At 61.7% G+C, this 56,493-nt stretch carries 55 protein-coding genes (1 of these 55 only partly in view); 25 read left to right on the top strand and 30 right to left on the bottom strand.

From position 1 onward, the window contains the following. From ilvC to AAFO90_RS02665, 3 genes are all read left to right on the top strand, one after another. Positions 1–748: the 3' portion of a ketol-acid reductoisomerase gene (gene ilvC / locus AAFO90_RS02675; RefSeq protein ID WP_065273738.1), read on the top strand. Its footprint begins 275 nt before the window's first position; the window shows 748 of its 1,023 coding nt (coding positions 276–1,023); the start codon falls outside the window, past its left edge; it ends in the stop codon at positions 746–748. Positions 749–845: 97 nt separating this feature from the next. Then, the gene (locus tag AAFO90_RS02670; protein ID WP_347508410.1) at positions 846–1,763 is read left to right on the top strand and encodes a DMT family transporter; all 918 of its coding nucleotides are present in this window, start codon (positions 846–848) and stop codon (positions 1,761–1,763) included. A 186-nt stretch (positions 1,764–1,949) separates the two neighbouring features. Beyond that, positions 1,950–2,840, top strand: coding sequence for a DMT family transporter (locus tag AAFO90_RS02665; RefSeq protein ID WP_347508409.1), 891 nt, complete (start codon positions 1,950–1,952; stop codon positions 2,838–2,840). A 7-nt stretch (positions 2,841–2,847) separates the two neighbouring features. Here AAFO90_RS02665 and folP read toward each other — a convergent pair whose 3' ends face one another. The 7 genes from folP to AAFO90_RS02630 all read right to left on the bottom strand — a co-directional run bounded on the left by folP (position 2,848) and on the right by AAFO90_RS02630 (position 12,336). Beyond that, positions 2,848–3,846, bottom strand: a complete 999-nt coding sequence (gene folP / locus AAFO90_RS02660; RefSeq protein ID WP_347508408.1) for a dihydropteroate synthase — start codon at positions 3,844–3,846, stop codon at positions 2,848–2,850. After that, positions 3,843–4,763, bottom strand: coding sequence for a dihydroneopterin aldolase (locus tag AAFO90_RS02655; protein WP_274867064.1), 921 nt, complete (start codon positions 4,761–4,763; stop codon positions 3,843–3,845). Before AAFO90_RS02655 ends, folP begins: the two co-directional genes overlap by 4 nt. 148 nt (positions 4,764–4,911) lie before the next feature. After that, positions 4,912–5,505 carry a cell wall hydrolase gene (locus tag AAFO90_RS02650; RefSeq protein ID WP_335645309.1) on the bottom strand — a complete coding sequence of 198 codons (594 nt, stop codon included), beginning with the start codon at positions 5,503–5,505 and terminating at the stop codon, positions 4,912–4,914. A gap of 223 nt (positions 5,506–5,728) precedes the next feature. Beyond that, entirely contained in the window at positions 5,729–8,293 is a 2,565-nt protein-coding gene (locus AAFO90_RS02645; protein ID WP_065272726.1) for a putative PEP-binding protein, read from the bottom strand. 236 nt (positions 8,294–8,529) lie between these two features. Continuing rightward, on the bottom strand, positions 8,530–10,755 hold the full coding sequence (gene glyS / locus AAFO90_RS02640; protein ID WP_347508407.1) for a glycine--tRNA ligase subunit beta: 2,226 nt from the start codon (positions 10,753–10,755) through the stop codon (positions 8,530–8,532). Between the two features lie 82 nt (positions 10,756–10,837). Next, the gene (locus tag AAFO90_RS02635; RefSeq protein WP_347508406.1) at positions 10,838–11,362 is read right to left on the bottom strand and encodes a DUF6446 family protein; all 525 of its coding nucleotides are present in this window, start codon (positions 11,360–11,362) and stop codon (positions 10,838–10,840) included. 14 nt (positions 11,363–11,376) lie between these two features. After that, positions 11,377–12,336 carry a glycine--tRNA ligase subunit alpha gene (locus AAFO90_RS02630; protein WP_065272723.1) on the bottom strand — a complete coding sequence of 320 codons (960 nt, stop codon included), beginning with the start codon at positions 12,334–12,336 and terminating at the stop codon, positions 11,377–11,379. 253 nt (positions 12,337–12,589) lie between these two features. Between AAFO90_RS02630 and AAFO90_RS02625 the strand changes: the two genes are divergently transcribed. Beyond that, entirely contained in the window at positions 12,590–14,356 is a 1,767-nt protein-coding gene (locus AAFO90_RS02625; protein ID WP_347508404.1) for a trypsin-like peptidase domain-containing protein, read from the top strand. Between the two features lie 86 nt (positions 14,357–14,442). Here the strand turns inward: AAFO90_RS02625 and AAFO90_RS02620 are convergent, their stop codons facing one another. The 4 genes from AAFO90_RS02620 to AAFO90_RS02605 form a co-directional block, all read right to left on the bottom strand. Continuing rightward, positions 14,443–15,084: an SDR family oxidoreductase gene (locus AAFO90_RS02620; RefSeq protein WP_347508403.1), complete on the bottom strand. Its 642-nt coding sequence runs from the start codon at positions 15,082–15,084 to the stop codon at positions 14,443–14,445. Between the two features lie 12 nt (positions 15,085–15,096). Beyond that, on the bottom strand, positions 15,097–15,615 hold the full coding sequence (locus AAFO90_RS02615) for a DUF1178 family protein (RefSeq protein ID WP_274827772.1): 519 nt from the start codon (positions 15,613–15,615) through the stop codon (positions 15,097–15,099). A gap of 50 nt (positions 15,616–15,665) precedes the next feature. Then, a complete protein-coding gene (locus AAFO90_RS02610) occupies positions 15,666–16,145 on the bottom strand; it encodes an NUDIX hydrolase (protein WP_065272719.1) in 480 nt (159 codons plus the stop codon). A 99-nt stretch (positions 16,146–16,244) separates the two neighbouring features. Further along, positions 16,245–16,742, bottom strand: a complete 498-nt coding sequence (locus AAFO90_RS02605; protein ID WP_347508402.1) for an N-acetyltransferase — start codon at positions 16,740–16,742, stop codon at positions 16,245–16,247. A gap of 89 nt (positions 16,743–16,831) precedes the next feature. On the opposite strand from AAFO90_RS02605, the gene AAFO90_RS02600 reads away from it, so the two are divergent. Together AAFO90_RS02600 and AAFO90_RS02595 are read left to right on the top strand one after the other, a co-directional pair. Further along, positions 16,832–17,437, top strand: coding sequence for a flavin reductase family protein (locus AAFO90_RS02600; RefSeq protein ID WP_347508468.1), 606 nt, complete (start codon positions 16,832–16,834; stop codon positions 17,435–17,437). An 8-nt stretch (positions 17,438–17,445) separates the two neighbouring features. Beyond that, positions 17,446–18,087 (top strand): CatB-related O-acetyltransferase, encoded by a 642-nt coding sequence (locus tag AAFO90_RS02595; RefSeq protein ID WP_347508401.1) that lies wholly within the window; start codon positions 17,446–17,448, stop codon positions 18,085–18,087. 290 nt (positions 18,088–18,377) lie between these two features. Here the strand turns inward: AAFO90_RS02595 and AAFO90_RS02590 are convergent, their stop codons facing one another. Continuing rightward, positions 18,378–20,021, bottom strand: a complete 1,644-nt coding sequence (locus tag AAFO90_RS02590) for a SulP family inorganic anion transporter (RefSeq protein ID WP_274827768.1) — start codon at positions 20,019–20,021, stop codon at positions 18,378–18,380. Between the two features lie 106 nt (positions 20,022–20,127). After that, a complete protein-coding gene (locus AAFO90_RS02585; RefSeq protein WP_347508400.1) occupies positions 20,128–20,652 on the bottom strand; it encodes a DUF2938 family protein in 525 nt (174 codons plus the stop codon). Between the two features lie 55 nt (positions 20,653–20,707). Here AAFO90_RS02585 and AAFO90_RS02580 point away from each other — a divergent pair, with 55 nt between their 5' ends. The 5 genes from AAFO90_RS02580 to AAFO90_RS02560 all read left to right on the top strand — a co-directional run bounded on the left by AAFO90_RS02580 (position 20,708) and on the right by AAFO90_RS02560 (position 24,833). After that, complete coding sequence (locus tag AAFO90_RS02580) at positions 20,708–21,118, top strand: helix-turn-helix domain-containing protein (protein ID WP_347508399.1); 411 nt, start codon at positions 20,708–20,710, stop codon at positions 21,116–21,118. Positions 21,119–21,257: 139 nt separating this feature from the next. Beyond that, positions 21,258–22,124: an S-methyl-5'-thioadenosine phosphorylase gene (locus AAFO90_RS02575; RefSeq protein WP_347508467.1), complete on the top strand. Its 867-nt coding sequence runs from the start codon at positions 21,258–21,260 to the stop codon at positions 22,122–22,124. Between the two features lie 182 nt (positions 22,125–22,306). Beyond that, entirely contained in the window at positions 22,307–22,846 is a 540-nt protein-coding gene (locus tag AAFO90_RS02570; RefSeq protein ID WP_065272715.1) for an adenine phosphoribosyltransferase, read from the top strand. 213 nt (positions 22,847–23,059) lie between these two features. Continuing rightward, positions 23,060–23,539: a fasciclin domain-containing protein gene (locus tag AAFO90_RS02565; protein ID WP_347508398.1), complete on the top strand. Its 480-nt coding sequence runs from the start codon at positions 23,060–23,062 to the stop codon at positions 23,537–23,539. Between the two features lie 67 nt (positions 23,540–23,606). Then, positions 23,607–24,833 carry an MFS transporter gene (locus tag AAFO90_RS02560; protein WP_065272713.1) on the top strand — a complete coding sequence of 409 codons (1,227 nt, stop codon included), beginning with the start codon at positions 23,607–23,609 and terminating at the stop codon, positions 24,831–24,833. A gap of 123 nt (positions 24,834–24,956) precedes the next feature. Here AAFO90_RS02560 and AAFO90_RS02555 read toward each other — a convergent pair whose 3' ends face one another. From AAFO90_RS02555 to coxB, 11 genes are all read right to left on the bottom strand, one after another. After that, positions 24,957–26,384, bottom strand: a complete 1,428-nt coding sequence (locus AAFO90_RS02555) for an FAD-binding oxidoreductase (protein WP_347508397.1) — start codon at positions 26,382–26,384, stop codon at positions 24,957–24,959. A gap of 41 nt (positions 26,385–26,425) precedes the next feature. Beyond that, entirely contained in the window at positions 26,426–27,265 is an 840-nt protein-coding gene (locus AAFO90_RS02550) for an MBL fold metallo-hydrolase (RefSeq protein WP_347508466.1), read from the bottom strand. 307 nt (positions 27,266–27,572) lie between these two features. After that, positions 27,573–28,163, bottom strand: coding sequence for a GNAT family protein (locus AAFO90_RS02545; RefSeq protein WP_347508396.1), 591 nt, complete (start codon positions 28,161–28,163; stop codon positions 27,573–27,575). After that, a complete protein-coding gene (locus AAFO90_RS02540; protein WP_347508395.1) occupies positions 28,163–29,428 on the bottom strand; it encodes a pitrilysin family protein in 1,266 nt (421 codons plus the stop codon). The genes AAFO90_RS02545 and AAFO90_RS02540 overlap by 1 nt, the downstream gene beginning before the upstream one ends. Further along, entirely contained in the window at positions 29,425–30,813 is a 1,389-nt protein-coding gene (gene thrC / locus AAFO90_RS02535; protein WP_347508394.1) for a threonine synthase, read from the bottom strand. Before thrC ends, AAFO90_RS02540 begins: the two co-directional genes overlap by 4 nt. A gap of 4 nt (positions 30,814–30,817) precedes the next feature. Then, positions 30,818–31,504, bottom strand: a complete 687-nt coding sequence (locus AAFO90_RS02530) for an SURF1 family protein (RefSeq protein WP_347508393.1) — start codon at positions 31,502–31,504, stop codon at positions 30,818–30,820. A 128-nt stretch (positions 31,505–31,632) separates the two neighbouring features. After that, positions 31,633–32,448 carry a cytochrome c oxidase subunit 3 gene (locus AAFO90_RS02525; protein WP_065272707.1) on the bottom strand — a complete coding sequence of 272 codons (816 nt, stop codon included), beginning with the start codon at positions 32,446–32,448 and terminating at the stop codon, positions 31,633–31,635. Between the two features lie 23 nt (positions 32,449–32,471). After that, entirely contained in the window at positions 32,472–33,059 is a 588-nt protein-coding gene (locus AAFO90_RS02520; RefSeq protein WP_347508392.1) for a cytochrome c oxidase assembly protein, read from the bottom strand. After that, on the bottom strand, positions 33,059–33,229 hold the full coding sequence (locus AAFO90_RS02515; RefSeq protein ID WP_065272705.1) for a cytochrome C oxidase assembly protein: 171 nt from the start codon (positions 33,227–33,229) through the stop codon (positions 33,059–33,061). Before AAFO90_RS02515 ends, AAFO90_RS02520 begins: the two co-directional genes overlap by 1 nt. Before the next feature lies 1 nt (position 33,230). Continuing rightward, positions 33,231–34,172, bottom strand: coding sequence for a heme o synthase (gene cyoE / locus AAFO90_RS02510; protein WP_274831291.1), 942 nt, complete (start codon positions 34,170–34,172; stop codon positions 33,231–33,233). 127 nt (positions 34,173–34,299) lie between these two features. Next, positions 34,300–35,139, bottom strand: a complete 840-nt coding sequence (gene coxB, locus AAFO90_RS02505; RefSeq protein ID WP_065272704.1) for a cytochrome c oxidase subunit II — start codon at positions 35,137–35,139, stop codon at positions 34,300–34,302. Between the two features lie 207 nt (positions 35,140–35,346). Here coxB and tldD point away from each other — a divergent pair, with 207 nt between their 5' ends. From tldD to topA, 3 genes are all read left to right on the top strand, one after another. Continuing rightward, the gene (gene tldD, locus AAFO90_RS02500; protein ID WP_347508391.1) at positions 35,347–36,768 is read left to right on the top strand and encodes a metalloprotease TldD; all 1,422 of its coding nucleotides are present in this window, start codon (positions 35,347–35,349) and stop codon (positions 36,766–36,768) included. Positions 36,769–37,025: 257 nt separating this feature from the next. Next, on the top strand, positions 37,026–38,228 hold the full coding sequence (gene dprA / locus AAFO90_RS02495) for a DNA-processing protein DprA (protein WP_347508390.1): 1,203 nt from the start codon (positions 37,026–37,028) through the stop codon (positions 38,226–38,228). 187 nt (positions 38,229–38,415) lie between these two features. Beyond that, on the top strand, positions 38,416–41,112 hold the full coding sequence (gene topA, locus AAFO90_RS02490; protein WP_347508389.1) for a type I DNA topoisomerase: 2,697 nt from the start codon (positions 38,416–38,418) through the stop codon (positions 41,110–41,112). Between the two features lie 188 nt (positions 41,113–41,300). Here topA and AAFO90_RS02485 read toward each other — a convergent pair whose 3' ends face one another. Beyond that, the gene (locus AAFO90_RS02485; RefSeq protein WP_347508388.1) at positions 41,301–42,431 is read right to left on the bottom strand and encodes a Hint domain-containing protein; all 1,131 of its coding nucleotides are present in this window, start codon (positions 42,429–42,431) and stop codon (positions 41,301–41,303) included. A gap of 258 nt (positions 42,432–42,689) precedes the next feature. On the opposite strand from AAFO90_RS02485, the gene AAFO90_RS02480 reads away from it, so the two are divergent. Together AAFO90_RS02480 and AAFO90_RS02475 are read left to right on the top strand one after the other, a co-directional pair. Continuing rightward, on the top strand, positions 42,690–43,412 hold the full coding sequence (locus AAFO90_RS02480) for a CoA transferase subunit A (RefSeq protein ID WP_065272699.1): 723 nt from the start codon (positions 42,690–42,692) through the stop codon (positions 43,410–43,412). Then, a complete protein-coding gene (locus AAFO90_RS02475; RefSeq protein ID WP_347508387.1) occupies positions 43,412–44,041 on the top strand; it encodes a 3-oxoacid CoA-transferase subunit B in 630 nt (209 codons plus the stop codon). The genes AAFO90_RS02480 and AAFO90_RS02475 overlap by 1 nt, the downstream gene beginning before the upstream one ends. A 254-nt stretch (positions 44,042–44,295) precedes the next feature. Here AAFO90_RS02475 and AAFO90_RS02470 read toward each other — a convergent pair whose 3' ends face one another. From AAFO90_RS02470 to AAFO90_RS02455, 4 genes are all read right to left on the bottom strand, one after another. Then, entirely contained in the window at positions 44,296–45,255 is a 960-nt protein-coding gene (locus tag AAFO90_RS02470) for an alpha/beta hydrolase (RefSeq protein WP_347508386.1), read from the bottom strand. A gap of 56 nt (positions 45,256–45,311) precedes the next feature. Further along, complete coding sequence (locus AAFO90_RS02465; protein WP_347508385.1) at positions 45,312–45,926, bottom strand: pyridoxamine 5'-phosphate oxidase family protein; 615 nt, start codon at positions 45,924–45,926, stop codon at positions 45,312–45,314. Positions 45,927–45,961: 35 nt separating this feature from the next. Beyond that, positions 45,962–46,426, bottom strand: coding sequence for a nuclear transport factor 2 family protein (locus AAFO90_RS02460; protein WP_065272696.1), 465 nt, complete (start codon positions 46,424–46,426; stop codon positions 45,962–45,964). Between the two features lie 100 nt (positions 46,427–46,526). Next, entirely contained in the window at positions 46,527–46,787 is a 261-nt protein-coding gene (locus AAFO90_RS02455; RefSeq protein ID WP_133245351.1) for a hypothetical protein, read from the bottom strand. A 220-nt stretch (positions 46,788–47,007) separates the two neighbouring features. On the opposite strand from AAFO90_RS02455, the gene AAFO90_RS02450 reads away from it, so the two are divergent. Then, positions 47,008–47,589 (top strand): TetR/AcrR family transcriptional regulator, encoded by a 582-nt coding sequence (locus AAFO90_RS02450; protein ID WP_065272695.1) that lies wholly within the window; start codon positions 47,008–47,010, stop codon positions 47,587–47,589. 23 nt (positions 47,590–47,612) lie between these two features. Here AAFO90_RS02450 and AAFO90_RS02445 read toward each other — a convergent pair whose 3' ends face one another. After that, positions 47,613–48,437 (bottom strand): lytic transglycosylase domain-containing protein, encoded by an 825-nt coding sequence (locus tag AAFO90_RS02445; protein ID WP_347508384.1) that lies wholly within the window; start codon positions 48,435–48,437, stop codon positions 47,613–47,615. A gap of 368 nt (positions 48,438–48,805) precedes the next feature. On the opposite strand from AAFO90_RS02445, the gene AAFO90_RS02440 reads away from it, so the two are divergent. The 8 genes from AAFO90_RS02440 (at position 48,806) to AAFO90_RS02405 (ending at position 56,372) form a co-directional block, all read left to right on the top strand. Beyond that, the gene (locus AAFO90_RS02440) at positions 48,806–48,991 is read left to right on the top strand and encodes a hypothetical protein (RefSeq protein WP_274827750.1); all 186 of its coding nucleotides are present in this window, start codon (positions 48,806–48,808) and stop codon (positions 48,989–48,991) included. Positions 48,992–49,089: 98 nt separating this feature from the next. After that, on the top strand, positions 49,090–49,266 hold the full coding sequence (locus AAFO90_RS02435) for a hypothetical protein (protein WP_274827749.1): 177 nt from the start codon (positions 49,090–49,092) through the stop codon (positions 49,264–49,266). Positions 49,267–49,375: 109 nt separating this feature from the next. Then, positions 49,376–50,236 carry a Flp pilus assembly protein CpaB gene (gene cpaB / locus AAFO90_RS02430; protein ID WP_347508465.1) on the top strand — a complete coding sequence of 287 codons (861 nt, stop codon included), beginning with the start codon at positions 49,376–49,378 and terminating at the stop codon, positions 50,234–50,236. Between the two features lie 238 nt (positions 50,237–50,474). Further along, entirely contained in the window at positions 50,475–51,881 is a 1,407-nt protein-coding gene (locus AAFO90_RS02425; RefSeq protein ID WP_347508383.1) for a type II and III secretion system protein family protein, read from the top strand. Between the two features lie 20 nt (positions 51,882–51,901). After that, on the top strand, positions 51,902–52,531 hold the full coding sequence (locus AAFO90_RS02420) for an OmpA family protein (RefSeq protein ID WP_347508382.1): 630 nt from the start codon (positions 51,902–51,904) through the stop codon (positions 52,529–52,531). Between the two features lie 147 nt (positions 52,532–52,678). Next, positions 52,679–53,917 carry an AAA family ATPase gene (locus AAFO90_RS02415; RefSeq protein WP_347508381.1) on the top strand — a complete coding sequence of 413 codons (1,239 nt, stop codon included), beginning with the start codon at positions 52,679–52,681 and terminating at the stop codon, positions 53,915–53,917. A 26-nt stretch (positions 53,918–53,943) separates the two neighbouring features. Continuing rightward, positions 53,944–55,404, top strand: coding sequence for a CpaF family protein (locus AAFO90_RS02410; RefSeq protein ID WP_274827745.1), 1,461 nt, complete (start codon positions 53,944–53,946; stop codon positions 55,402–55,404). After that, positions 55,404–56,372 carry a type II secretion system F family protein gene (locus AAFO90_RS02405; RefSeq protein WP_347508380.1) on the top strand — a complete coding sequence of 323 codons (969 nt, stop codon included), beginning with the start codon at positions 55,404–55,406 and terminating at the stop codon, positions 56,370–56,372. The genes AAFO90_RS02410 and AAFO90_RS02405 overlap by 1 nt, the downstream gene beginning before the upstream one ends. Positions 56,373–56,493 lie beyond the last annotated feature (121 nt).

Below are 56,493 nucleotides of genomic sequence, written 5' to 3'. Positions count from 1 at the left end.
ATACGTCCACGACAACATCAAGCCCGGCGCAGCCATCGCATTCGCCCACGGCCTGAACGTGCATTTCGGCCTGATCGAGCCGAAAGAAGGCGTCGACGTCATCATGATGGCGCCCAAAGGCCCCGGCCACACCGTGCGCGGTGAATACACCAAAGGCGGCGGCGTGCCCTGCCTGGTGGCCGTGGACAATGACGCCACCGGCAAGGCGCTGGAAATCGGCCTGTCCTACTGCTCCGCCATCGGTGGCGGCCGCTCGGGCATCATCGAAACCAACTTCCGCGAAGAATGCGAAACCGACCTCTTTGGTGAGCAGGCCGTTCTCTGCGGTGGTCTCGTTGAACTGATCCGCATGGGCTTTGAAACCCTGGTCGAAGCCGGTTACGCGCCGGAAATGGCCTATTTCGAGTGCCTGCACGAAGTGAAGCTGATCGTCGACCTGATCTACGAAGGCGGCATCGCGAACATGAACTACTCGATCTCGAACACGGCCGAATACGGCGAGTATGTCTCGGGTCCGCGCATCCTGCCCTACGACGAAACCAAAGCCCGGATGAAAGCGGTTCTGACCGACATCCAGACCGGCAAATTCGTGCGTGACTTCATGCAGGAAAACGCCGTTGGCCAGCCGTTCTTCAAAGGCACCCGCCGTCTGAACGACGAACACCAGATCGAGCAGGTCGGTGAGAAACTGCGCGACATGATGCCCTGGATCTCGGCCGGCAAGATGGTCGACAAAGAAAAGAACTAAGGCGCCTTTTCGGCTTGGCGGGCCTGTCCCGCCACCTTATTCCTCTGCAGGGCGCTTCGGGCAACCGGAGCGCCTCTTTTGTTTTCGGAGTATTCCCATGCACGACGGCCCCGGCACCCTCAACTGGATCAAGCTTCTGTTTCTCGGCATGATCTGGGGCGCCTCCTTCATGGCGGTTTCGGTCGCTTTGGATGGTCTTGGGCCGGTCACGATCGCAGCCGCGCGGATCACGGTTGGCGCCCTGTGCCTGCTGGCCATCATCCGCGCCATGGGGATCTCACTGCCGCCAATAACCAACCGCGCCGGGCGGTTGATCTGGGCCTGCGCCTTTGGCATGGGCTTCTTCAGCAACGCGCTGCCTTTTACCCTGCTCAGCTGGGGGCAGACCCATGTGGCTAGCGGTTTTGCCGGGGTCTGCATGGCAGTGGTGCCGCTCTTCGTACTGCCGCTCTCGCATTTTCTGGTGCCGGGCGAGCATATGACCCTGCGGCGCAGTATCGGGTTCCTGACCGGCTTTGCAGGCGTGGTTGTGCTGATCGGGCTTGAGGCCTTCAGCAGCGCGGGTACGGATTTTGAATCGCTTGCGCGCCTTGCCTGCCTTGGCGCTGCGCTCTGTTATGCGGTCGGCTCCATCATCACCCGGCTCTGCCCCTCTGTGAACATGCTGTCGCTCTCGGCGGCGGCGCTCAGCTGTGCTGCCATGATGATTGTGCCCGCCGCGCTCTGGGCCGAGGGCGTCCCGCAGTTGCCGGAGACAACGCCGCTGGCAGCGGTTCTGTACCTTGGGCTGCTGCCCACCGCGCTGGCGCAGGTTTTGCTGGTGCAAATCGCCCGCAGCGCCGGGCCTTCATTCTTGTCGACGGTGAATTATCAGGTGCCAGTCTGGTCGGTGCTGTTCGGCGCCACCCTGCTGAACGAGACCCTGCCCCCACAGCTCTTTGCAGCTTTGGTGCTCATCCTTAGCGGGCTGCTGCTGAGCCGCACGCCCCGCCGCCGTGCCACCGTCCCGTCCTGAGACGACCGACAAGCCCTTCGCAATCCTGGACGCCCTCCTGAACCAAAGAGTAATTGGTTGACCTCGGCGCAGCGCTCGGGTCTTGTCGCGCGGCTGACGCAAGAGTGGTGTCAGTCGGGTTGACTGTCCCACCTTGGGGCAGTCACTTGCAGGCAAATTAGGGACAGCGAAAAGGTGCCAGAGCGGATGGGAAAATACTGGGCCATGATCGCCACCCTCGGGCTGGTCTGGGGCGGTACTTTTCCCCTGATCAAAGTGGCTCTGGAAGGGATTACGCCCTTCTGGCTGGCAGCTGGACGCATTGGCTTTGCCGCCGTTTTACTCTGTGCAATCTGGGGCTTGCGAGGCGGTGGTTTATTCAAGGCGCAGACCAGTTGGACGCCTCTTCTGATTATCGGCTTTGCCAGCACAGCCCTTCCCTTCATGCTGATCAATTGGGGACAGCAGCATGTCTCGGCCGGCTTCACGGGGCTTAGCATGGCAGCAATCCCGCTCTTTGTGCTCCCCTTGGCTCATTTTTTTGTACCCGGCGAGCGCATGATCCTGCGGCGTGTGATCGGCTTTGTGATCGGTTTTGTCGGTGTTGCCCTGCTGATCGGCGGCAAGGCCTTTGAAAGCAGCAATTCAGAGCTGGAACTTCTGGGCCGTATCGCCTGCCTCTCTGCCGCAGGATGCTATGCGGTCAGCTCGATCCTGACCCGTCGGCTGCCGCCCGTCGATCCGGTGGGTCTTGCCGCGATCCTGCTGGTCATCGGCAGCGTCATCATCCTGCCCACAGCCTGGGCCATAGAAGGCCCTCCGGTCATGCAGGATACGCACACTCTTGCGATTATCGCCTTCCTGGGGCTGATCCCAACCGCTGCCGCCAATTTCCTGCGGGTGATTGTGGTGCGCGAGGCCGGGCCCACCTTCATGACCCTGACGAATTATCAGGTGCCTGTCTGGGCCGTGGTCATTGGTGCGGTCTTTCTGGGCGAAGCCCTGCCCGCCTCGATGCTTTTGGCGATGGCCCTGATCCTGAGCGGCCTCTGCATCAGCCAATGGGGCGCCCTGCGCCGCCTGTTTTCGCGCGCCTAAGCCTGTTTCAGCGCACAGCCTGCCACAGGCGCACGGCCTGCGCGGTCTCTGCCACGTCATGCACGCGCAGGATCTGAACGCCCTGCGCCAGACCAGCCAGCCCGACGGCGATTGATCCCGGCGCGCGGGCATCTGGTGCAGGCGCCTGACCGATCTTGCCGATGAAGCCCTTGCGCGACACGCCCAGAAGGATGGGACAGCCAAGACCGTGAAACAGGCTGAGATTACGCAGCAGGGTCAGGTTATGCTCCTGCGTCTTGCCAAAGCCGATGCCGGGATCGATGACGATCCGGTCCCGCAGAACCCCAGTCGCCTCCAGCCGGTCCACCTGCGCCGCCAGAAAGTCATAGACGTCCAGCAGCACGTTTTCATAAACCGGGTTTTCCTGCATGGTTGCGGGATCGCCCTGCGCATGCATCACGCAGACCGGCACCCCGGCCTGCGCCGCCAGCGGCGCCAATGCGGCATCAAAGGTAAATCCCGACACATCGTTGATCAGCCCGGCCCCGGCCTCCAGCGTTTCCGCGGCGACCTCGGCCTTGCGGGTGTCGATGGATATGGCCACCTGCGACACCTCGCGAATGGCGGCAATCACCGGCGCGGTGCGGGCGATTTCCTCGTCCTCGGGGATGAAATCCGCGCCGGGGCGGGTCGATTCGCCGCCTACATCGATGATCGAAGCGCCTTCCTCGACCATCCGCAGGGCGGCAGCGCAGCCTGCCTCTACCCCGCAGTGGCGGCCGCCGTCTGAAAAACTGTCCGGGGTGACGTTCAGAATCCCCATGACCTGCGGCTGGGTCATATCAAGACCGGCAATCGCAGCGCGGCGGCCACTTAGCCGGTGACAGATGTCTTCCGGGATAAGCCCTGCTGGAATAAGGCGCGGCGGCGCATCGCGGCTCAGCACCTCTGCCTCGGAAAACCACAGCGAAGATCCGCCCGCCAGGGGCACCGCCCCTTCGGGGCGGAGGTCTCCGTGCTGCACCAGCGGGCGGTAATACATCACAGTGTGGTTTGCTCCATATCGACGGCGCGCAAGGGCACCTGCGGATCAGTCGGCAGGTCCGCACCGATCACGATCATCTCTCCTGCTTCGAATGTTGCCGCAAACCAGGAGGCAAGCGCAACCGCTTCGGCGGGGGCCGCGGAAGGACCATCGACGGCATCCAGAACGATTTTGGACGGGGCCCAGACGCAGATTTGGCCGTTTTTCATCGCCCAGTCCAATTCAGTCCGGGTCGCCACCACAACGCAGCGGTGATCCTTGGCCGCCAGGCGCCAGGCGTTCTGCTCGATCGCCAAAAGGTCGATCCGGCGCTGGGTCATCTTGTGGCCGGTCTGCGGCACCGCAAGAGGATGCGCGCCGACGCAGAGGATCAGCGGCCGTTGGCGGCACTCCATCTGATCGATCCAGCCGGTCAGATTGTCGCTGTCGATGGCCTCATTGGACAGGTACATCAGGCGCGGATGCGGGACTTCGCCTTCGTCCACCGTGTGCGTGACCTGATCCTTGGAGCGGACGATTTCCACCCCCAGCGCCCCCGGTCCACGGTCCAGTTTCTCCACCCGCACGAAACAGCGGATCGCCTGCGGTTCCAGCAGGACCCGTTCGGCCACGCGTTCGGCCAGAGTTTCAAGGAGGTTCAGCCGCTCGGCGGCCAGCTCATAGGCGATTGCCTCGGTCACCTTGTCATAGGACAGGATGCGGTCGACATCATCATCCAGATCCGCAGGCAGCGGCGCCACTTCGACCACCACATTGAAACAGATTCTCTGGGTGGTGCCGCGCTCGGCCTGAAAGGCGCCGATTTCCACTTCGACCAGGTGATCCCGCAGCGAGATCCGGTCCAGAGGACCACCGCTGGCGGTCGCAATCGACCGTTCCGAAGGGTGTTCAAATGCGAGACGGATTTCTGAGGGCATGGCTGCGGGCCTTTGTCTGGCGGTATCAAAACGTACGGTGTCCACCGTACATCTGTCTCCCCGTCCATAGCAGGCCCGCATGCGCCGTACCAGCGACCGAAACCGCCTTTACGGCGATCCGGCCGGTGCAATCACCCTTGCGGCCCTATCACTCGCTGGAAGCGGTGCGGAACCGGTCGTCACGGTAGAACTGGTGTACGCCAATCCGTGCGGTTTTGGTGAAATGGCTGCTCCAGCGCGGGCGCACTGCGGTGGTGTGGTAATAGGTGGCGCCCTTGGTCAGGCCGGTATCAACACCGTCAAGCACCAGACGGGCCACCTTGGCCACGCGTTCAAAGGCCCGTTTTTCGCGAATGACCTCTTTGTGGCCATCGCAGGTATAGGTGAACTGGCACTGGTAGCGGCGGCCGGTTCCCTGATTGATCACGCCGCAGAAGCTGCCGGGGAATTGGCTGCTTTCGACCCGGTTGCGGATCACCTCGGCGACAGCAAACTGGCCTTTGACGGTTTCACCGCGCGCCTCGAAATAGAGCGCCTCTGCGAGGCAAGCAAAGTTTTCGCCGCCAGTCGCCTTGGGTTGTTCGTCGAGCCATGCACGGGTGAACCGTAGGTCCTTTACATCCGGCTTGGATGGGGTACGCTTGAACCCGAAAAATCCGTTCAGGCGGCGTGTGGGCACGGCGTTCAGGGTGGACTGTTCGCGTTCGAACAGAGACTTCAGGCCAGTCTCGGCATGGGCCATGGGTGACGTGACCGTCAGGGCCGCCAGAGTGGCAGCCAGCGTCAGGAGTTTCATCTACAGATCCTCGTTTGTCAGCTCGCGCACGGCCTCCCCAGGTTGCGCGGTGGCAGGCTCTAAACGAATATCCGCAGATCGTCCACCTATACGAATGGTCAGGTCCCTGTGCGCCCAGTAGGGAACCGCCCAGATGGACCCAGCCAAAGCTGTCTGAAATCGAATTTTATTAAGTCTTTACGTAGGTTGGGGCGGCCTTGCCGATCTTCTCTCCAATCGCCAGCTGCGCCGCAGCCAGACGCACCACCGGAACGCGGAACGGAGAGCAAGACACGTAATCAAAGCCCGCCTCACGGCAAAAGGCAATCGATTCGGGGTTGCCGCCGTGTTCACCGCAGATCGACAGAGTGATATCTGCGCGCCCCGTGCGCCCCCGCTGCGCGCCAAGTTTCAGCAATTCTCCGACCCCGTCCACGTCCAGAACGTGGAACGGATCCTCTGGGAAGACGCCCTGCTGCACGTAGTTCGACATGAAACGGCCCGCATCATCGCGCGACAGACCATAGGCCATCTGCGTCAGGTCGTTGGTTCCGAAGCTGAGAAACGCCGTATGCGGCGCGATCTCTTCGGCGCGCAAGGCAGCGCGCGGCGTTTCGACCATGACGCCCAGACGGTAGTCGAACTTCTGGCCGCGCTCGGCGCTGACGGCCGAGGCCACCGCATCGATGCGCGCCTTGACCAGTTCCACCTCGCGTTTGGCCGAGACCAGCGGAATCATGATTTCCGGCACCACGGGAGCCCCGTCCTTGGAAGCCTCAAGCGTGGCCTCAAAAATGGCGCGGGCCTGCATATCGTAGATTTCCGGCACCGTGACCCCCAGCCGTACACCGCGCAGACCCAGCATCGGATTGTACTCGTGCAGTTCCTCCACCCGCCGGGTGACATCGCTGACGGGAATGCCCAGCGCCTCGGACAGCTCACGCTGACCGGACAGCGATGTGGGCAGGAATTCGTGCAAGGGCGGATCGAACAGCCGGATACAGACCGGCAGGCCCTCCATAATCCGGAACAGCTCGCGGAAATCGTCCCGCTGCATCGGCAGCAGTCGGGCCAGAACCGCCGCCCGTCCGGACGAAGTTTCGGCAAAGATCATCTCGCGCATCACGGTCAGCCGACCGGGATCAAAGAACATATGCTCGGTCCGGCACAGCCCGATGCCTTCGGCCTTGAAGTTGCGCGCTGTCTGGGCGTCGGCAGGCGTGTCCGCATTTGCACGAATTCCCATGTCGCGCGCCTCGTCCGCCCAGGTCAGAAGGGTCTGGAAGGCATCGTCCTGCGCCGCTTCCAGCATTTCCGGCTCACCGGCCAAAACCTGACCGTTGCTACCATCGATGGTGACGGTGTCACCGGCCTTGAAGACCCGGCCGTCCGTGGCCACCAGCTGTTTTTGCTTGGTCAGGAACTTCATGTTCGAGGCGCCAACGATACACGGCACCCCCAGCCCCCGGCCGATCACCGCTGCGTGGCTGGTCATGCCGCCCCGCTCGGTCAGCACTGCGACGGCCGCATGCATGCCGCGAACATCTTCTGGCGAGGTTTCCCGCCGCACCAGAATACATGGCTCACCGCGGGCGGCGCTGGCCTGTGCTTCGGCCGCCGTGAACACGAGCCTGCCTGTCGCAGCGCCTGGGCTGGCCGCGATCCCGGCACCAATCACATCCCGTTCGGCCGTTGGCAGCACCTGCCGGTGCAAAAGCTCGTTCAGGGCATGGGCGTCGACCCGCATCACCGCCTCGTGCGGGGGAATAATACCATCCTGCGCCAGCGCTACGGCGATCCGTACTGCCGCCTGCGCTGAGCGTGCCACCCGCACCCCGTCCAGAATATGCACGTCGTCGTCCTGAATGACGAATTCCACCTGCATTTCTTCGCGCAGCCGACGCCGCATCAATCCGGCATAGGATTTCAGATCGGCAAAGGCCGTGGGCGCCAGTTCCTCAAGCGAGGGACCCCGGGCGTCCTTTTCCAGAAACAGCGCGCGCGCCCCGGCGCCCAGCGCCTCGCGGCCCTGCGACTGGCTCAGGTAACGGCCGGTGAGCTGCGGCTTACCGGTGCGGCTGTCGACCAGCTGCAACACGCCAGAGCCGCATTCCCCCTGCCCCAGCCCCGGAATCATCTCCTGCACCACAAGACCCAGTCCGGCATCCGCCGGAGCGCCCTTGGCCTGGCGCAACAGGCGTGCCGAGGTGCCTTCCCAGGCACGCGCCATCGAGCGCAAAACGGCCGCCAGTTGCTCAGCCGGATCCTGCGGGAAGGGCTCATCCGTCTCCGCCTCATAGGCCATCAGAGTTTCGCGCAGCGCATCCGGGCCGCCATCCTCGACATCGTCAAAGGCGTCCGGGTCCAGCCGCGCCACATGCACCGCATAGGATTGCACGAACCGCAAATACAGACCCGCTGCGGCCTCTTCTCCAAGCCGATTGCACAGCCCTTTGCAGCGGTCCTCGTTCATACCGATGTTGAGGATCGCCCCCGGCCCGCCCCAATCCGGATCTTCGGATGAGGGCCGTACGCAGAGCAGCGCATCGGTTGGAAACTCCGACAGGATGGCGCTGATATCCGGCATATCTCCCGCGGCGATTTCGTGCACCGCATCAAAAGACAGGGCAACGGTGCGCGGCACCGGCAGATCCAGCCGGACCAAGCGCTGCAGACATTTGGCGCGCCCGCCATGGCTGGAGGTCGCAATTGGGGCTGTCTGGGTGATCAGCGTGGCCAGGGGCGCATCGGGCATTGTCTATCCTGAACTTTCTGCACTGCGGCACTCACAGTTTCCTAGCAGCATAAGCCGCCTTTGCGCTCCTGCAAGAGGAGAACAGAGGAGAAGCCCATGCAGCGCCATATTTTCCTGACGTTATCCACGCCGAGCCGGGTGCCCTGCGAAGACCCTGCCGCGTCCTACGAAAAACGCCGCGCAATCAGCGCGGCGTTTACTATAGTTTCATCCGGGCTTGATGCTCGGGATGCCGTTCAGCCTTCCAGACGGGTCAGGTCAGCCACCTGGCCACAGACCGCGCGGATCTGGTGCAGCAGGTTCAGCCGGTTACGGCGCACGATTTCCTTGTCCGAATTGACCTGCACCGCCTCGAAGAAGGCGTCGATCGGTGCCCGCAGCGCCGCCATGCCGCCCATGGCGGCCGCGAAATCTTCGGCCTCGATGGCCGAGGAGATCGCCCCCTCGCCCAGTTCAAGCGCATCAAACAAGGCAATCTCGCTGTCGTCCTCGGCGAATTTCTTGTCGGCGCCAAAGGAGTATTCGACCCCGTCCTTTTCTTCGGCCTGGGACAGGATGTTATTGGCGCGTTTGAATCCCTGCAGCAGGTTCTCGCCATCCTCGGTCTTGAGGAAGGCTTCCAGCGCCCGGGCGCGTTTCACCAGCAGTGTCAGATCGTCGTTGCCGTCCATGGCAATACAGGCATCGATCACATCGTGGCGGATACCCTGATCGCGCAGGAACACCTTCAGCCGGTCATGGAAGAACGTCAGCAGATCGCGCGACACATCCGGAAGGCTGTCCTTCAGCTCTTCCATATGCTTGGGCAGATCGCCATCAAAGGCATCCAGAACCGTGCGCACCGCGGAGCCGAAGACGCCATGTTCGGCGATTTCCTTGATCATGTCGCGCATCAGCCCGGCCGATACAGCGTCATCGCCATTCTGTTCCAGCTCGTGGCGCAGCAGATGGGTGTCGATATGTTGGTCCAGCGGCGTGCGGATGTCATTTTCCAGTACCAGCCGGATGACGCCCAAGGCCGCGCGGCGCAGAGCAAAGGGGTCTTTCGACCCGGTGGGTTTTTCATCGATGGCCCAGAAACCGGTCAGCGTGTCCAGCTTGTCCGCCAGCGCCACCGTGACCGAGACCTTCTCACTCGGCACATCATCCGACGGGCCAAGCGGAGAATAGTGCTGTTCGCAGGCATTGGCCACTTCTTGCGGCAGACCCGCGGCCTCGGCGTAATAGCGGCCCATCAGGCCCTGAAGCTCAGGGAATTCATAGACCATTTCCGACGACAGATCCGCCTTGGCCACGCGGGCCGCCTGTTCGGCCAGATCCGCATCGGCGCCCAGCACCGGTGCCAGCTCGCGGGCAAGCGCGGCAATCCGCTCGATCCGCTCGGCCTGGGTGCGCAGCTTGTTGTGGAAGGTCACGTTCGACAGCGCCTCGGTCCAGGAGGACATACCCTCTTTGGCCACGCGCAGATCGTTCTCCCAGAAGAATTTCGCATCGGCCAGACGCGCCGACAGAACCTTCTGATTGCCCGCCAGAATGGTGGCGCCGTGATCGGCGGTTTCGCGGTTGGCTACGGTAACAAAGCCTTCGATCCGGCCCGTCTTTGGATTGCGGACCGAGAAGAACTTCTGGTGCTCCTTCATCGAGGTCTGCAGCACCTCGGGCGGCAGCTCCAGAAAATCGTCGTCGATCTTGCCCATCAGGACCACTGGCCATTCCACAAGGCCCGCGACTTCGGTCAACAGCCCCTTGTCCTCGACCACCTCAAGACCACCAGCGAAGGCTTGGTTGGTAGCATCATGCCAGATCGCGGCCTCGCGTTCTGCCGGGTGCAAGATTACGTAAGCGCGCTTGAGCTTGGCGGAATAGTCCTCAAAACCGGTGACGGTAAAGCTGTCCGGCGCCATGAAGCGGTGGCCCCGGGTGCTGTCGCTCGCCTTCAGGCCTTCGATTTCAAACGGCACCACCTCGGCGCCGCCCTCATCCGACAGGATGCAGAGGATCGATTGCAGCGGACGCACCCAGCGCAAGGAACCAGCGCCCCAGCGCATGGATTTCGGCCAAGGGAAGTTGCGGATCGTCGTCTCCAGCACCTCGGCGATGATCTCTGCCGCCGGGCGACCGGGTTTTTCGATAGTGGCGAAATAGACGGCGCCCTTTGGCGTCTCGCGCTCTTCCAGCTGATCACGGGAAATTCCGGCGCCGCGCAGGAAGCCTTCGACTGCCTTGTCCGGCGCGCCGACCTTGGGGCCCTTGCGCTCTTCGCGCAGGGTGGGGCTTTCGGCCAGCAGACCATCGACAGCAAGGGTCAGACGGCGCGGTGTCGACAGGGCATGGGCGGCGGCATAGGTCAGACCGGCCTCGACCAGACCGTCGGTCATCCGTTTTTTCAGATCCGCCGCCGCACGCGCCTGCATACGGGCCGGGATTTCTTCGGAAAACAGTTCAATCAGCAGATCGGGCATTCCAGGTCCTCGGGGGTAGATGCGCCGGTGGCGCGAAAAATCTTCAGTCAGTGCAGCAGCCCCGGATGGGCTGACAGATGGTTTACTCGTCCCGCTCGGGGCAGGCGCCCTCCACCACAGAGGTGCCATCATAGGTCTGTTTGCCGCAATCGTTCATATCGTGCCAGGCAAAGCCCTGTCCCTGATCGGTGATCGCCACGATGCGATCGACACCATAGGAAATGTTCTTCACTGAAACGAAAGCGGTGGCAGTACCTTCCTCAAGCGCCGTGCCCAGCGCTTCGGCGTCGAAACAGTCGAACCAGCCCGGCGCATTGCGCGGCACGGTCTGCTTGGAGGGAGTGAATTCCGCTGCCAGATCCTGCCGCGTCAAATCGGTCGTGAAGCAGGCCCGGTAGCGGATCGGAGAGCTGTCCGCGTCAATGGCCTGGAAATCATCATAGGCGATCGGGCGCGGCTCGCTGCCATCAAGTGGCAACAGCACCACGTCGCGGCCCGGTTGCGGCGCCACCTCTTCGTAGAAGCCATAGACCTGAAGATAGTACATGGCGCCGCCCGCGACGAGCGCGGACAATCCAAGAATGATCGCAAGAACCTTGCCCAGCATGGCGTCTGTCCCCTTCAGGCGGCCTGTCCGCCAGCGGCTGTCTGCACAAAGGCATCGGCGCATTGCTTGGCCAGCGCCCGAACCCGGCCGATATAGGCCTGACGTTCGGTGACCGAAATCACCCCGCGCGCATCCAGCAGGTTAAAGATATGGCTCGCCTTGATGCATTGATCATAGGCCGGATGCGCCATGATGATGCGCTTGCCGGTCTTTGGGTCGTCATGCGCCTGCGACAGGATCGTGTTGCACTCCGCCTCGGCCTCTTCGAAATGGCGCAGCAGAACCTCGGTGTTGGCCACGTCGAAGTTCCAGCGGGCGTATTCCTCTTCGGTCTGCTTGAACACATCGCCATAGGTCAGCGGGATCGGCGCATTCGGATCATTGAAAGGCATGTCCATCACGTGGTCGATACCCAGAACATACATCGCCAGACGCTCCAGACCGTATGTCAGCTCACCCGACACCGGCGCGCAGTCATGACCGCCGACCTGCTGGAAATAGGTGAACTGGCTGACTTCCATGCCATCGCACCAAACTTCCCAGCCCAGCCCCCAGGCACCCAGGGTCGGGCTTTCCCAGTCGTCCTCGACGAACCGGATGTCGTGCAACTCCATGTCGATGCCGATCGCCTCGAGGCTGCCGAGATAAAGCTCCTGCAGGTTCGGCGGGCTGGGTTTGATCAGCACCTGATACTGGTAGTAATGCTGCAGACGGTTGGGGTTCTCACCATAGCGGCCATCGGTGGGACGACGTGAAGGCTGCACATAGGCCGCAGCCCAGGGCGCCGAGCCTAGCGAGCGCAGCGTCGTGGCCGGATGGAAGGTGCCGGCGCCGACCTCCATGTCATAGGGCTGCATGATGGCACAGCCCTTGGATGCCCAGTAGGCCTGCAGCCGCAGGATGATTTCCTGAAACGAGCGCGGCGCGTCGGTGGAGGCAGTGGTGGCGGCGGCGCCGCTGGTGGTCTGGGTCATATCAGATCCCTCTCTGGGACATCTCAATAGGGCAGCAAATGCGGGGTTCTTCCTATGCAAGCCCCCGCCGGGGGTCAACGGCTAGTCGCCTTTGAACGGCAAGGTAAGGGATGCTTTGCGCCTCTGGCTGCGGCAAAGGTGATGGTTTGCTGCATCAAGGCACGAATTCCCCCTTCTGCAGGAGTTTTCTTTACCCCATCAAAATGCTTATCTGCGCAACAACAAATTGCCCCATCGGGATAGAGGTCCTGTAATGAAAAGAATAGTCACCGCCCTGCTGCTGGCGCTCAATATGTTTGCATTTGCTCTGGCTGGTCCAGCACAGGCGCAACAAGCCGGACAGGAGACCGTCTGGATCCAGATCGCGGCCCGCCCGTCTCTGGCCGATGCCCAGCAGGAGGCGCAGAGCTATGCCGCGCGACTGCCCGATGTGGCCGGTTTCACCCTTGGCGCAGGTTGGTACGGCATCGTTCTTGGCCCCTATACCCGCCAGGATGCCGAACGGGTCCTGCAGGTCTACCGCAGCGAGGGGCAGATCCCCCGCGACAGCTTCATCGCCTTCCAGGCCAACCTACGCAATCAGTTCTATCCGGTCGGCGCACAGGATCAGGCCACCGCGACGGCTCCGACCACGGCTCCGGCCGTGCCGCAGGTGTCCGAACCTGTTGTTGAATCGCAGCCGCAAATCACCCTGCCCGATGAAACCCCGGCCGAGGCCCGCCGCAGCGAACGCCTGCTGACCCGAGAAGAGCGCGAGGAGCTTCAGATCGCCCTGAAAGCCGCCGGTTTCTATGCTGCTGCGATCGATGGCGCCTTTGGTCGCGGCACGCGCCGGTCCATGTCGGACTGGCAGTCCTTCAAGGGTTTCGAGCCCACCGGCGTTCTGACCACCGCACAGCGACAGGTTCTGCTGGATGATTACAACGCGCCGCTGATTTCCGTCGGCATGGCCAATGTCATCGATACCGGCGCCGGGATCTCGATGGATATTCCCGCCGGTGAAGTCGCCTTCTCCCGCTATGAATCGCCCTTTGCCCATTACGACAGCCGCGGCTCTTTGGGCGTGCGCGTGCTGATGATCAGCCAGCGCGGCGACAAGAACACGCTGTTCGGTCTTTATGACATCATGCAGACGCTTGAGATCGTTCCTCTGGACGGCCCCCGGCAGCGCGGCAACGACAGTTTCACCATCGAAGGCAGCAACGGGCAGATCGTCTCTCATACCGAGGCCAGACTGCAGAATGGTGAGATCAAGGGCTTCACCCTGATCTGGCCGACCGGGGATGAGGACCGCCGTGCCGGGGTGCTGGCCGCCATGCAGAACAGTTTCCAGCGGCTTGACGGGGTGCTGGACGCCGCCGCAGGCAGCGACGTGCGCCAGAGCGTCGACCTGGTGTCCGGTCTGGAAGTGCGCAAGCCCCGCCTGTCCCGGACCGGTTTCTTTGTCGACCAGAACGGCGCCGTGGTGACGACCTCGGATGTGGTTGCAGGCTGCAGCCGGATCACGCTGGACCATGGCTATCAGGCAACCGTCGCCGCAAACAATGCCGAGGATGGCCTCGCGATCCTGCAGCCTGTCCAGAACCTGGCCCCGATGGCAGTTGCTGGGTTCACCACCCAGACGCCGCGCCTGCAATCCGAAATCGCCGTGTCGGGTTTCTCCTACGAGGGCATTCTGGGCGCTCCCAGCCTGACCTTCGGCACCCTAGCCGATATCAAAAGCCTTGATGGCAACAACGGCGTGATCCGCTTGGATCTCGCAGCCCAGCCCGGCGATGCGGGTGGTCCGGTGCTGGATGCCTCTGGTGCGGTTCTGGGCATGCTGCTGCCGCGCGAAATCAAGGGCCGCCAACTGCCCGAAGGCGTCAGCTTTGGCATCAATGCCACCGCGCTGCGCAATGCAATCACGGCTGCAGGGATCGCCAGTGCCGATCAATCCGCCGGCGCCGCGCCCCTGTCGAACGAGGCACTGGTACGCCACGCCAGCGGCATGACCGTTCTGGTCAGCTGCTGGGAGTAACGACGTAGAACAGACCTGCACATAAAGCAAAACGCCAGAGCCTGACCGCTCTGGCGTTTTCATTTGGCGACACGCGTTGGTTCGGCTCAGAAGGCGTGGATACGGCCATCCCAGGTGTGAAAGCAGCCTGTCGTCTGCAGTGTCAGCACGTCGAATTCATGCATCAACCCAGCCGCCGATTCCTGGACCGAGATATCCCCTTCGCTGCCGCCCATATCGGTGCGCACCCAGCCGGGATGATAGATCCCGACCGAAATACCTTCAGGTTTCAAATCCGTCGCCAGATTGCGCCCGATGTTCAGCGCCGCCGCCTTTGAGGCGCGATAGGCATAGCTGCCCCCCGGGGCGCGGGCATGGCTGGCCATCTGGGAAGAAATGATCGCGATTTTCGGGTTATCCGACAGGCGCAGGTTCGGCAGCAGCGCCTGCACAGTCAGGAACACGCCGGTGACATTCACCGCCAGGGACTTGCTCCAGACCTCGGTGGTGTAATCTTCCAGCGCCATGCCCTTGTCGATATAGACACCAGCGTTGCAGACCAGAAGATCAACCGGTTTGTCGCCAAGGTGGGCGGCAAATCGCGCCTGCTGGCCGGAATCGCAGACATCAAGCCGCACCCCCGAGGAATGATCCTGCGAGGTGCCTGTCACCTCGTGCCCGGCCTCTGTGAGCTGCTTTACCAGCTCCCGGCCAATGCCCCGGCTCGCCCCGGTCACAACTGCGTGCATATGCCTGTCCCTTTAATTCGTTTTTCGCGTCGGACCGAAAGGCAGCGGCAAAACCGGCACCCCGTCCTCGATCAATGCCTTTGCCTCGTCCAGCCGCGCCTCGCCGTGAATTGCCCGTTCGGGCGCATCGCCCAAATGCATGGCACGCGCTTCCGAGACGAAATCCTTTCCGACGTAGTCCGAGTTCTCCTCGACCTGGCGCCGCAGCTCGCGGAGGGCCTTTTCCTGCTCGCTGGCAGGAGCACTGAGAGCACCTGGCGCCCCCTCCGGCACCTGGGCAGGAACAGAAGCCTGCGGCGAAGCTCCGCCTGCCTGCGCGGACGCGGCGGCGGTATCGGGGTCAGTTGAGGGGGAAACAGACTTGCGACCGGGACGCACATGCGGCGCCATAATGGCCTTCTCCACCTTTTGCGAACCGCAGATGGCGCAGGACACCATCCCGGCGGCGGCCAGTTTGTCAAAGGCAGCAGCCGACTGGAACCAGCTGTCAAAGCTGTGACCCTCGGCGCATTTCAGACTATACTGTATCATCTCGTTTCTCACAGCGGATACTGCCCATTACGCGTTCCCCTCACCTCACTTCAAGAGTTGAAAAGTTCAGAGCCGATCCCATCAGGATCAAACCGGGTAAGAATTTTCTTCAGCGCCTTTTCCTGCACCAGCCCCGCAGCCTTGCGCGGGGATGTCCACGCCCGCTGGCGCTGATGCCGTTCGGGGAACTCATCCTGCAGGGCCGTCACGATGACGGGATAGACCCGCACGACACAGGGCACAGGTGATAATTCGCTGCGCCATTTGTCATAGGTAAACTCGCCCAGGCAGTTGTCCACCGGAACGCCCCGCACGCCCGCTTCCTCCCAGGCTTCGATGGCTGCGGATTCGGCCAGGCTGCGCCCCGGGATAGGCCAGCCTTTCGGCAAGATCCAGCGCCCGGTTCCCCGCGACGTGATCATCAGAATCCGCGGCTTGCCGGTCTTAGTAATGCGAAAGCACAGCGCCGCGACCTGGGTTGCGGTCCCCGTCCCCGACTTTGAAATGGCAGACAGAGCGGATCTGTTCAATGTGGCACCACCTGGGCTTGCAGGGTTTCTGTGGATACAGCCCTATCCTCCTTTTACGATAGCAGAGAAAAGGCCCCCAGTTGAAGCGGGGTCGACCGCTTAATACTGCGTGCGGGTCCAGCGGGTCACATCTCCGTCAACACCGTCCCAGGCGTCCGCGATCAGCGCCAGTCCCAGCACCCGGTCGGGGTTGGTGGGCGGCGGCATCAACACGCCCTCAAGCTTCTCGAACCCGAACCGGCGGTAATAGGGCGCATCGCCCACCAGCATGACGCGCGCCCAGCCAGAATCGGCGGCCCGCGCAAGGCTGTCCCGGATCAGAGACCCGCCCAGCCCCTCCCCCTGGTGGGTCGGGTGTACCGCCACCGGCCCCAGCAACAGCGCATCCGCCGTACCCACATGCACCGGCCAGAACCGGATCGCACCGGCCAGAATGCCCTGCTCATCCCGCGCCACAAGGCTGAGGCCCGAAACCGGCGGAACCCCGTCGCGCAGGCGATAGGACGACAGCGCCTCACGCCCCGGCGCAAAGCACAGATCATAAAGCGCCTCCACTTCCCAGCGGTCGTCCGGCTGCTCCGGTTTCAGTTCGATCACGCCACTCACGCCTCCGCGAAATCACCCGTAAAGGGGTGGAATTCGCCCTAGCACGGGCCTAAGCATTGAGCAAACAATTGGAGACGCGCATGTTCTACCGCCCCGAAGACGGCCACGGCCTGCCCCATAACCCGTTCAACGCCGTGATCACGCCGCGCCCGATCGGCTGGATCTCGTCCCGCTCGGCTGACGGTGTCAACAACCTGGCGCCCTATTCCTTTTTCAACGGCGTCGCCTATACGCCGCCGCAGGTGATGTTTGCCTCCACCGGCAGCAAGGAAGACCAAGACAACACCAAGGACAGCATGGCCAATATCGAGGAGACCGGCGTCTTCTGCGTCAATATCGTCTCCTACGCCATGCGCGATGCGATGAATGCCAGCTCGCAGACCTTGGGCAAAGATGTCGATGAATTCGCCCATGCGGGTCTTACCGCCGAGGATTGCCAGACCATCAATTGCGCGCGCATTGCCGGTGCCCCCGCCGCGCTGGAGTGCAAGCTGACCAAGATCGTGACGCTACCCGGAGTCTCCAACCGCGTCGCATTTGGCGAAGTGACTGGCGTGCACCTGCGCGATGACTGCATGAAGGACGGCATGTTCGACGTCACCACATTTGAACCGCTGGCCCGCCTTGGTTACCGCGATTATTCCCGCGTGACCGAGGTCTTCTCGCTGGCCCGCCCCGACGACTGAGCGCCATCATGCCCCTTCCCGATCCCGGCCTGCGCCACCCGATCATCCTGCCAGACGGCACGCCCCATGCGGGCACCGTGATGCTGTCGCGCGCGGTGGACCATCCCAATTTCCAGGTTGGCGATTACAGCTATGCCTCGGATTTCGATCCGCCAAAGGACTGGGCGTCGCATCTGGCGCCCTACCTGTTCCCCGGTGCCCGCGAAAGGCTGGTGATCGGACGCTTTTGCCAGATCGCCCATGGCGCGCGTTTCATCACCGCCTCGGCCAACCACGGGCAGGACGGGCTCAGCTGCTACCCCTTCCCGGTCTTCGACCCCGCGCAGATGGCAGGTTTTCAGCCCGACACCCGCGATACCGTGATCGGTAATGACGTCTGGATCGGCTATGGCGCGATGGTGCTGCCCGGCGCCCGCATCGGCGATGGCGCCATCATCGGCGCAGGCGCTGTGGTGCGCGGCTCGGTTCCGGCCTATGGCATCGTCACCGGCAATCCCGGACGCGCCGAGCGCTTTCGCTTTTCAAAACCCCAGATCGCGCGGCTTCTGGCCCTCAAATGGTGGGACTGGCCTGTCGATCTGATCCTGCGCGCCGAGCCTGCGCTGCTGTCCGGCGATCTCGACATGCTCGAAAGCCTCGCGCCCGACTGACACCTGCCCAAGCTGCTGCTTCGGAGCCGCCCTCGACGCAAGCCTGCGGGCACGAAGCCGGACCAAGTGCAAGCCAAATTGCCGAGGTTCCGCGCCCCAAACAGGGGCGTGGATACGGCCATTTTGCTTGTAGCGCGGGACAGGGTTCGTGACAGACAGGCCGCGCGTGGGCGGATCCGGGGCTGCTGCTTTGGTGAGCCCGAGACTTCTTCCTTAATACCCTACACACATCAAAAAGGGGCCTCCGCATCCGGAGGCCCCATTCAATTTTCCAGACTTGACCCAGACGGTCAGTGGCCGCCCAGGACCCCGGTCTTGACCGAGTAATCCACCGCCAGCGCGTATTCCGGGTCATCGTCGCTGTCGACCATCAAGTGGCCGGCCTTAGACAGGAGCTGGTGGCAATCACGGCTGAGGTGACGCAGCACGATGGTCTTGCCCTCTTCCTCGTACTTCCCGGCCAGCGCCTCGATCGCCTGCAGGGCAGACTGGTCCACCACCCGGCTGTTGGCAAAATCGACGATCACACGCTCGGGATCGCCTGCCACGTCGAAGAGCTCGATGAAACCATCGGTGGAGCCAAAGAACAGCGGTCCTTCGATTTCATAGACCTTGGCGCCCTTGTCGCTGGCGGATTCGCGGGTGCGGGCATGAATGCGGCGCGCGTTGTTCCAGGCATAGGCCAGCGCCGAGACGATCACCCCGACCACCACGGCGATGGCGAGGTCGGTCATCACCGTCACCACGGTCACCAGCACGATCACAAAGGCATCCATCAGCGGCACCTTGGTCATGATCTTGAGGCTGTTCCAGGCGAAGGTGCCGATCACCACCATGAACATCACCCCCACCAGCGCCGCCAGCGGGATCTGTTCGATCAGCGGCGAAGCCACGACGATAAAGGTCAACAGGAACAGCGCCGCCGCGATACCGGCGATCCGGGTGCGGCCACCCGATTTCACGTTAATCATCGACTGGCCGATCATGGCGCAGCCGCCCATGCCGCCAAAGAAACCGGTGACGATATTCGAGGTGCCCTGCGCGATGCACTCCTGGCTGGCACCGCCGCGCTTGCCGGTGATTTCGCCCACCAGGTTCAGCGTTAGCAGGCTTTCTATCAGACCAATGGCGGCTAGGATCACCGCATAGGGCAGGATGATCTCAAGGGTTTCCAGATTGAACGGCGCCAGCGCAGTCCCATAAAGGCCAATGCCATCACCAAAGGGATTGTGAAAGGCCGGAAAGCCGCCTTCGATCGAGGCCAGATCGCCGACCCGCGGTACATCCAAGCCCAGTGCGATCACGAGGATTGCCACGATGCCAATGCCCGCCAGCGGCGCCGGGATCACCGAGGTGATCTTGGGCGTGCCCCAGATAATCGCCATGGTCAGGGCCACCAGCCCCAGCATCATATAAAGCGACAGACCGGACAACCACTCGGTGCCACCGCTGCCGGGGACCTTGAACTGGGTGAGCTGCGCCAGGAAAATAACGATGGCCAGACCGTTAACAAAGCCCAGCATCACCGGATGCGGCACCAGACGGATGAATTTACCCCAATGCATCACCCCAGCGATCACCTGCAGGATGCCCATCAGCACCACGGTCGCAAAAAGATACTCGACGCCGTGTTCCGCCACCAGCGCCACCATGACCACCGCAAGCGCCCCCGTCGCCCCCGAGATCATGCCGGGGCGTCCGCCGATCAGCGCCGTGATCAACCCCACCATAAAGGCCGCATAGAGACCCACCAGCGGGTGCACCCCGGCGACAAAGGCAAAAGCCACCGCCTCGGGGACCAGCGCCAACGCCACGGTCAGCCCCGACAACAGCTCGGTGCGCACGCGGCCCACGGACCAGCCCTCGTCCTGCATGATGGATAGGTTCGGCGGGGAAATACGATTGGCCAAAAGGGCCATGGCGGCGCGTTTCATCAAGAATACCTGCGGTTGGAGGAGGTCACGTTGTGGCCCGCCCCTAGCTGAAACTGGCCTTGGGGGCAAGGCTCGTGATCCGATCTGACCTCCTCTCGTCCTTTGCTTAGCGGGCCGAAATCACCTGCAATAGCGCACTGCCCAAAAACAGACCAAACCCAAAAATGCCATGGGTGATCAGACTGTTCAATCGAGCGCGCCACGGAAAGGCTGTCTTGCGGGCGGCAAATCCCAAACCCATTGCGGGCTGCAACAGGCAAAAGGGCAAGACCACCGTCAATACTCCGTAGCCAAGCGTTAGACCAAGGGCGGGTGCCTGAAGCCATCCTGCGCCAACTATGCCCCACAGACCGAAGGCTAGCGCGCCCCCAACCGCATAGTGAAACATCCAGCCCAGCGCGGTTTCAAAACCCCTTGGGGGCATCTTCTTTCCCCCGGCGCCCAGCATCAGGCGTCCTTGGAAAAGACCCAACACCCAGCGTGCGACAAGTCCCCAGTTCGGCCCCGGCACGCCCATCCAGCGTCCTCGCGCCCATGCCGCGACATCAATCAGCGCAGTTGCAACGCTCCCAACGAAAGTGACCTGCCAGATCAGGTTCCAATGCATCTCCATAATTTGCTCCTGTTTCATATTTCAAACTGCTAGAGATTTGAGGTGTGCAAATTCAAGCCAGCTTGAGGTCAAGATGAAATCTCTGGACATCGCCGAGGTTGCCCGGTGCAGCGGCGTCAAACCCTCTGCCCTGCGATACTACGAAGATATCGGCCTGATCCGCGCCGACAGCCGGAAGGGCTTGCGACGTCAGTATGACGACAGCGTTCTGGACCGGCTCGCGCTCATTGCCATGGGACGGGCCGCCGGGTTCAGCCTGCAAGAGATAGGCGCCATGCTGGGCAATGCAGACGGGTTCGATCTGGACCGCCAAAGACTGCACGCGCGCGCAGATGAGGTCGAGCAGCGCATCCGAGAGCTCCGTGTCCTGTCCCGTGCGCTGCGCCACGTGGCAGAATGCACTGCTCCGGACCACAGTCAGTGCCCCACCTTCCGGCGCATGATGGACAGCGCCTTGACCCGCGCATCGACACCAAAGCGCTGACCTCTCGCACGGGGTCACCTGCGCGCCCAGCCCATCCGGTTTCGGCATCGTGAGACGGCGGGGCTTGCCAAAAGGGCGCCGTCTTGCGCATACCCAAGAAGCAACATCAGCAGGAGAATAGGACGTGACCAAGGACACCATGATCGCCGTCATCGGCGGCTCCGGCATCTACGATATCGACGGGCTGGGCGGGGCCGAGTGGGTCAGCGTTGAAACCCCCTGGGGTACGCCCTCGGACCAGATCCTGACCGGCATGCTGGACGGCGTGAAAATGGCCTTCCTGCCGCGGCATGGGCGTGGCCACGTGCATTCCCCGACCGAAGTGCCCTACCGCGCCAATATCGACGCGCTGAAACGGCTGGGCGCTACAGATGTGTTTTCCGTCTCTGCCTGCGGGTCTTTTCGCGAAAACATGGCGCCGGGCGATTTCGTCATCGTCGATCAGTTCATCGACCGCACCTTTGCACGGGAAAAATCCTTCTTCGGGACCGGCTGCGTCGCCCATGTCAGCGTCGCCCACCCCACTTGCGAGCGGCTCAGCGATGCGGCCGAGGCGGCAGCGCGCGATGCCGGGATCACCGTGCACCGCGGCGGCACCTATCTTTGCATGGAGGGGCCGCAGTTCTCCTCGGTGGCGGAATCGAAAATGTACCGCGAAAGCTGGGGCTGCGACGTGATCGGCATGACCAACATGCCCGAGGCCAAACTCGCCCGCGAGGCAGAGCTGTGCTACGCCTCCATCGCGATGGTGACCGATTATGACAGCTGGCACCCCGACCACGGCGCCGTGGACATCACCGAGATCCTGTCCACGCTGCAGGGCAACTCCAGCAACGGGCGTGAACTCGTGCGCCGCCTGCCAGGCATTCTGGGCGCCGAGCGCGCGCCCTGTCCGCATGGCTGCGACCGGGCGCTTGAATACGCCATCATGACCGCTCCCGAGAAACGCGACCCTGCGGTTCTGGCCAAACTGGATGCGGTGGCAGGCCGCGTGCTCAGCGCCTGATCGCCCTCTAATCGTCTTGGGCCCGCTCACTGCCGCTCTGCGGCACCGGGCGGCCCAGGATCGCAAGGTTTTCCTTGCATGGGCGGCGCGCTTCGGCCAAACCCCGTGGCGGCTCCGGTGCCCCTTTACCGGTCCGGGCCGCACCCATCCGCGCCATCCGTTCCCGCAAGCAGGAGCCTTCCATGCCCAAGAAAACCGCCGTCAAAGACTACATCCGCACCATCGTCGATTTCCCGCACGAAGGGATCATGTTCCGCGATGTCACCACCCTGTTCGCCGATCCGCGCGGGTTCCGTATGGCCATCGACCAGATGCTGCACCCCTACGCCGGTGAGCGGATCGACAAGGTCGTGGGTCTTGAGGCGCGCGGTTTCATCCTGGGCGGCGCCATCGCTCACCAGCTGAGCGTCGGCTTTGTGCCGATCCGCAAGAAAGGCAAGTTGCCCGGCACCACCATCAGCGAAGAATACCAATTGGAATACGGCGAAGCGATTGTCGAGATCCACGACGATGCCATCCAGCCCGGAGAAAAGGTGCTGGTGGTCGATGATCTGCTGGCCACCGGCGGGACCGCAGGCGCCGGGATCAAGCTGATCGAGCGGCTGGGTGGTGAAATCATCTCCTGTTCCTTCATTGTCGACCTGCCCGATCTGGGCGGCCGCAAGAAGCTTGAGGATCTCGGAATGGACGTCCACGTCCTGTGCGAATTCGAAGGCGACTGAACCGGCCCGCGCCGAAACAGGGTCACGGATTACTCACATCCTGATCACGTTTTGTTGATTGGAAATCATGACGCCGCCGGGCTTAGCTCCGGCGGTTTTCTTGTCAAACCCCTCCCGGCGAAAACCCGCTTCATCCGGACCGCCCCCTCTGCCGTAGGTCTCACGATGCCTGACGAAAGGTGTCGCACAACCGAAACACATGAGGAGACCAAGATGTTCCGCAAGATGATGACGACCACCGCAGCCACGCTGTTCATGGCCGGAGCGGCCTTCGCAGGCGGTCATTCCAAGGATATCGTCGACACCGCTGTCGGCGCCGGAGACTTCAACACCCTGGTCGCCGCCGTCAAGGCCGCCGGTCTGGTGGACATCCTGAAAGGCGAAGGTCCTTTCACCGTCTTCGCCCCGACCGATGCCGCCTTTGCTGCCCTGCCCGAAGGCACGGTCGAAGACCTGCTGAAGCCCGAGAACAAGGAAAAGCTGGTATCGATCCTGACCTACCACGTGGTGCCGGGCAAGGTGATGTCCGGTGACCTTACTGACGACATGAGCGCCGCAACCGTGCAGGGCAGCGCGGTGATGATTGATCTCGACAAGGGTGTGATGGTCAATGACGCCAGCGTGGTCACCGCCGATATCGAGGCCGAGAACGGCGTGATCCACGTGATCGACAAGGTCATCCTCCCGAAGTAACCGCAGACGCGAATTCGTGAGGGCGAATTCAGTTGCAGCCCGTCGGCACGCGCCCTAGCGTGCCGGCATGAACACTGCCGCGATCCTTGACAGCCGCTATTCCTGGCTTCGACTTCTTATCACCCTGGCCATTGCAACCGTGGCCAATGTGGGCATGTGGGCGATCATCGTCATCATGCCCGCCGTCGAAGCCGAATTCGGCTCCGGGCGCGCCGCCTCTTCCATGCCCTATACGCTTACCATGGTGGGTTTTGCCCTCGGCAACCTGCTGATCGGGCGGCTGGTGGACAGGTTTGGCATTACCCTCGCGCTGATCGGCGCCGTTGCAGCGACGGCTTCGGGCTATGTGCTCTCCACCTTTGCGCCGACGATGGCGGTTCTGTCCCTTACGCACCTGCTTCTGGGTCTCGGCACAGCAGCAGGTTTCGGCCCTCTGATCGCGGATATCTCGCACTGGTTCCTGCGGCGGCGCGGTATCGCCGTGGCGCTGGTGGCCAGCGGCAATTACCTCTCGGGGGCGATCTGGCCGACGCTGCTGGCCGGGCTCTTGGAGAGCGGCGGCTGGCGCATGGTCTATTTTGCCCTGGCCGCGATCACCGTTGCCGTGGTGATCCCGCTTGCCCTGCTGCTGCGCCGCCGAGTCCCGGCAGAGGCCTATGCCGCCTCTGATGCAGCCTCGGCGCTCAATGCGCGCAGCACCGGCATGTCCGCGCGCACCCTGCAATGGCTGCTGGGGCTTGCCGGGATCGGCTGCTGCGTCGCCATGTCGATGCCCCAGGTGCATATCGTTGCCTATTGCGTCGGCCTTGGCTACGGGCCTGCAGTGGGGGCGGAGATGCTGTCGCTGATGCTGCTGGGCGGTGTGGTCAGCCGGATCCTCTCAGGCCTTGCGGCGGACCGGCTCGGCGGCGTGGCGATCCTGCTGATCGGTTCGGTCCTGCAATGCATCGCGCTGTTCTTCTACCTGCCCTTTGACGGCATGGTGCCGCTTTATCTGGTGAGCGCACTGTTCGGCCTCGCGCAGGGGGGCATCGTTCCCAGCTATGCGCTGGTGGTACGCGAATACATGCCCCCGAAAGAGGCCGGTGCGCGGGTCGGTTTCGTGATGATGATGACCATTCTCGGCATGGCTCTGGGTGGCTGGATGTCCGGCTGGATCTACGACGTAACCGGCAACTACCAGATGGCCTTTATCAACGGCATCGCCTGGAACGGGCTGAATATCCTGATCATCGGCTACCTGCTGATGCGCAGCCGCCCGCAGAAACCGTCGGCCACCCCCAGCATCGCCTGACCCTACGTCCGCGCTCTGCTGCACCGCTGCCCCCTGCGCACAGCGGGCTTTGCCCGCTGCCGGGCCCAAGACTGTGAGGGGGCTGGCACAGCCCAATCCTGCAGGCGCGGGAGCGCCACGTTGTCAGGTACCTTGCCGCAGCACCGCGCCGGGGTTCATGATGCCGTGGGGATCGAGCGCGTCCTTGATGGCGCGCATCGCGGCCAGTTTTACCGGATCGCCATAACGCTCCAAATCGCCGGTCTTCATGCGCCCGATGCCATGCTCCGCGCTCATCGACCCGTCGAAGTCAGCCACCAGATCATGCACCGTGCGTTTCACATCCTCGCGCAGGTGTTCGTATTCCTTGCGCGTCTTTCCCGCCGCCGGGAAGACGTTGTAATGCAGGTTGCCATCGCCAAGGTGGCCAAAGCAATTGATCCGCATATCGCCCTCTCCCAGCCGCGCGATAGCCTCTCCGCCGCGCGTGATGAAATCCGGGATTTCCGAGATCGGCACCGAGATATCGTGGCTGGAAATCGCGCCGATCAGGCGGTTGGCCTCGGGGATCGTCTCGCGCACCGTCCACAGGGCCTCGCGCTGCGCCGCCGACTGGGCAATCACCCCGTCCTGTGCCAGATCGGCCTCCAGCGCCGCCTCGAACAGGTCCGCAAGCGCCTCTTCCGGATCCAGCCCGCGCGCCAGCCCCAGCTCGATCAGCACGCACCATTCCGGTGCCTCGGCAAAGGGTTGGCGTACCTGCGGCATGGTTTCTGCCAGAAACGCCAGCCCCTGCCGGTGCATCAGTTCAAAGGCGCTGATCCCTTCGCCCAACTGGTCACGCGCCAGCGACAGCAGCGCAATTGCCGCCTGCGGCGATGGCACCACAAAGACCGCCGTGCCCTGCGCCGCCGGGATCGGTGACAGTTTCAACGATGCCGCAGTGATGACGCCCAGAGAGCCTTCGGAGCCGACCAGAAGATTGCGCAGATCGTAGCCGGTGTTGTCCTTCCTGAGGCGCGACAGCCCGTGCCAGATCTCTCCATTGGGCAGCACCGCCTCCAGCCCCAGGCACAGATCGCGGGCATTGCCATAGCGCAGCACATTGACCCCGCCTGCATTGGTCGCAAGGTTGCCGCCAATCCGGGCCGAGCCTTCGGCGGCCAGCGACAGCGGGAACAAGCGTCCGGCCTCAGTCGCGGCGGCCTGCACATCGGCAAGGATCGCGCCCGCTTCGGCAATCAGCACGTTTTCCTCGGGGTAGACGCCGCGGATCGCGGTCATTTTTTCCAGCGACAGCAGCAGGGGCGCCGGGCCTCCCGGCATCACCTGACCGCCCACCAGACCGGTACCGCCGCCATAGGGCACCACCGGCACACGTGCCTCATGCGCAGCGCGCACCAGCGTTGCGACCTCTTCGGTGGAGTGCGGCATGGCCAGCAAGCCCGCCTGCCCCTGATACCTTCCACGCGGCTCTTCCAGATAGCGTGGGTCGGCGGGGCGCAAAACGCCCTCAGGCCACTGATCGGCAAGGCGGGCGACAAAGGCGGAATCGGCAGAATTCAGTGTCATGAAACCTGCATGTCCAATTGCGCCTCTCAAGGCAAGACTGCTTACTCGTCTTTGCGCAGATAAGAGGGGCGCAGCACATGGATCGTCGGCCTGTCCGGCAGGCTGCGCAGCGACACAGTGATATCTGCCGCGCCATCCTGCACCACGTCGAACTCCGGCCCGATCTGCGACAGGAAACGCTCCAGCGAGTAATCGGTGAACCAATGCATCGGCAGGATTACCGAGGACCGCAGCCGGTTCAACACCTCGACCATTTCAGGCAGCGCCAGGGTCATGCCGCCATCCACGGCGGCCATCACCACATCAAGCCGCCCCAGCGCCGCGAATTGCTCGGGCGTCGGCACGTGATGCAGATGGCCCAGATGCCCGATGCACAGCCCTGCGACCTCAAACACGAAAATCGAATTCCCGGCCACCTCTACCCCATCGCTATAGGCAGAGCGGATATCGGTGGGCACATTGCGGATCAGCATTTCACCCAGGTCCAGATGGTGGCTGATCCCCTCACCAAAGGCACCCCAGCCTTCCAGCACATGCGGGATGGCCGGATCGGGGTGGGCGGTCCAATGGGTTTCATGAGCATGGTTCATGGTGACCACATCCGGGATGAAATCGGCCGATCCGGTAAAGCCGGTGAAGTCGGTCACCACGTTCAGGCCACCTTCGGTCTGGATCAGGAAACTGGCGTGCGACAGATACCGGATCCGCACCGAATGTTCCGACACCGGGTCCTGCCAGCTGGCCTTGTGCAGATAGGCGATCCCCGGGGCCGCCTCAGCGAGAGCAATGCAATGGCTGGCCCGGCGCTCCTGCGCGGCCAGCGGAGCGGCGAAGATTGCCGAGACTACGAGCGAAACCAGATACTGAACAAAAACACGCATGGCAGAAGTGTAGCGCACTCGCCCTTCCTGTCAGCCTGTTTTACGCAAAATCAGCATAAGTGAGCCTATGCCCCCAGACACTGCCCCGAGTTATGCGGCGCTGCGCTCTGATCGTGTCGGCAAACACTCCCGCCCGGCCCGCGGCATTCACAGAATGCCCCTGCCCCGTTGGGCCGGGCGCCGCACAGGGTGCGGCGCTGCACCGTGCAACGCGCGGTGCCATGCCCAAGGCCGCCAAGGCGCATCGACGCAGCCGGTGCACCTACGGGCGCGGGAGGGTTCGTCCTCATACTTTGAAGAGGTATTTCTAAGCCTGACCAACCAGGGTCTTACCGCGCCTATCGTGGCGCAGCGAGGCGTAGAGCACATGCGTGCGCCAGCGGCCATTGATCTGAAGATAGGATTGCGCCACGCCTTCGTATTTGAAGCCTGAGCGTTCCAGCAATCCGCGCGAAGCCACGTTTTCCGGCAAGCAGGCTGCCTCGATTCGGCTGAGGTCCAGCTTGCCAAAGGCATGATGCACCACCGCGCCAATCGCCTCGGCCATGTAACCACGCCGCGCAAAGGGCTGCCCGGTCCAGTATCCAAGGGTACCCGCCTGCGCCGGGCCGCGGCGGATATTGTCCAGCGTGATCGCCCCCACCAGTGCCTGATCCGACCGCCGGATCAGGAACAGCGGCAGCGCCGAGCCGGAGGACACCGCCCGCTGCGCCCAGTAGACCCGGTTGGTAAAGGCCTTGCGGCTTAGGTGATCCGGCGCCCAGACCGGCTCCCAAGGGACAAGGTAGTCCTGGCTTTGCAGCCGCAACGCGGCCCAGCCGTGAAAATCGCCATGCACCGGCGGTCTGAGTGTCAGACGTTCTGTTTCAAGCCAGACTTTACGGCGGGACAGCAGCATCAGGCAGCGCGCCTCTCCTGCAGCCGCGCCAGAGTGGGCGCATCTGCGACCGGACCATAAAGCGCCAACGCCGCCGGTGCCGCGACCGCAAGGCGTTCGGCCAAAGCCCGCACCCCGGCGACGGTTACCGCGTCAATGCGGGCCACGGTATCCTCCAGCGATGGCACCCGGTCCCAGATCTGCACCAGACGAGCCAGACGTTCGGCACGGTTCGACGGGCTTTCCAGCCCCATCAGCATGCCGGCCTTCATCTGGGCGCGCGCGCGCGCAACTTCGTCTTCGCGCATATCTTCGGCGGCGCGCTTCATTTCGTCGATGGTGATATGCGCCAGATCGGCAAGCTGATCGCCCGAAGTCCCTGCATAAATCGTCGTCGACCCGGTATCCGCATAGGCGCCTGCCTGCGCAAAGATAGTATAGCAAAGACCCCGCTTTTCGCGGATTTCCTGGAACAGGCGCGAGGACATGCCGCCGCCAAGGGCGCTGGCATAGATCTGCGCAGTGTAGATCTCATCATCGCGGTAGCCGGGGCTTTCAAGAGCCAGCGCAAAATGAGCCTGCTCCAGCTGCTTATCCCGCCGCGCCTCGCCGCCACCGGTAAAGCGCGCGGCATCCGGTTCCGGTACTGGCCGTGGCGCCATATGGCCGAACTGCGCCTCGGCCAGCCGCACCAGCGCGTCGTGATCCACCGCACCGGCCGCGGCCAGAATCATCTGTCCCGGTCCGTAGTGCTGATCGACAAAGCCTTGCAGGTCATTACGAGAAAAGCTGCGAATGCGTTCTGCCGGGCCCAGAATGGTGCGCCCCAGCGCCTGATCGCGATAGCTTTCTTCCTGCAACCAATCAAAGATCACATCGTCCGGCGTATCCAGCGCCTGACCGATCTCCTGCAGGATCACCCCGCGCTCGACCTCAATCTCACGCGGGTCGAACACCGGATTGAGCAGGATATCCCCGATCACATCCATCGCCAGCGGCACGTCATCCTTCAGAACCCGCGCGTAATAGGCTGTAACCTCGCGGCTGGTATAGGCGTTGATATAGCCGCCCACATCCTCGATCGCCTCGGCAATCTGCAGCGCCGACCGGGTCTTGGTGCCCTTGAAGGCCATATGCTCAAGAAAATGGGCGATCCCATTCTGTTCAGGCCGCTCGTGGCGGCCACCTGCTGTCACCCAGATCCCGATAGAGGCGGATTCCAGCCCCGGCATGTTCTCCGAAACGATGCGGAACCCGTTGGCGAGTGTGTGTTGCTGAACTGTCAATTCGCGATGTTCTTTCTGATATGCGCCTCAAGGGCGGCCAGATCGTTGTCGATGCGGGTGACGCGCTCGTCGCGCTCATAAAGATCCGCCATGCGGGCGGGCAGCGGCGGGTGGATACCACTCGCCTCTTCCACCGCGGCTGGGAATTTCGCCGGGTGGGCCGTCGCCAGCGTCACCATGGGGATATCGGCAACGCGCAACTGGTTTGCAACCTTCACACCAACGGCGCCGTGGGGGCACAGCAGTTCGCCCGAGGCGGCCCATTCGGATTTGATCGTCGCCATGGTTTCTTCTTCCGAGGCACGGCCGGAAACATAGGTCTCCTGCAGCGCCTGCATGGCGCCCTGGCTGACCTCAAAGCCGCCCGTCTTCAACTCATCCATCAGTTGACCCACGGCAGCGCCATCCTGCCCGTAGGCGTAGAACAGGGCACGTTCAAAGTTGGAAGAGACCTGAATGTCCATCGACGGGCTGATCGAGGGAATGGTGTCCCCCTTGAAATAGCCCTGCCCCGAGAGGCAGCGGTGCAGGATGTCGTTCTGGTTGGTGGCCACCACCAGTTGGTCGATCGGCAGACCCATCTGTTTGGCGATATAGCCGGCGAAGATGTCACCAAAGTTGCCCGTGGGCACGGTGTAGCTGATCTTGCGATGCGGCGCGCCAAGGCTGACGGCGGAGGAGAAGTAATAGACCACCTGCGCCAGCACGCGGGCAAAGTTGATCGAGTTCACCCCGGCAAGGCGCACGCTGTCGCGGAACTCAAAATCGTTGAACATGTCCTTGACCGCCGCCTGACAGTCGTCAAAGTCGCCTTCGACCGCAAGCGCGTGCACGTTGCTGTCCGCAGGGGTTGTCATCTGGCGGCGCTGCACCTCGCTGACGCGGCCATGGGGGTAAAGGATGAAGACATTGACCGCATCCAGCCCCCGGAAAGCTTCAATCGCGGCAGAGCCGGTATCGCCAGAGGTGGCGCCGACGATGGTCACGCTTTCGCCGCGGCGTTTCAGGGCGACTTCGAAGAGCTGACCGATCAGCTGCATCGCGAAATCCTTGAACGCGAGGGTCGGGCCGTGGAACAGCTCCAACAAGAAATGATTGGGCGCCAACTGTTTCAGCGGTGCGCGGGCGGCGTGACCAAACCCGGCATAGGCCTTGGCGATGATCTCGCGGAATTCGTCATCGGTGAAGCAATCGCCGAGGAAGGGACGCATCACCCGGAAGGCGGTTTCCTCGTAAGACAGGCCCGACAGGGCCGCGATCTCATCATGGCTCATCTGCGGGATCTCGGCGGGCACATAAAGGCCGCCGTCGCGGGCCAGCCCGGTCAGCATCGCCTCTTCGAACGTCAGCTCGGGCGCCTGCCCGCGGGTGGAGATGTATTTCATCGCTTCAGCCTTCGGATTTGGCGCGGTTGCGCCACAGGAAATAGGCGGTCATCGCGGCCCAGATAAAGGCCAGCGAAAACCAGGTGAGTGCATATTGCAAGTGGTCATTGGCAATGCCCGATATGGTAACGGGCTGCGGCAGGGTCGCGCCGGGATCCACTACGTCCGAGCGCAGCTCACGCAGGATCACCATCGCCGGTTCGGTGCCCAGCTCTGCCGCCATCGGCGCAACGTCGCGGGCATACCAGATGTTCTTTTCCGTGTCCGGCTCCGGTGTGAACCCGTCCACCTCGACCGGCCAGTGCAGGTTGCCGATCACGGTCGCGAGGCCGGTAGTGCGGGTCTCATCCTTGCGGCTGGCGATGATGAAGCCACGGTCCAGCAGCAGGCGACGACCGCCGTCGGTCACGAAAGGCGCGATAACGCGATAACCTGCGCCGGTGCCCTGGATCGAGGTCAGAACGTGCAATTCGCCCGGCAGGATCTCGCCCTCAAGACGCACAGGCAGGTATTTGTCACGCTCCGACTCCAGCACCTCGGGCAAGGGGCCGGGAGCATCCGCAATGCGCGCTTCGATGGTGGCCAGGATGTCTTCCTTCCAGGCCAGGCGCTGCATCTGCCAGATCCCAAGCGATAGCAGCGCCAATAGGCCCAGGCCGCCAACAAGGGATAGAAAGATAAACCGCCGCATCGCGTCCTCATCGCCAAGGAAAAGCGCGCGGAGGAAGCCCCCGCGCGCTGCGTTTCTTACGGGCTGTCTGCGGATTTTGGAACCACAAACCTGTACCCGCTACAATTTCCGGTGTCGCCCGGGTCGGCTTAGTGCGCCAGACCTGCGGTGCCCCAAACGTAGACCGCTACGAAGAGGAACAGCCAGACAACGTCAACGAAGTGCCAGTACCAGGCAGCGGCCTCGAAACCGACATGCTGCTCGGGGGTGAAGTCACCTTTCAGCGCACGGATAAGGCAAACCGTCAGGAAGATAGTGCCGATGATCACGTGGAAACCGTGGAAACCGGTGGCCATGAAGAAGTTCGAGTAGAACTCATCAGCGCCGAATTCCCAGCCTTCGTGCAGCAGGTGCGCGTATTCATAGCCCTGCAGGAAAGTGAAGAAGAGGCCCAGAACGATACCGATGGACAGGCCCTGAACCAGCGCCTTGCGGTCATTGTTGTGCACCAGTGCGTGGTGCGCCCAAGTCACGGCACAGCCGGACAGCAGCAGGACCAGGGTGTTGATCAGCGGCAGGTGGAAGGCATCGACCGGATAGATGTCGGGCTGAACATAGGAGGTGCCGACATAGGTTTCCATCGGGTAGATGGCGTGTTTGAAGAACGACCAGAACCAGGCGAAGAAGAACATCACCTCGGACATAACGAAGAGGATGAAGCCATAACGCAGGCCGATGCGGACCACCGGGGTGTGATCGCCCTGACGGCTTTCGGCCACCACTTCGGACCACCAGGCGAACATGACATAGAGCACCATCGCCAGGCCGCCCCAGAACAGCCATGCCGTGATGCCATGCATCCACAGCACTGCGCCGAACAGCATTGCAAACCCGCCTACGGAGCCCAGAAACGGCCAGATCGACGGCGGCAGAATATGAAAGTCGTGATTTTTAGCATGCGCCATTTAAGTGTCCCTCACCTAGCGGCCTAGTTCGTGGTTATGCCTGCCCCGGCTTTATCACCGGTGTCGAGAGCGGCATAGCCCTCGGGCAGATCGATTTCATAGAACGTGTACGAAAGCGTGATCGTATGCACGTATTTTGCGTCCCGGTCGTTGACGATTTCCGGATCCACAAAGAAGGTCACGGGCATCTGCACCCGCTCCCCCGGTTGCAGCACCTGCTCTGTGAAGCAGAAACAGGCGATTTTCTCAAAGTAGCCACCGGCCGAATAAGGCGTCACGTTATACGCTGCCTGCCCCGCGACAGGGCGGTCGGTGGGATTGTATGCTTCGTAGAACGCCAGACCGGTCTCGCCGATCTTCAGCTCCATCTCGCGCTGCACCGGTTTGAACTCCCAGGGCATGTCGCGTTCCTTGGAACCGTCAAAGCGCACCGTGATGGTCTGATCCAGCACAGTATCCGCGCCTTGCTCGGCCACGCCGGTGACGCCGCCAAATCCGGTGACCCGGCAGAACCAGTCGTAGAAGGGCACCGACGCCCAGGACAGCCCGCCCATCAGCGCGACCACGCCGACCAGTTGCAGAACCGTTTTCTGAGGTCCTTTGATCGCCATCAGCCCTGCCCCGCCTGTGATTGGGTCTGCGGGAATTTGAAGCCGTTCGAGGTGACCTTGACCATGGTCAGAGCCAGCACCAGCACCACAAAGGCGCCCAGCAGCAGGCCAACGCCCATGTTGCGCCCGAGGCGCCGTTTGTGCAGTTCATGTTCCTTGCGCAAAGCCATATTACCAGCCTCCCAGACCATAGGGTTTCAACAGGGCTTCGACGAGAATCGCGCCGAAGTGCAAAAAGAGGTAGAGCAGCGACAGCTTGAAGAAACTGCGCTCAGCCTTGAAATTGTCGGCCTCGCTGTCGTCCTCATCGCGGCGGAAGATCTTCCAGGCGCCGTGCAGGAACAGCGCGTTCAGCACCACGGCCACGGCCAGATAGACCGGACCACCGATGCCCGAGAACCCGGTGCCCACAGCCAGAATCGCCAGCAGGATGGTGTAGACGAGGATATGAACGCGGGTGGCGCGGCGACCGTGGGTCACGGTCAGCATCGGAACGCCCGCATCATCGTAATCCGAGCGCATGAACAGCGCCAGCGCCCAGAAGTGCGGCGGCGTCCACATGAAGGTCAGCGCGAACATCAGCCAGGGTTCAACCGACATGGTGCCGGTGGCGGCGATCCAACCGATCACCGGGGGGAAGGCCCCGGCGGCACCGCCGATAACGATGTTCTGCGGCGTCGCCCGCTTCAGCCACATGGTGTAGATGACGACGTAAAAGAAGATGGTGAAGGCCAGAAACGCCCCGGCAAACAGGTTCGTCGCCAGTCCCAGCATGATGCAGGAAAGGCCCGAAAGCGCCAGACCAAGGCTCAGCGCCTCGCCCTTGTCGACCTTGCCTGCGGGAATCGGGCGCGACTTGGTGCGTTTCATTACCTGATCGATATCCGCATCCCACCACATGTTGAGCGCGCCAGAGGCGCCACCACCGATGGCAATGAACAGAATCGCGGCAAATCCGATGACCGGATGCACACCAACCGGAGCAGCCAGCAGGCCGACGAGGGCCGTAAACACGACCAGTGACATCACGCGCGGCTTCAGCAGGGCGAAATAATCGCCAAAGCTGGGCTCGTCTTCGCGGATGGTGCTGGCATTGATGCTTGCGTCGCTCATGTCAGTCTCTTCGGCCACTGAAGGATGGCCGCGCGGGCGCATCCTCGTTGCATTTAATATGGTGCTATGGGCGCTACCATCGCGGCGCGCCCATGTTCGGGGCCGGACGTTCCGGTCCCTGCTTTAATCAGTTGGAGGCAACCTGATAGGACTGCGGCAGACCCGCATATTCCTCGATCGCGCCATCCAGCCATGCGTCATAGGCTTCCTGGCTGACCACTTTTACAGTGATCGGCATATAGGCGTGGTCCTTGCCGCAGAGTTCAGAGCACTGACCGAAGTAGATGCCTTCTTTGGTGGGCTTGAACCACAGTTCAGCCAGACGGCCGGGAACCGCGTCCTGCTTCACGCCGAAGGCAGGCATCGCCCAGGAGTGGATCACGTCGGCGCCGGTCACCTGCATCACGATGGTCTTGCCAACCGGGACAACAACTGCGGTGTCGGTTGCCAGCAGGTATTCGTCCTCGGCATAGCCGTAATCGGCCAGTTCGTCCTTGGCGAGGAGGAAGCTTTCATAGCCAAACTCGTGGTCGACGTATTCATAGCCCCAGTACCACTGGTAACCGGTGACTTTGATGGTGACGTCGGCTTCGGGAATTTCCTGCTGGCGGAACAGTTCCGGCAGCGAGAAGGAGCCGATGAAAACCAGGATCAGGATCGGGATCACGGTCCATGCGATTTCGATCGGAGTGTGGTGGGTGAACTGCGCCGCGTTGGGGTTCGCGCGCTTGTTGAAGCGAACGATTGCGAACAGCAGCAAACCAGCCACAAAAACGCAGATGGCGGTGATGATCACCAGGATCAGCCCGTCCAGCATGTGAATGCCTTCCGCCAGTTCAGTTGCGGCCGGCTGGAAACCCAGACCGCCGTTGGTCGGCTTACCAATGGATTCAAGACCTTCTTGCGCTGTGGCTGGAAGGCTTGAGAGGCCAGCGAAAAGGCCCGAAAGCATCAAAGCATTCTTCATATCGTGTCCTGATCGTTTGATCGCGTTATTAGCTGCTACCGGTAACGTCGCTGGAAAGCTTGATTCCATAAAACGCACCGAACCCGTTGTCTTTGACGCTGCTTAAAATCATATTCCAACGTGCAGATAAAGAGGCAGGCGAGCGGCAAAGCGTCGCTTTCTTGATTTAGATCAAAAAAAACCGCCGTCGCGAAGAGGATTTGAGACATGGAAACCACGGCCTACCGCCCGTTTGAGACCAGCCTCCCCGAGGATGAGGCGCTTGGTGTGCTCCGCAGCGCCACGCAGGGCGCCGACGATGGCGAGATTTTTGCCGAGCGGCGCAAATCGGAGGCGCTCGTGTTTGATGACGGGCGGCTGCGCAGCGCCAGTTACGATGCCTCCGAAGGCTTTGGCTTGCGGGCGGTCAATGGCGATGTGGCGGGCTACGCCCATTCCACCGACGTGTCGATCAGCGCTCTGACCCGCGCCGCGGAAACGGCACGCCTTGCGGTGGGCGATGGCGGCGGCACCTATGCCGAACCGCCCGCATCTACCAACAGACATCTTTACGCCGACACCGATCCGATCAGCGCCCTGCCCTTCCCGGTGAAGGTCGAGACCCTGCGCGAGATCGACGCATTCGCCCGCGATCTGGATCCTCGGGTGGTTCAGGTCTCGGCGACGCTGGCGGCCTCCTTGCAGGAAGTAGAAATCCTGCGCGCCGACGGGGTACGGGTGCGCGACGTGCGCCCGATGACCCGGCTCAATGTCTCGGTGATCGTGGAACAGGACGGCCGCCGCGAAAGTGGCTCGGCCGGAGGCGGTGGTCGGGTTGGTCTGGACGGGTTGATTGATCCCGTTAGTTGGCAGGCCAAAGCCCGCGAAGCGCTGCGAATCGCGCTGGTCAATCTTAAAGCAGTGCCCGCCCCTGCCGGGGAGATGGAAGTCGTGCTTGGGCCGGGCTGGCCGGGCATCCTCTTGCACGAAGCCATCGGTCACGGTCTTGAGGGCGATTTCAACCGCAAGGGCAGTTCGGCCTTTGCCGGGCTGATGGGGCAGCGGATCGCCTCCCCGGGAGTCACAGTGCTTGACGATGGCACCATCCCGGATCGGCGCGGCTCGATTACGGTCGACGATGAAGGTACCCCTAGCCAGAAAACCACTCTGATCGAGGACGGCATTCTGGTTGGCTTTATGCAGGACCGCCAGAACGCCCGCCTGATGGGGGTTGAGGCCACCGGCAACGGACGCAGGCAAAGCTATGCCCACGCGCCGATGCCGCGGATGACCAACACCTATATGATGGGCGGCGATGCCGATCCGGCGGATCTGGTGGCCGGAATCAAGGACGGGATCTGGGCCGTGGGATTCGGCGGTGGCCAGGTAGACATCACCAACGGCAAGTTCGTGTTTTCCTGCACCGAGGCCTACCGCGTGCAGAACGGCAAGGTCGGCGCACCGGTGAAGGGCGCCACCCTGATCGGCGATGGCGCCACCGCGCTGCAGCAGATTCGCGCTCTCGGCAATGACATGGGACTGGATCCCGGCATGGGCAATTGCGGCAAGGCAGGCCAATGGGTACCCGTCGGAGTCGGCCAACCCTCTGTTCTAATGGGGGGACTCACCGTTGGCGGGGCAGCAATCTAAGTAAAGATTCCCCGACCAAACCCTTCGGAGTTGAGCACAAAACGGACCCAACGGTCCGTTTTTTTGCGTGACTGTATCAGAAACTGAATCAGTCTTGCCGCCGGGAAGAGGGTGCCATTCGCGATCGCGCCAACTTTTTTCATTTAAAAACAAATAGCTATTCAAAGAATTCGAAAATCTTCGGAAAATTAAGGGTCATTCACCACCTGTTAACCCGTCAAGGTTAATTCTAATTGTGCAAACAGGCGGAGCAACGGATGACTGAAGAAGCATATTCTTCCACTCACCCCCCACTCCCACCCACCACGGAAGATCTCCGGCGTTCGTGGCTTCGCCTTTTGCGCTCCAGACGGGTAGGTCCGGCTACATTTTACCGGCTGCTGTCTGAACACGGTTCAGCGCAGAATGCGCTGGAAGCGTTGCCTAAAATGGCACGTTCCGCTGGGCTCAAAGGGTATGAAATATGCCCTTCCGATGCGGTAGACGCCGAAATAAATGTCGCAAAAGCCGCCAAAGCGCGGCTTTTGTGCTTTTCGGATCCTGAATATCCCGCTCCGCTTGCGCACCTGAAAGACGCACCGCCCGCGCTTTGGGCCATTGGCGACCTGTCCTTGCTGCAGCGTCCGATGATTGCAATCGTCGGGGCCCGCAATGCCTCCTCCCTCGGGACGCGGATGGCGCGGGCGCTGGCGCATGACCTGGGCGCCGCTGGTTATGTGGTCGTCTCCGGGCTGGCGCGCGGCGTGGACACCGCCGCGCATCTCGCCGCCCTGCCCTCCGGTACCATTGCCGTCATGGCAGGCGGCGCAGATGTGATTTATCCTTCGGAAAACAACCGTCTGGGCAAGAGTATCGGCGAGCAGGGTCTGATCCTGTCAGAGCAACCCATGGGCCTGGCACCGCAAGCCCGCCATTTCCCGAAACGCAACCGGATCATTGCCGGACTGGCCCAGGCCGTGGTGGTGGTCGAGGCCGCCGCCAAATCCGGCAGCCTGATCACCGCACGCGACGCGCTGGATCTGGGTCGCGAGGTGCTGGCGGTTCCGGGCCATCCCTTTGACGCCCGCGCATCGGGCTGCAACATGCTGATCCGCGACGGGGCGCATCTGGTGCGCAATGCCGCAGATGTGATCGCCGCACTGCCGCCGATGGAATCGCTTGCCTCGCAGCCTCACCCCGATGGACCGGCCGCAGCCCCGCAGGCACCAATGAACGCCACGCTGGCAGATCTGCCGCCACCCCCGCCCGAGCGGCGGACCTTGCGCGAAACCGCCGCCCTGCATCAGCAGGTTCTGGCCCGGCTCGGTCCCTCTCCCACGCCCGAAGATCAATTGCTGCAGGATCTTTCTGTCGCCCCCAAGGAGTTGTCCTCGGTCCTGACGGAACTGGAACTGGATGGCGCGGTCGACCGCCATCCCGGCGGCATGCTGTCCCGTCCGCCCGGAAAGGGCGAAGAATGAAACCGGGCCGCGAACCCAGGCAAGCGGCCCGCCCCTCACAGCACTGCCCACAGGGCGCAAAAGATGGTGCAAAGGCAGCGCAACGCATGCGTCCAAAGCCCACGGATTGACAATCTCCCCTTGCGCGCCACATGTTGCCCCGCCATAGAACGCGCAGTATCCGCCCCTCAAGAGGTCCTTAATTTACATGCCAGTTGTTGTCGTCGAATCCCCGGCCAAGGCCAAAACAATCAATAAATACCTGGGCTCTGACTACACTGTGCTGGCGTCTTACGGCCACGTCCGCGACCTGCCGCCAAAGGACGGCTCGGTCGATACCGAGCATGAGTTTGACATGAAATGGGAGGTCGGAAACGACAGCCGCAAACACGTCAAGGCCATCGCCGACGCTCTGAAAGAAGACAACGCCCTGATTCTCGCGACTGACCCTGATCGCGAAGGAGAAGCGATCAGCTGGCACCTGCAGGAAGCGCTGACCAAGCGCCGTTCGATCAAGAAGGACACACCGGTGAGCCGCGTGACCTTCAACGCGATCACCAAGGAAGCTGTCGCCGAAGCGATGAAAAACCCGCGTCAGGTGGATATGCCGCTGGTCGAGGCCTATCTGGCCCGCCGCGCGCTGGACTACCTCGTGGGCTTCAACCTGTCGCCGGTGCTGTGGCGCAAACTGCCCGGGGCACGGTCTGCGGGCCGGGTGCAATCGGTCTGCCTGCGGCTGATCGTCGAGCGCGAAATGGAGATCGAAGCCTTCAACCCGCGTGAATACTGGTCGGTGAAGGCGCAGCTTTCCACCCCGCGCGGACAGGAATTCGAAGCCCGCCTGACGGTTCTGGGCGGCGACAAGCTGGACAAATACAGCCTCGCGAACTCCACCGCCGCCGAACTCGCGGTGAAGGCCGTCGCCAGCCGCGACCTGAAGGTGCAATCGGTCGAGGCAAAACCCGCCTCCCGCAACCCTTCGGCGCCCTTCATGACCTCCACCCTGCAGCAGGAAGCCAGCCGCAAGTTCGGCATGGGCGCACGCCAGTGCATGAACGCCGCGCAGCGGCTTTATGAGGCCGGGTACATTACCTATATGCGGACCGACGGTATCGACATGGCGCCCGAGGCGGTTCAGGCCGCCCGCGCCGAGATCGAAACCCGCTATGGCGCCGGTTATGTGCCGTCCTCGCCGCGCATCTACAAGAATAAAGCCAAGAACGCCCAGGAAGCGCACGAATGTATCCGCCCCACGGATATGAGCCGCGATGCAAAAAGCCTGAAAGTCAGCGAAGAAGAGCAGCGCAAGCTTTATGATCTGATCTGGAAGCGCACGATTGCCTGCCAGATGGAAGGCGCCCGGATGGAGCGCACCACCGTCGATATCGGATCAGGCGACGGTCAGGTGGTGCTGCGCGCAACTGGTCAGGTGGTGCTGTTCGACGGTTTCATGCGCGTCTACGAAGAAGGCCGCGACGATGTGGTGGACGAGGACGACAAGCGCCTGCCGCAAATCATGAACGGCGAAAACGTCAACTTTGCCTCCTCGCTGGCAGCGCAGGCGGAAAAAGCGGGCAAGGACGCCGCGATCCTGTCGGAGAACGCCGCCGTTCTGGGCCTGCAGCACCACACCCAGCCGCCACCGCGTTATACCGAGGCGACGCTGGTCAAGAAGATGGAAGAACTGGGCATCGGCCGTCCGTCGACCTATGCCAGCGTGATCACCACGATCCAGGACCGCGAATACGTCCGCAAGGAAAAGAACCGCCTGTTCCCCGAGGACAAGGGCCGGATCGTCACCATCTTCCTACTGAACTTCTTCAAACGCTACGTGGAATACGATTTCACCGCCGCGCTGGAGGAACAGCTGGATGACGTCAGCGCCGGTGAGGCCGATTACAAGGACATCCTGAGCAATTTCTGGCGCGACTTTTCCGCTGCGATTGCCGAGACATCGGATCTGCGGATCTCCGAGGTGCTGGATGTGCTGGACGATGCGCTGGCGCCGCAGCTCTACCCGCCGCGCGAAGATGGCACCGACCCGCGCATCTGCCCCAAATGCGGTGCGGGTCAGCTGCATCTGAAAACCTCGCGCACCGGCGGTTTTGTCGGCTGCGGCAACTACCCGGAATGCAACTACACCCGCCCGATATCTGGCGAAGGCGCCGAAGGCTATGAGCGGGTGCTGGGCGAGGATGACGGTGACGAGATCCACCTGAAATCCGGCCGCTTTGGCCCCTATGTCCAGCGCGGCGAGGCCACGCCGGAAAACAAGAAGCCGCCACGCTCCTCCCTGCCAAAACAGGGCCGCGATTATCTGCCGGGCTGGGGCCCGAACGAGATTACTCTGGAACAGGCGGTGACGCTGCTGACCCTGCCGCGCCAGATCGGGGAACACCCCGATGGCGGCATGATCGCCTCGAACCTTGGCCGGTTCGGTCCTTACATCATGCACCAGCGCCCGGATGAAGAAAAACCGGTCTACGTGAACCTGAAAGAGACGCTGGATGTCTTTGAAATCGGGATGAACCGGGCGGTGGAAATGCTGGCCGAGAAACGCGCCAACCCGGGCCGTGGCCGCCGCGCTGCTGCCAAGCCGCTGAAGGAACTGGGCGAACACCCCGAAGGCGGCGGCGCCATCAGCATCATGGACGGTCGTTATGGGCCTTACGTCAAATGGGAGAAGGTGAACGCCACCCTGCCCAAGGACGTAGAGCCCAAGGATGTTACCGTGGAAATGGCGGTGCAGCTGATCGCCGACAAAGCGGGCAAGACCAAGAAGAAAGCCCCGGCGAAAAAGGCCGCGCCCAAGAAGGCCGCTGCAAAGAAAACCACTGCCAAGAAACCTGCGGCGAAAAAGACAGCCAGCAAGAAGACCGCAGCCAAAGACGCAGGTGACAGCTAGGCTCGACTTTCGCCACACATGACCACCCTGCCCGGCCAGAAACCGGGCGGCTCCCGCCGGATCGGGGCACAGTGAAGAACTGTGACCGTTCCGTTGGGCCCGGCGCCGCTGACGCGGCGCGGTCCGGGCTGGCCATCTTTGCACACCCCAAATTCAAGCTCGTCCAGGCGGCATTCTAGGTTCAGCGCCTAGGCGCGATCCCACAGCATGCATGGCGAAGCCTCCCAAGCGGCTGGGTTCGCCAGAGGCGGCCGTTTGTTACGCCGGTGACGCCGGACGAGGTTCGCAGCCGCAGCGCCGGAAATGCAGGGTCTGGCGGCACTTGGCGCGGGCTGTCCCTGCATCAGAAACGGCAGGCGTTTTCGCAGGCTGGCGCGGTTTTCCGGCGACAGGCCTGCCAGTGCGATGGGGCCCGGTAGAAAACTCTCGACCGGTGCGCCTTCGGCGAAGAGGATTTCGTGCCGTTTGAGCATCAGGTGCCAGTAGTGATGCCTCGCCTGCACCACCGGCTGGGTGATGCCCGGCAGATCGATCATCTTCGTTGCCGGGACAAAGACCTGATCCGTTCCAAACATCCGGCCTGCAATGGGCGAGTCGAACAAAACCCGATGCTGTGGCGACAGATAGAGATCGCGTTCCGGAAACCCCGCACCCAGTGCCTTTTCCCGAAGCCGGATCGGGGAGGTCCGCCGCCCCGCTGACACAGTTTCCTGCCCCAGCCAGATCAGGGGCTGAAACCCATGATCCAGCGTTTCCACGAGATCGCCGACCGACAGGCGCTCCACCGGGACCTCCCCGGCCGCTGCGCGTATCCGCGTTCCTTCAAGGAAGCACACAACAAAAGCATCGGCTTCGCGGTCGACATAGGCATGGGTGCCCGCGTCATTAACGATGCCGGTGAACGTCATCGAGCGAATGCCGCCATCATTCAGCACATCGTTTTTGGCCGACCCCACCAGGAAGGGCGCCAGAAAGGTGCGCCCGGACATATCCTGCAGCAACAGAATCTCGGCTGCGGCTGTGGAGCCGTCATTGAAGACGAGATCGACCTGGTAGTCGATGACGCTGTCGAGCCCCGACGCGATGCCATCAAAGATCACATCTTCGGCAGACCAGCCGTAATCATTGCTGGAAACCGCACCGTCACCGCTTGGATCATCGAGGGTGAGATAGTCCAACTGCTGATACAAGGGAGATCCAGCAGAGCCGAAGGTCTTGCCCACCAGCGCGGCCGCATTCTCGGCCACCGCATCCTGTTCGTCAGGATCCAGATCGGCCATGGCACCCAGATTGATAACTTCGATTGTTTTCTGAGCCAATACAGGGCTCCTACACGCAACATATTCAACTATTCCAACATTAGCCCAACAACTCTTAACATTCCCCTTTCCGGAAACCCGTGTCGCTGAGCATCATTGACAGTAGGTCCTGGCACGGCCATGCCACGCGACACCGGTGGTCACGGCGTCGGTCATGGGAACCTGGCTCCGTAGAAATACGCGTTTTTCTCCGTATTATTGACTCTGCCGACGCCGAGGCGCAGAACCCTCTCCAATAGGCAGTTTAGGGAGAACTCCGTGAAAAAAGTCTACTCCAACGCCGCCGAAGCGCTTGACGGGCTGCTTCATGACGGCATGTTCATCGCCGCCGGGGGCTTTGGCCTCTGCGGTATTCCAGAGCTTCTGCTGGACGCGATCAAAGACGCCGGCACCAAGGATCTGACCTTCGCCTCCAACAACGCGGGCGTTGATGATTTTGGCATCGGCATCCTGCTGCAGACCAAGCAGGTGAAAAAGATGATCTCCTCCTACGTGGGTGAGAACGCTGAATTCATGCGCCAGTACCTGTCCGGAGAGCTGGAGCTGGAATTCAACCCGCAGGGCACCCTGGCCGAACGCATGCGCGCAGGCGGCGCGGGCATCCCCGGCTTCTTCACCAAGACCGGCGTGGGCACCGTGATTGCCGAAGGCAAGTTCGAAAAGCAGTTCCCGACCGGACCGGATGGCGCCATGCAGGACTACATCATGGAAGAGGGCATCTTTGCCGATCTCGCCATCGTGAAAGCCTGGAAAGCGGACGAAACCGGCAACCTGGTGTTCCGCAAGACCGCGCGTAACTTCAACGTGCCCGCCGCCACCTGCGGCAAGGTCTGTGTTGTCGAGGTCGAGGAAATCGTGCCCACTGGCAGCCTTGACCCTGATCACATCCACCTGCCCGGTATCTATGTGCACCGCATCATCCAGGGCGAGCACGAAAAGCGCATCGAACAGCGCACCGTTCGTCAGAAGGAGACCGCATAATGGCTTGGGATCGCAATCAGATGGCCGCACGCGCGGCACAGGAGCTGCAGGACGGCTGGTATGTGAACCTCGGCATCGGTATCCCGACGCTGGTGTCGAACTACATCCCCGAAGGCGTCGAGGTGACGCTGCAATCCGAGAATGGCATGCTGGGCATGGGCCCCTTCCCCTATGAGGGTGACGAGGATCCCGACCTGATCAACGCCGGTAAACAGACCATCACTGAGCTGCCGCAGACCGCATTCTTCGACTCGGCGCAGTCCTTTGCGATGATCCGTGGCGGCAAGATCGCCATGGCGATCCTGGGCGCGATGGAAGTGGCGGAAAACGGCGATCTGGCCAACTGGATGATCCCCGGCAAGCTGGTCAAAGGTATGGGCGGCGCGATGGACCTGGTCGCAGGCGTTGGCCGCGTGGTCGTGGTCATGGACCACACCAACAAGCACGGCGACAGCAAGGTTCTGAAGGCCTGCACCCTGCCACTGACCGGCAAGGGCGTCGTGGACCGCATCATCACCGGTCTGGGCGTTCTGGACGTGGTCGAAGGTGGCCTGAAGATCGTTGAGATGGCCGAAGGCGTCACCGAAGAAGAACTGCGCGCCGCAACAGAGGCGACCATCGTCAACTGATTGCTTAGCGACAGCAGAAACAAAAAAGGCCCGCCTGATACGTTAGGCGGGCCTTCTTTTTGGCCGACGGCGGGTGCAGGACCTCAGATCAGCCGCGCCGTGCCAGAGGCGTACATACTTGCGCTGTGCCCACAGGAGATGACGGCCTGCAGCAGCGATGTAGCGCCCATGTCCTCGCCCTGAACAATGTCGATGGCAAAGGCATTACGGCAGTTAAACAGGCGGGGGCGGATATCATCCCGGCCCTCACCCTGTCAGTTGTTGATACGATCGAGAAAGCTCAGCATCTTCCCGGCGATTTCATGACCCTTTTCCTGCAGGGCGAAATGGCCGGTGTTCAGCAAGTGAAACTCCAGATCGGTAAGATCGCTTTTATAGGGGGGCGCCCCTTCCTCGGGGCAGATCTGATCATTGGCGCCCCAGACCAACAGCGCGGGGGGCTGGTGTTCGCGAAACAGTGCCTGCCACTTGGGGTACTCACTCAGGTTCGAGCCATAATCGAGGAACATTTCCAGCTGCACCTCCTGGTTGCCCGGGCGGTCCAGCAGATACTGGGCGTGCCAGAAATGGTCCGGGCTGACGCTGGCGGGGTTCTCTGCCCCATGGGTGAACTGCCATTTGGTGGCATCAAGGGTCAGGAAGCCGCGCAGCGCATCGCCGTTCTCCGGGCTGGGATCGGCCCAATAGGCGCGCATCGGCCCCCAGAACTCCCTTAGCCCCTCTTCATAAGCATTGGCGTTCTGGATGATGAAACCCGAGACCCGCGCCGGATCCTCGGCGAACATGCGAAACCCAACCGGCGCGCCATAATCGGTCATATAGACCGCGTAATTCTTCACGCCCTTCTGGTCCAGAAGCTGCGTCACCAGATCCGCCGTATTGGCAAAGCTGTAGTCATAATCGGCAGCAAGCGGCATGTCCGAGGCGCCAAACCCGGGATAATCCGGCGCGATCACATGATACTCCTGCGCCAGCACCGGGATCAGGTCACGGAACATATAGGAAGAGCTGGGGAACCCGTGCAGCAGCAACACCGTCGGGTTCCTGGGATCACCTGCCTCACGATAGGCAATCGTGAGGCCCTCGATCATTTGCGAGGAAAAGGCAGTCTCAGGCATCGTGGATGCCTGAGCCAACGGCGCCACCGCAGGAGAGAGCGCCAGCGCCGCCGTAACAAGGGCTGAATTCAGCATGTTCATCGGGTCGAATGTCATATCAACTTACCTCGTAACAGAACGTACTGCAGCCAGTAGAAACGGAATGGCTGCCTTCAGACCTTCTGGCCTGCTTTCAGTCTTTCATTCTCCGCTTTGAGCTGGGCCAGCTGGCTGCGCAGGGGGGCCAGGTGGGGCTCCAGCTCCTCCAGCGTCAGACGCTCGGGGATGTGGCTGGGGCAATTCCAGTCAAAGGCTTCCACATGGATCAGGATGGCCCGCTCAGGCGCAGCGCGCGCGCCGGTCGGGAACAGGCCATCCGTGGCCTCTGCACCTTCGATGATTTCAACCGTGCCCCAGATCTTCAGCCGCCGCCGGTTCGGGTAATCCATCAGGATCATCGCGAGACGGGCGTTGTCGGTCAGGTTGCCAAGCGAGATATACTGCTTGTTGCCGCTGAAATCGGCATAGGCGATGGTCTTTTCGTCCACCACTTTCAGGAAACCGCGCGGTCCGCCCCGGAACTGGACGTAGGGCCAGCCGGTTTCCGAAACGGTTGCCTGATAGAAGCCGTCGCGCTCGGCGATAAAGGCGGCTTCGGCGACGCCGATCCGATCGCCGGAGCGTTCCGGGGTTTCCAGCAGGCGCCCATAGGCACGGGCAGACCCCTGCCGCTTCTGATGCTCACGCACGGATTCGGTAAAGGCAATTTCTGCAAAGGCACGGGGCATGGTTGCTCTCGCTTTCTTAGGACTGAACGGGCAGATCAGAGACCGAGGTCAGACAGACCGGGGTGATCATCGGGGCGACGGCCCAGCGGCCAGTGGAACAGACGCTCGTCTTCGCTGATCGGCTTGTCATTGATCGAGGCAATGCGGCGCTGCATGCGGCCGTCTTCGGCGAATTCCCAGTTTTCGTTGCCATAGGCCCGGTACCACTGGCCGCTATCATCGCGCCATTCATAGGCGAACCGCACGGCAATGCGGTTGTCGGTATAGGCCCAGAGTTCCTTGATCAGGCGGTATTCCAGCTCACGCGACCACTTGCGGGTCAGCAGGGCGCGAATTTCATCGTGGCCGGTGACGAATTCGGCGCGGTTCCGCCAGGGGCAGTTATCGGTATAGGCCGGTGCAACGATCTGAGGATCGCGGGTGTTCCAGCCATCTTCGGCAAGGCGCACCTTCTTTTTGGCGCTGGCTTCGTCGAAAGGCGGCAAGGGGGGACGGGTCATTCGGCGTGTCCTTTGGTATTCATTTGGTTCGGAGGAGGAGAAGGTAAGGAAACCCCGGCCAGGGGGAGGCTTGGCCGGGGTTTATTGAGGGCGGCACCAATCAGTCGGCGGCCACCTTCAAGGCGAAAGCCGGGGTGTTGGCCTTCGCCACATGGGCAGCCACCGGGGCAGCCACATGAACGGTAAAAAGGGTTGCGAGAGCGGCAGCGCGGCTCGGCGCCATGACGCCATTGGCGGGGTCAGACGGAAGGGAAAGAACGGTGGCTTCCGGCGGTGGGGGCGCTAGCATCGCCACGGCAATACCTGCGGTCAGAACAACGGGAGCCAAAGGGGATCGCATGGGGCTGAATAGTCGTTTCATCTGCGCCTCCACTGCTGCGCTTGCTTAACTGTACTGATCGGTAAATCCTGGACTCAAAGTGTACTGATCGGTACCCTTTTGCAATTCATTTTTTGTGATGTCCATTGAACGAATTCGTGAACACAATCTCAATCCTATGAAATTGTTCACTTTAATGTGTCGCAGTTGCCAACGCTGCACCTGCAAACTATGTACAGATCGGTACACAAAGAGACGAATCATGCGCCCAAACAAGCGAGACGAGCTGGTCCGAAAGGCCCTTGATGTATTTTACCGGAACGGGTTTCACGCCACCGGCATGGACAAGCTGGTGAGCGAAACCGGTGTGTCGAAGACATCGATGTACAAACACTTCCGCACCAAGGAGGATCTGATCCTCGCGGTGCTGCGCCTTCGGGATGAAAACTTCCGCCACTGGCTTTATCGCCGCATCGAAGAGCTGAGCGACACGCCGAAAGGACAGATGCTGGCGTTGTTCGACGCGCTTTCGGAATGGTTCACCAAGCCCGAGTTTCGTGGCTGCATGTTCATCAAGGCAAGCGCCGAGTTCCAGGAGATCAACCACCCGATCCACGCCCAGTCGGCCGCGCACAAGCAGATCCTGCAGGACCATTTTTCCGAAATCGCAGAGGCCGCCGACGCCAATGATCCCCGGCTGCTGGCCCGTCAGCTGCTGCTGCTGAAAGAAGGCGCAATCGTCTCGGCAGTGCTGGCGCGCGGCGGCGGGCTGGCCGGAGACCCCGCTGCGGACGCCAAAGAGGCCGCGCGCGGGCTGATTGATCTGCAGATCCCCTCAACCTGACACCTGCCCGGTTGTTCAACCGGTCATTCAAACCGGCGGAAAACGCAGCCGTCGGTGATCAACTCGGGCGGCGTCACGCACAGGCTGCGGGCTACCTGATAGGCCGCCAGCACCTTTGGCACGTAATCCCGCGTTTCCGGAAAGGGCGGCACGCCCTGATGGCTGCGCACCGCGCCCTCGCCCGCGTTATATCCGGCCAGGGCCAGAACCGCGTCGTTTTCAAATTCCTGCATCAGCCAATCGAGGTATTTGACGCCCCCCGTAATATTCTGCGGCGCCTCGAAGGCATCGGTGACCCCAAACCGGATGGCGGTGTCCGGCATCAACTGCATCAGCCCCTGCGCCCCGGTCGAGCTTTGCGCATCTACCCGCCCCTCGCTTTCCACCGCGATCACCGCCAGAGCCAGCGCCGGAGAGACCCGTGTGCCCACACTGGACAAAAGGATCGGCGTGCCTTGCGCTGCAACGATGTCCTTCAGCAGCTGCAGCCGCGGCGCAGCAACGCCACCGGTGCCCCCGTGTGAGGAAAGCGCGGCGATGGCAAGCTCAAGACGTGCAGCGCCGGTTGTCGCCCCCAGTTCCGGCGCAACCTGCTCCCAGAACCACTCATAGCGCCCCGGCAGAATCTCTCCGTCAGCTTCGCCGGTCGCCACCGCTTGCGCTGGGGGCGCATCCGCATTTGGTTCGATTTGCACGGTGATGCGCGGCCCTGCCCCAGGTTGCGGCGGCTTGACCCGCTTTGCCTCGAAGTCGGGAAAAGGTTTAGGCGCCTGTTCCGCGCTTACGGGAAAGGCAAGCCAAAGGGAAAACCACACCGCAACAGCGGCACGAAAACGACGAATGGTCATGGGACTATTCAAAATCCTGTGAAGCGCTCAGCTTTTGGGTCTCAAGACTCGGTGAAATCCCCACCCGAATCCAGTCCACAGGTTCAGAATCTGGCATATTCGCCATATTTACAGGGGCCTGCCGCGCAAAAGCCACGCAGGTTTACACCTCATAAAGACTTAAATTCTTTAATTTCAGAGCTTTGCTAAATTTCTTTAAAAATCATTAAATTTTGACTGCCTTTCCGGTTTTCGGCCCAAATGCTGCCACGCTCACTCGGCTATATGTATTCATCCAAGCCGGACAGGGTCGGTGAGAGAGAGAGACAGACCCACACAACGGACGGCGGGATAGTGCAAATTCAGTGATCCTTTGGAGGGACATTACCATGATCAAGTTCATCAAAAACTTCCGCAAAGACGACTCTGGCGCCGTGACTGTTGACTGGGTTGTTCTGACCGCAGCCGTCGCCGCCCTGGCCGGCGCTGTCTTCACAGCCGTCAGCGATGGCGCGAGCGACCTGACGTCCGCGACCGGTTCCTACCTGGGCACCAAAGGCCCGACCGACAGCTAATAGCTTAGCCTAGGCATGAGTTTCGGGGCCACGCCTTTCACGTCAAAGGCGTGGCCCTTTTCCTTTCCCGGAATTCCCGTCTTAAAAGGCAGCCCGACATGAAAAAGATCTGGTCTTTCCTAGCCCGGGATGAGGGCGCAGTAACTGTCGACTGGGTCGTTCTGACCGCTGCTATTGTCGGCCTGGCCGTGTTGATCTCCTCCGCGATGGAGGATGGCGCGATGGGCCTCGCGAATGCGTTGATGGCCTATATGTCCAACTGGTCGCTCGGCTGATCGGCATAGACCAGCAGACTGCCAACGGCATGACGCGCAGCGTTTTGACTGATCCATGCGCCGGATCCGTTTGTTGCGGAGCCGGACTTAATGAATGAGAGGTACCACAATGCGTGCGGTTTTCGGACTCGTGCTGATTGTCGGTGTCGCCTTGGCCGGTGGCGCCGTTATGATGGCGAAGAACTACATCTCGGCCTATCAGAACGAACTGGCCCGTGAGCGGGCGAACCGGGCCGAAGTCGTCCCGGTCACTGATGTATACGTTGCAGACAAGGCGCTGAAATATGGCGAACGGCTGACCGAGGATGCCGTCCGCAAGGTACGCTGGCCTGAAAATGCCGTTCCGGAAGGTGCATTTACCAGCCTTGAGGCGCTGTTTCCTCCCGAACGCGCCGATGAGCCGCGCGTCGTGTTGCGCACCATGGAAAAGGGCGAACCGCTGCTTGCGATCAAGGTCACCGCACCAGGCGAAGATGCAGGTATTACCTCGCGCCTGGCTCGCGGCATGCGTGCCTTTGCCATCAAGGTTGACGTGGCATCCGGTGTGTCCGGCTTCCTGCGCCCCAGTGACCGCGTCGATGTCTACTGGACCGGCACCGTGCGGGGCACCAATTCCAATGTCCAAGGGGAAGTCACCCGGCTGATCGAAACCAACGTCGAGTTGATCGCCGTCGATCAGAGCGCAGGCGGAGACATCAGCGGCGCCGTGATCGCCCGCACCGTCACCGTGGCCGCCCGCCCCGAGCAGGTCGCCGCCCTCGCCCAGGCCCAAAGCACCGGCAAACTGTCCCTCGCCCTTGTTGGCGCGCAGGACGATACCGTGGCTGCGCTTGTCGAAGTGGACCAGCGCAAACTGCTGGGGCTCAGCGCGGTCGAAGCACCAGTGATCGCCAAGGAAGAGCGGGTCTGCACCATCCGTACCCGCCGCGGCGCCGAGGTGGTCGAGATCCCGATCCCCTGCTCCGACTGAAGCAGAAGTCGGCACAAGATGCAGTAAAACCAAATAATCCCAAGACCTTGGACCACACGCCAGTCACCCAGAATGGGCGGCTGGCGTGTTCTTTTGTTGCCCCGACCCCACACAGCCGCGCTGCCACAGCCGCCCGTTTTCCTTTGATTCTTGCAATAATTCGGGAACTGCCGCACAGTGACCTGAAATATCGGGCAAAAAGACCCGGAGTTGAGGCGTGATCGGAAAGGCAGGTCACATGGCATTTCGTAGGTTTGTAGCGGCAGCCCTGACCGGGCTATCGTTGGTGTGTATGGCCGTCCCGGACGGGGCTTTGGCCAATGGATTACGTGTGGTGAAAAAAGGGACCTCGGCATCGCTCGACGTGCCGATGAACCGCGCCGTCGTGGTCGAAAGCGACGAACCCTTTGCCGAACTGAGCATCGCCAATCCCAGCATCGCGGACATCTCGTCCCTTTCCGACCGCACCATCTATGTGCTTGGCAAATCGCCCGGTTTGACCACTCTGACGCTGCTGGATGCCTCGGGGCGGCTGATCACCAATGTCGATGTGCGCGTCGCCGCCGATGTGACCGAGTTCAAGGAGCGCCTGCGCCAGATCCTGCCCGGCGAGAAGATTGAAGTGCGTACAGCCAATGACGGTATTGTGCTCTCCGGCACCGCCTCCAGCTCGGCCCGACTGCAGCGGGCGCTGGATCTGGCAGAACGCTATGCGCCGGACCGCGTCAGCAACCTGATGTCCGTCGGCGGTGTGCAGCAGGTCATGCTGAAAGTCCGTTTTGCTGAAATGCAGCGCTCCGTTTCAAAATCCCTAAGCTCTTCGCTTGGGATCAGCGGCGGCAGCAGCTTTGGCGTCAACGGTGGCACCAACACCTTGAACAACCAGACCGGCCTGACCAATTCGCTTTCCGGAAATATCCCCGCCTCCAATAGCAACACCGGCGCCGTTCTCTTTGGCTTTAACGCCGGGTCGGTTCAGGTCGGGCTGCTGCTTGAGGCGCTGGAACAGAAGGGGGTCGTGCGCACCCTGGCCGAACCCAACCTTTCCGCCCTGTCCGGACAAGAGGCAAAATTCCTGGCCGGCGGTGAATATCCGGTTCCGGTGGCCCAGCAAGATGGGCTGATCACCGTCGAATTTAAACCCTTCGGGATCGAGTTGAACTTCATTCCCCGCGTGGTGGATGAGGACATCGTGAACCTGGAACTGAAGGCCGCCGTCTCGGCCATCGACCCGACCAATTCTCTGGAGCTGAACGGGCTGTCGATCAACGCATTTTCACGCCGCGAAACCTCGACCACGGTTGAGATGCGTGATGGCGAAAGCTTTGCCATTGCCGGGCTTATCAAGGATGAATTCCTTGATAACTCTGCGCAATTGCCCTGGCTTGGGGATGTACCGGTGCTCGGCGCCCTGTTCCGCAGCGCCGATTATCAACGCGCCCAGACCGAACTGGTCATCATCGTCAGCGCCCATCTGGTCACCCCGACCCGTGGCGAGGCTCTGACGCTTCCGACCGACCGCATCAAGCCGCCGAGCGAAGCGGACCTGTTCCTGTTCGGCCGCACCGCACGCAGCAGCTCCGGACCCGCCAGTGAAGTGGCGAAACAGGACTTCAACGGCTCTTATGGCTATGTAATGGACTGACCACAGGAAAGATGGGGCCGATGATCAAGAAATCCGCTGTTCTGGCACTGCTTCTTGCCACTTCCGCCTGCGCAACGCGGGAAGCGGGCAAACCGCTGTCAGGTGACCTGTTTGGCCAATCCAATGCCAACAATACCGCCGTGATGAGTGGCGAGCGCGATTTCGCAATCCAGCTCGCGGGCCGGTTCGCCGAGGAAGTTCCGACCACCATCAACTTCGAATTCGACAGCGCCCGGCTTGATGGCGCGGCCCGTGCAACGCTGGACCAGCAGGCACACTGGATCAAACAGTTCCCCGAGGTCCGCTTCCGCGTTTACGGCCACACCGATGCTGTGGGCAGTAGCACCTACAACAATCGCCTTGGTCGGCGCCGCGCACAGGCCGCCGTTAACTACCTGGTTTCGCGCGGGATTAGCCGGGCCCGGCTGAAGGCAATGGTATCCTATGGCGAAACCCAGCCGCTCATCGTCACGCAGGACCGTGAACGGCGCAACCGCCGCACCGTGACCGAGGTCAGCGGCTTCCTGAAACGACATCCCACGGTGCTGGATGGCAAGTATGCGCAGATCATCTACCGCGAGTATGTCGCCAGTGCCGTTCCCGCCTCGACGCTGACGGCTGAGCAAGCTCTGCAGAGCAATCTGGAATAGAATTCCGACTCAAAACCCCTTAACTTTTCCCTACAATTGGGGCTTTTTCGTCCAATTGTGGTCAAGATCTTAACGGACATTCTCTACAAGAGGTGAGGTGCGCCCCGCTCCGGGGCCCGGCTTCTTTTGACTATGAGGATGTTGGCGATGAGCAGCGGACTGCCGCAAACTGATACACCTGCAATTGTTGCCTGTACGATCAGTCGCGATGTTCAGAATTTCGACCTCTTGATCGAAGACATGGAGGCAGCTCTGGGTGAAGCCTGGGGCGATCTCGGGTTTTCCGAGGCGCTGGCGTTCTTCGCCCAGCCCGAGGCAGAAACCCTGCAATTCGTTGCCATGGCGATGGATGCCCAAGACGAGGATGATCTGACCCTGATGGGGGAAATCATCGCACAGGCCCATGCCAAGGAGATCAAGGTCATCCTCATCGCCGAAGACGTGACCCCGGCAGCGCTGCATTCGCTGCTGCGCCAGGGCGCCGATGAGTTCATCCCCTACCCCTTGCCGGAACAGGAGTTGCAGGCGGCCATCGACCGGCTCAGCGCCGAGGACAAGCCGCCGGAACCCGACACCAATCCGCACCAGCTGAAAAGCGGCAGTCGACGCGAAGGGGCCTTGATCGCCTGCCACGGCCTTGCCGGTGGCACCGGATCGACCACGCTGGCGGTAAACCTAGCTTGGGAGCTGGCGGAGCTGAGCAAGAGCAAGGAACCGCGCGTCTGCCTGCTGGATTTCGACATGCAATACGGTTCGGTTTCCACCTATCTTGACCTGCCCCGCCGCGAAGTCGTGATGGAAATGCTGAGCGAGACCGAAAGCCTGGACGAAGAGGTGTTTGGACAAGCGCTGCTCCCCTTCCAGGATAAACTTCAGGTGCTGACCGCCCCATCGGACATGATCCCGCTGGAAATCATCACCCCTGAGGACGTGGAACGGGTGATCGAAATGGCGCGCAGCCATTTTGATTTCGTGGTGGTCGATCTGCCACATACGCTGGTGCAATGGTCCGAAACCATCCTGCACATGGCCCATGTCTATTTCGCGATGATCGAGCTTGATATGCGCTCGGCCCAGAACATCCTGCGGCTGAAACGGGCGCTGCAATCCGAAGGCTTGCCGTTTGACAAGCTGCGCTTTGCGCTGAACCGGGCGCCGAAATTCACCGACCTCAGCGGCAAGAGCCGCGTCAAACGCATGGCAGACAGTCTCGGGATCTCGATTGAACTCTTGCTACCGGACGGCGGCAAACCTGTACTGCAAAGCTGCGACCACGGTCTGCCGCTGGCGCTGTCCAATCCAAAGAATCCACTGCGTAAGGAAATCGCGAAGCTCGCGCAATCCCTGCACGAGCTGGGCCAGGCGGAAGCCGACGCAGCCGCTTAGGCTGCGGCAAAACCGGGGGATAGAAGTTGTTTTCGAAATACAAAAAACCAGCCGCCAAGAAACGTCCGGCACCGGTTCAGGCATCGGCTGCACCTGTCGCAGCTGCCCCGGCGGCCGCGGAGGCCGCGCCCAAAGCGGCCGCCTCTCTACGTCGGCCCATGACGCGCGCCAAGGCCGAAGCGCCGCAGGCGGACAGGGACCGCAAGCGCAAAGAACGGCTGGGTGAAATCAAGGTGCAGCTGCACCGTGAACTTCTGGAAAACCTGAACCTCGCAGCCCTTGAAAAAGCCAGCGAAAAGGAATTGCGCACCGAAATCTCGCAGATCGCCGGCGAAATCCTTGAAGAAAAGGGTATCGCCCTCAACCGCGAAGACCGCATGACGCTCAACAAGGAGCTGTATGACGAGGTCACCGGTCTGGGGCCGCTAGAAACCCTGCTTCAGGACGAAACCGTCAGTGATATCCTGGTCAATGGGCCGCAGCAGATCTTTGTCGAGCGCGAAGGCAAGCTGCAACTGTCGGATGTGACCTTCAAAGATGAAAAGCACCTGATGCGGATCATCGACAAGATCGTCTCGGCTGTGGGTCGGCGGGTCGATGAATCCAACCCCTATGTGGACGCCCGCCTTGCCGATGGCTCCCGTTTCAATGCCATGGTCCCGCCAGTTGCGGTTGACGGATCGCTGGTTTCGATCCGGAAATTCAAAAAAGACAAGCTCGGCATCGACGATCTGGTGAACTTCGGCGCCTTCACCGAGGAAATGGCCGCCTATCTTCAAGCTGCCGTGTCGACCCGGCTGAACGTGATCGTCTCGGGCGGTACCGGTTCGGGCAAGACCACCACGCTCAACGCGCTGTCCAGCTTTATCGACGATTCGGAACGCATCCTCACCATTGAGGATACCGCCGAACTCCAGCTGCAGCAGACCCATGTGGGCCGCATGGAGAGCCGCCCGCCGAACGTCGAAGGCAAAGGCGAGGTTTCCCCGCGCGACTGTTTGAAAAACGCCCTTCGGATGCGCCCGGACCGGATTATCGTCGGCGAAACCCGCGGTGAAGAGGTCATCGACATGCTGCAGGCGATGAACACCGGCCACGACGGATCGATGACCACGATCCACGCCAACTCGGCCCGCGATGGGATTTCGCGCCTTGAGAACATGATCGCCATGGCCGGGATTGAAATGCCGATCAAGGCGGTGCGCAGCCAGATCGCCAGCGCGGTGAACGTGATCGTTCAGGCCTCACGCCTGCAGGATGGTTCGCGCCGGATGACCTCGATCACCGAAATCACCGGCATGGAAGGTGATGTGATTTCCATGCAGGAGATCTTCCGCTTCCAACGCGTCGGGCTGACCCCGGAAAACAAGATCATCGGCCATTTCACCGGCACCGGCGTACGCAGCCACTATTCCGAACGCTTCCGTTTGTGGGGCTATGACCTGCCGCCGTCGATCTATGAGCCTACGCGGATGGAGGTGATCTGATGCAAATCCCTATCGAACCGCTGATCTACGGGCTGATTTTCGTCGGCGTCATCGTGCTGGTCGAAGGCATCTACCTGGTCGTCTTTGGCAAATCCATCCGGCTCAACAGCCGGGTCAGCCGTCGTCTGGAAATGATGGAGAAGGGCAATACCCGCGAACAGGTACTGGAACAGCTGCGCAAAGAGCTGAAACAGCACGGCAAATCGCAAACCATCCCGCTTTACTCGCTCTTGGCCGACCGAGCGCAAAAGGCCGCGATCGCCTTCACGCCCAGGCAGTTGATCATGATCATGGGGCTGGTTGCTGTCATCGCCTTTGTCGGGCTCAGCGTCGGCACCGCCGCGCCATTTCCGGTGCGCATACTGGGATCCACCATAATCGGCGTTGGCGGGGTCTTCTTCTGGGTCAACAAGAAGGCCACCAAACGTATGGCGATGATTGAGGAACAACTGCCGGACGCGGTCGAACTGATGGTGCGTTCGCTGAGGGTCGGCCATCCTTTCACCTCGGCCATTCAAATCGTCTCGAACGAAATCGAAGACCCGCTTGCCTCTGAGTTCGGCATGATTGCCGATGAAGCCGCCTATGGACGTGACGTGGGTGAATCGCTGAAAGAAATGGCCGAACGGCTGGACATGCAGGATCTCCGGTTCCTGGCGGTTGCCGTCACCATTCAACAGCAATCTGGCGGCAATCTGGCCGAGGTTCTGGCCGGTCTGGCCAAGGTGATCCGCGCCCGCTTCCGCCTGTTCCGCAAAGTGAAGGCGATTACCGCCGAGGCGCAGTGGTCGGGTAAGTTCCTCTCTGCCTTTCCACTGCTGGCGCTGGGGGGCATTCTTCTGAAGGACCCAAACTATTACGACAATGTTCTGGATCACCCCTGGTTCATCCCCGCCTGTTTTTTCGTCGGGATTATGCTGGCGGTGAACCTGTTCGTGATGAAAATGCTGACCAATATCGAGGTCTAAGAGCCCGATTTGAAACTAATTGAGTGAGTTCAGGAGGTTGTGTTTCTGTTCGGGTACGACACTGAACGGAGACCACGATGGCCTGGACCGAACTCACCCGCAGCCAGCATGCCCGTGAGGG

The organism is Phaeobacter sp. CAU 1743, assembly GCF_039839315.1.
GTDB classification, from domain to species: domain Bacteria; phylum Pseudomonadota; class Alphaproteobacteria; order Rhodobacterales; family Rhodobacteraceae; genus Phycobacter; species Phycobacter gallaeciensis_A.
Note: the sequence above shows the minus strand (reverse complement) of the source record. Positions and strands in the feature narration are given on the sequence as shown.

Coding starts and splice junctions, on each gene's coding strand:
- AAFO90_RS02670 (WP_347508410.1), top strand. CDS start 846: ATGCACGACGGCCCCGGCACCCTCAACTGGATCAAGCTTCTGTTTCTC.
- AAFO90_RS02665 (WP_347508409.1), top strand. CDS start 1,950: ATGGGAAAATACTGGGCCATGATCGCCACCCTCGGGCTGGTCTGGGGC.
- AAFO90_RS02655 (WP_274867064.1), bottom strand. CDS start 4,763: ATGCCCTCAGAAATCCGTCTCGCATTTGAACACCCTTCGGAACGGTCG.
- AAFO90_RS02650 (WP_335645309.1), bottom strand. CDS start 5,505: ATGGCCCATGCCGAGACTGGCCTGAAGTCTCTGTTCGAACGCGAACAG.
- AAFO90_RS02645 (WP_065272726.1), bottom strand. CDS start 8,293: ATGCCCGATGCGCCCCTGGCCACGCTGATCACCCAGACAGCCCCAATT.
- glyS (WP_347508407.1), bottom strand. CDS start 10,755: ATGCCCGATCTGCTGATTGAACTGTTTTCCGAAGAAATCCCGGCCCGT.
- AAFO90_RS02635 (WP_347508406.1), bottom strand. CDS start 11,362: ATGCTGGGCAAGGTTCTTGCGATCATTCTTGGATTGTCCGCGCTCGTC.
- AAFO90_RS02630 (WP_065272723.1), bottom strand. CDS start 12,336: ATGACCCAGACCACCAGCGGCGCCGCCGCCACCACTGCCTCCACCGAC.
- AAFO90_RS02625 (WP_347508404.1), top strand. CDS start 12,590: ATGAAAAGAATAGTCACCGCCCTGCTGCTGGCGCTCAATATGTTTGCA.
- AAFO90_RS02620 (WP_347508403.1), bottom strand. CDS start 15,084: ATGCACGCAGTTGTGACCGGGGCGAGCCGGGGCATTGGCCGGGAGCTG.
- AAFO90_RS02615 (WP_274827772.1), bottom strand. CDS start 15,615: ATGATACAGTATAGTCTGAAATGCGCCGAGGGTCACAGCTTTGACAGC.
- AAFO90_RS02600 (WP_347508468.1), top strand. CDS start 16,832: ATGTTCTACCGCCCCGAAGACGGCCACGGCCTGCCCCATAACCCGTTC.
- AAFO90_RS02595 (WP_347508401.1), top strand. CDS start 17,446: ATGCCCCTTCCCGATCCCGGCCTGCGCCACCCGATCATCCTGCCAGAC.
- AAFO90_RS02590 (WP_274827768.1), bottom strand. CDS start 20,021: ATGAAACGCGCCGCCATGGCCCTTTTGGCCAATCGTATTTCCCCGCCG.
- AAFO90_RS02585 (WP_347508400.1), bottom strand. CDS start 20,652: ATGAAACAGGAGCAAATTATGGAGATGCATTGGAACCTGATCTGGCAG.
- AAFO90_RS02580 (WP_347508399.1), top strand. CDS start 20,708: ATGAAATCTCTGGACATCGCCGAGGTTGCCCGGTGCAGCGGCGTCAAA.
- AAFO90_RS02575 (WP_347508467.1), top strand. CDS start 21,258: ATGATCGCCGTCATCGGCGGCTCCGGCATCTACGATATCGACGGGCTG.
- AAFO90_RS02570 (WP_065272715.1), top strand. CDS start 22,307: ATGCCCAAGAAAACCGCCGTCAAAGACTACATCCGCACCATCGTCGAT.
- AAFO90_RS02565 (WP_347508398.1), top strand. CDS start 23,060: ATGTTCCGCAAGATGATGACGACCACCGCAGCCACGCTGTTCATGGCC.
- AAFO90_RS02560 (WP_065272713.1), top strand. CDS start 23,607: ATGAACACTGCCGCGATCCTTGACAGCCGCTATTCCTGGCTTCGACTT.
- AAFO90_RS02555 (WP_347508397.1), bottom strand. CDS start 26,384: ATGACACTGAATTCTGCCGATTCCGCCTTTGTCGCCCGCCTTGCCGAT.
- AAFO90_RS02550 (WP_347508466.1), bottom strand. CDS start 27,265: ATGCGTGTTTTTGTTCAGTATCTGGTTTCGCTCGTAGTCTCGGCAATC.
- AAFO90_RS02545 (WP_347508396.1), bottom strand. CDS start 28,163: ATGCTGCTGTCCCGCCGTAAAGTCTGGCTTGAAACAGAACGTCTGACA.
- thrC (WP_347508394.1), bottom strand. CDS start 30,813: ATGAAATACATCTCCACCCGCGGGCAGGCGCCCGAGCTGACGTTCGAA.
- AAFO90_RS02530 (WP_347508393.1), bottom strand. CDS start 31,504: ATGCGGCGGTTTATCTTTCTATCCCTTGTTGGCGGCCTGGGCCTATTG.
- AAFO90_RS02525 (WP_065272707.1), bottom strand. CDS start 32,448: ATGGCGCATGCTAAAAATCACGACTTTCATATTCTGCCGCCGTCGATC.
- AAFO90_RS02520 (WP_347508392.1), bottom strand. CDS start 33,059: ATGGCGATCAAAGGACCTCAGAAAACGGTTCTGCAACTGGTCGGCGTG.
- AAFO90_RS02515 (WP_065272705.1), bottom strand. CDS start 33,229: ATGGCTTTGCGCAAGGAACATGAACTGCACAAACGGCGCCTCGGGCGC.
- cyoE (WP_274831291.1), bottom strand. CDS start 34,172: ATGAGCGACGCAAGCATCAATGCCAGCACCATCCGCGAAGACGAGCCC.
- coxB (WP_065272704.1), bottom strand. CDS start 35,139: ATGAAGAATGCTTTGATGCTTTCGGGCCTTTTCGCTGGCCTCTCAAGC.
- tldD (WP_347508391.1), top strand. CDS start 35,347: ATGGAAACCACGGCCTACCGCCCGTTTGAGACCAGCCTCCCCGAGGAT.
- dprA (WP_347508390.1), top strand. CDS start 37,026: ATGACTGAAGAAGCATATTCTTCCACTCACCCCCCACTCCCACCCACC.
- topA (WP_347508389.1), top strand. CDS start 38,416: ATGCCAGTTGTTGTCGTCGAATCCCCGGCCAAGGCCAAAACAATCAAT.
- AAFO90_RS02475 (WP_347508387.1), top strand. CDS start 43,412: ATGGCTTGGGATCGCAATCAGATGGCCGCACGCGCGGCACAGGAGCTG.
- AAFO90_RS02470 (WP_347508386.1), bottom strand. CDS start 45,255: ATGACATTCGACCCGATGAACATGCTGAATTCAGCCCTTGTTACGGCG.
- AAFO90_RS02465 (WP_347508385.1), bottom strand. CDS start 45,926: ATGCCCCGTGCCTTTGCAGAAATTGCCTTTACCGAATCCGTGCGTGAG.
- AAFO90_RS02460 (WP_065272696.1), bottom strand. CDS start 46,426: ATGACCCGTCCCCCCTTGCCGCCTTTCGACGAAGCCAGCGCCAAAAAG.
- AAFO90_RS02455 (WP_133245351.1), bottom strand. CDS start 46,787: ATGAAACGACTATTCAGCCCCATGCGATCCCCTTTGGCTCCCGTTGTT.
- AAFO90_RS02450 (WP_065272695.1), top strand. CDS start 47,008: ATGCGCCCAAACAAGCGAGACGAGCTGGTCCGAAAGGCCCTTGATGTA.
- AAFO90_RS02445 (WP_347508384.1), bottom strand. CDS start 48,437: ATGACCATTCGTCGTTTTCGTGCCGCTGTTGCGGTGTGGTTTTCCCTT.
- AAFO90_RS02440 (WP_274827750.1), top strand. CDS start 48,806: ATGATCAAGTTCATCAAAAACTTCCGCAAAGACGACTCTGGCGCCGTG.
- AAFO90_RS02435 (WP_274827749.1), top strand. CDS start 49,090: ATGAAAAAGATCTGGTCTTTCCTAGCCCGGGATGAGGGCGCAGTAACT.
- cpaB (WP_347508465.1), top strand. CDS start 49,376: ATGCGTGCGGTTTTCGGACTCGTGCTGATTGTCGGTGTCGCCTTGGCC.
- AAFO90_RS02425 (WP_347508383.1), top strand. CDS start 50,475: ATGGCATTTCGTAGGTTTGTAGCGGCAGCCCTGACCGGGCTATCGTTG.
- AAFO90_RS02420 (WP_347508382.1), top strand. CDS start 51,902: ATGATCAAGAAATCCGCTGTTCTGGCACTGCTTCTTGCCACTTCCGCC.
- AAFO90_RS02415 (WP_347508381.1), top strand. CDS start 52,679: ATGAGCAGCGGACTGCCGCAAACTGATACACCTGCAATTGTTGCCTGT.
- AAFO90_RS02405 (WP_347508380.1), top strand. CDS start 55,404: ATGCAAATCCCTATCGAACCGCTGATCTACGGGCTGATTTTCGTCGGC.